Raw genomic sequence first — 50,601 nt, forward strand, 5'->3', positions numbered from 1 at the left:
TCCTCATCTGCTACAAGCATCTGGCCAAGCACAGCGAGGACTTTTGAGATGAGCTCTTAGCGAGGGGAAGAAGGCCGCTGAGCTCTGCTTTTATCGGCCTGCGGTGTCGGGTTTCGGTGTTCGCTCTCCGGATTTTTCGGGGGCCGGTTAGCGACGAATGGTGATGGGGTCGAGGGGTCCTCGGGTCCGGTTTTTCTGTGGCGCGTGGCCCCCACCAGTACGGATGCCCTCTTTTTCTCATCCTCGGGATGGTCGGGTAACTCGACATCGACCTTGGGGGGAACCCCGGTGGTTTTGTTCACTGAGAGAGGAAAGTCGAGGAGTTCGCGCCGGGGGTCGACCTGGCGAGCATGGAGTGTCTGATTTGCCGGTTTTCTGAGAAGTCGGGGAAAGGGCTGTTCAACGCCGGTGGTTCGTTCGGTCGGAGAGGTCGCGGAACCCGTGTGCGGAGGTGGTCCCCTCACCGACGTCCGCGGTCATGTCCGGTGCGGACTGCTCCCTGTGCGCGGGCGCGGTGAAGACGAGGGCGGTCCGTCGGTGTTCCAGGAGAGGGGAGCCGGGGCCGGTGAGGTGCTCTCTCGGCGCGGCCCAAGGCGGGCGTGGTGGGTGTTGAGGGAGAGCGCGTGACGCTTCGTGGCGGAGGTCGTGGGGAGATCGCGGCTTCTGTTCCCGTAGGTCGTTCTCTCCGAACCCCACGCGGGTGGGGATGACCGATCGCGCGGGCAACGGCGCGGGCGTGGTCGACCCGAACCCCACGCACGTAGGAGTGGCGTCCCCTGAACTCGCACTACTGAAGGACGATGGCGGGGAGCACCCCCAGGGGAGCGGGAGCGGTAGCAGTAGCAGGGGGCCGTTCCTCCTGCCTGAATGGATAAAGCTCCGGGTATCTGTCCCTAGGGGTATGACCAGGGCGGAAAGCGGTTCGTGGGAGTCAATGCCATGGGCAGAGGAACGGTTCTGGAAACCATGTGAAGGCGAGCGCTTCGTGGGCGCTCGAATTCCGCGTTCCGTCTTCGAATCCGAAAACGCGGTACGGGGTGCTCCGGCCGGACCCCGGCCGGCCTCGAGCGGGGGGGAACCGTCGAACCTCAGCGGCGGGCGCGGGCGATGGGCCCGAAGTGCGCGGCGACCGCGCCGAGCATGAAGTGCCGTACCTGCTTCTCGTTCATGGGTACGACCCCGGCGGGCACCTGGATCCGGAACGGGAAGTCGTCCCCGGCACGGACCTGGAAGTCGTCGATGATCCCCTGCGAGAGCAGGAAGATCAGCCCCTCGCGGATTTTCCCGTCGGTGTCGGTGGATGACCACATGAAAAGAGGGTAACCGGCCCTCGGACTCGGAGAAAACGCCTCCGCCCTTACACAAGGGAAGGTGGGGGATCGGTGGCGCTGTGACCGGTGATTTCTCCGCATAGGTATCGTCCTGGTCGGTTTTCTTCTTTGAGAGAAGGCCCGCGGTCGGTGAGATGTTCTCTCCGGGACGGTCCGAGGCCGTGGTGGTGGGGACGCGGGATGCGCGTTCTCTCCCTGCCACGGCTTCATCCGGTGGCGGATCACCTCGAACGACTCCGCCCGCCCCGGGCATGGGGAGAACCCCTGGCGGAGATCGTCCGCCAGGGGTCCTGTGGCTGTTCCGCCGTCTCGCTCGGTCCGGGTGGAAGGGGCGGACACAGAGCTAGGAGACGTGCTCGCGCTTCTTGCGCTTGACGGTGGTCCAGACGGGCTTGAGGAACCCCGCGAACAGAACGATCGCCACCAGGGCCCAGATGGTGATCGAGATGCCGGAGGCGCCGACCATCGCCCAGAGGTCGCCGCGGTAGGTGACCATCCCCTGGACGAAGTAGCGCTCGATCATCGAACCGAGGACCAGACCCACCAGGAGTGAGGCCGGGGAGAAGTCGAGCAGCCGCAGGAAGTATCCGAAGACCCCCGCGATCAGCACGATGTGCAGGTCGATGAAGTTGCTGTTGATGCTGTAGGCGCCGATCGAGGCGATGATGACGATGAACGGGACCATGTAGCGCATCGGGGTCATGATGAGCTTGATCCACACGCCGATCAGGGGCAGGTTCAGCAGCAACAGCATGACGTTGGCGATCAGGATGGACGCGATGACCGACCAGAACAGGTCGGGTCGCTGGGTCGCCAGCAGGGGGCCGGGCTGGACGCCCTGAACCGTCATGGCCGAGATCATCAGGGCCAGGGTGGCGGAGAACGGGATGCCCAGCATCAGCACCGGGACGATACTGCCGATGGTGGCCGAGGAGTTGGCCGCCTCCGGGCCGGCCACACCCTCCACCGCTCCGGTGCCCAGTTTCTTCCGATGCTTGGAGACCGACTGTTCGACCTTGTACGAACCGAAGGTGGACAGCGCGGCCGCGGGCCCCGGAATCAGCCCGAACCCGAACCCGATCAGTGAACCGCGCCCCCACGGGGTGATCGAGCGGCCGAGTTCCTCCTTGGTCGGGATGAGCTCGCGTATCCGGAAGCGTTTGGGCTTGGGCCGTTTCGCGTCCCCGGTGAGCATGAACATCAGCTCGGAGAGCCCGTAGAGGCCGACCGCGACACTGGCCAGGGCGACCCCCAGGGTCAGATCCACCTGACCGAAGGTGAAGCGGTTCGTCGAGGTGTTGACGTCCAGGCCGACCGTCGCCAGCGCCACACCGATGATCATCGGCAACAGCCCCGACCCCAGTGAGCCCCCGGAGATCCGGGCGAGAACGAGCAGGCCGCCGGCGGTCAGCGCGAAGAACTCCGCGGGACCGAACCGCATGGCCACGCCGGTGACGGCCGGCAGGACCAGTAGCACGATGCCCAGCCCGATCAGGCCGGAGATGAACGACCCGAGGGTCATGATGGTCAGGGCGGCTCCACCGCGACCGTTCTTCATCATCGGATGACCGTCGAAGGTGGCGACGACGGACTGGGCGTCCCCGGGCATGTTCAGCAGGATCGACGTCATCGACCCCGCGAACTGGGTGCCGATGTAGATACCGGCGATCATGATCATGCCGACCGCGGGCTCGTAGGCGAAGGTCAGCGGCAGCAGCAGCGCGGCGCCGGCCACCGGACCGAGACCGGGGAGGATTCCGATCAGCGTGCCGGCCAGCGCCCCGACGAACGCCGCCAGCAGTAGTTCGGGTGAGACCGCGAGTTCGAGGCCGTAGAGAAAGCCTTCAATTGTTCCCATGGTTTATGCCTCTTACGGAAGGATCATGCCGCTGGGCAACCGAATTCCCAGGGCCTCAGCGAAGAAGAGGGTCAAGACGATTCCCATGACAACACCGATGATGATGGATTTCACCCATGAAGCACGGCCGACCACGCGGATGAACGCTACGGCGAAGAGCGCCGACGCGATGTACTGTCCCAGGGTCGGGATCAGCACGGCGTAGTAGACGATCACCATGGACGTGAATATGAGAACATCTTTCAGATCGCGTCCGCGGGGGAAGTCGATCCGACCGGACTCTGAGCGTCCCAGGAGTGATTCGACGATCACCAGCAGGGAGATGGCCGCTCCGGCGATACCGATCCATCCGGGGATCATCCCCGGTCCGGGCTGCGCCAGTGTTCCCTTGTCGAGATCCATTCCCGCTATGTAGTACCCGACGAAGATGGCTAGGAAGAGGGCTCCGAAGAGGATGCGACCCAAGCGTTTGGGGTCGTTCTTAAGCCCCTGTGTCGAGATTTCCGATGCGTGGCCTGTGTTCTCGGACATCAGTTCTCGCGGTCGTTTCCGAGCTCGATGCCGTGCTCGATGCCGGCCTTGATGTCCTCGAGGTAGGTGTCCAGTTCCTCGCCGGTGGCCACGTGGGGAAGGGTGCCCTGGCCTCGGGCCCACTCCTCCCACTCCTCGCTGGTGACGATGGCGTCGGAGGCCTCGCGCAGGGCGGAGGCGACGTCCTCGTCCAGACCGGCCGGGGCCATGGTCATGTAGTCCGAGGTGAAGGGGATCTCGTACCCGGCCTCGTCGAATCGGACGGCGTCGGGGAGGAAGTCACTGTAGTCCTCCGGGCCGCTGTACGCCAGGGCTCGCAGGTCGCCGGATTCGACCAGTCCCAGCTGTCCCGACGCGTTTCCGACCACCGCGTCCAGGCGGCCGCTCATGACCTCCAGGGCCGCTTCTCCGGTGCCGCCGGCCGTGGTGACCAGCGATACCTCGATGTCGGCCTGCTCTTCGAGGAAGTAGATCACGAAGGCGGGGTTGCCCATGCGGGCGGGCGTGCTGATCTGGATGTCCCCGGGGTTCTGTTTCGCCGCCTCGATCAGGTCGTCCAGGGTCTCGTACTCGGAGTCCGGGGAGACGAACAGGCCGTAGGGGGTGCCGGACATCTTGGCCAGGGGCGTGAAGTCCGCGGGGGTCTCGTACTGGGCCTCGCCGGTGACCAGGGGCTGGGCCACGAAGCCTCCGGAGGTGCCCAGACCCAGGGTGTAGCCGTCGGCGTCGGCGTTGGCCAGCTGGGTGATGCCGACCGCCTCGTCGCCGCCGGGCACGTTGATGACGTTTCCGTTGGCGTCCAGTTCCGTTTCCAGCATCTGGACGAATTGGCGCCCGACGGGGTCGGCGCCGCCGCCCGGGTTGTAGGGGACGATGTATTCGATGGAGTCCGAGGGGTATTCGCCGTCATCGGCTCCGCAGCCGGCCAGAATAAGGGGGACGACCGCCATGGAGGCCATGAGTGCACGTCGGTTCCGCTTGCCGGTTCGGCTGTCGGCGGGGCGCGATGTGGGGGAGTACATGGGGGCTCTCTTTCGGTATTTCCGGTTATGTGGGAACGGTGATGGACGAGGATGGGGTGGTCGGTGGCTCACGGTATTACAGGTTAAATCAACGTGAGATTTGCGTTACAGTACCACGTTTCGCCCGGATTCAAAGCCGCTCGCCTGGTAAAATTAATCCGTCCGGGCTGTGTCCTGTGTGGATTTTATGATCGGCATTCCTCAGGGCCCCCGGGCGGATGCCGGTGGCTCTACCGATATTTCTTCCCGGTCGGAAGCGGATGCGTTGTCGAGGTTCGTTTCAGGTGAACCGGTGCCCGGGTCGGCTCAGCCGATCGCAGAGGCGTCGTCGCGTCTTTCTCGGACGTGAGAACGGAATTCGGCTGAACCTCCCGGGCGCGCACATCGGCCGTTGAGGCATTCTCAGGCCGCCGGCTCGACCGACGCGGATCGTGTCGGGCGGGGGCGAGCGGCTCGAAGGCCTTCGAGGGCCTTCAGTGAGGGGCGATGGCCGACACGATCACCTCTGCCTGTACGCGGATTCGATGTGGTGGCGCATGGCCTCGGCGGCCTCGTCGGCCCGGTGGGCCCTGATGTGGTCGACCATCCGCGTGTGCTCCTCCAGCGAATCGCTCCAGCGCTGGTCCGTACGCAGCGTGGTGGGGGAGATGGACATCGACTGCACGCCGTGCTTCTGGTTCGCTTCGATGAGGAACGGGTTGCCGCTGGCACGCCAGATGATCAGGTGGAACCGGTAGTTCAGTTCCCGGCGCACGGCGGCGGAGGGGTCCTCGAGTCTGGACTGCTCGGCCAGGGAGGCCTCGAGTTGGACCACCTCGTTCTCGCTTCTGCGCATCGCCGCGAACCGGCAGGCCTCCGATTCCAGGATCTTGCGCATCTCGTAGAGCTGGCCGGTCTTCTCGCCGTCCCACACGGTCACCCGGGTCCTGCGGCCCTGACGTTCGGCCAGCCCGTCCACGAGCAGCCGGGCCACGGCCTCGCGGACCGGAGTCCGGGAGGTGCCGACCAGGTCGGCCACGGCGCGTTCGTTGAGGTCGTATCCCTGCTCGAGGGACCCGTCGAGGATGCGGGTGCGCAGCTGCTGGTAGACGCTTTCGACCTGTGTGCCGCCCGTCATGACGCCGCAGACCGTCCGGCGATCCGGCCGAAGACGATGCCCGCCGCCAGACCGGAGCCTCCGGGGTAGTTGCCGCTGAACAGACCGCCCAGCGCCTCGCCGCACGCGTAGAGTCCCGGGATGACCGCACCGTCCTGGTCGAGCACCCGGGCCTGGGAGTCGCCCTTGAGCCCACCGAAGGTGAACGTGATGCCGCAGGTGACCGGGTAGGCGTAGAAGGGGCCCTCGGCGATGGGGTTGGCCCAGTTGGACTTGGGCGGGACGGTGTCGGCCGAACGGCCGTCCTTGACGTTGGGATCGAACTCCACCGAGGTGCGGATGGAGTCGTTGAAGGACCGGACGGTCTCGAGGAGCCCGTCCACGTCGATCCCCGCGTCCCGGGCGAGTTCCTCCAACGAGTCGGCGACGTGTTCGCCGACGCCGGGGACCTCGTACTCCTGAGGGCGGAGCATGGGCCGTAGCGGGGCGTCGAAGATCTGCCAGGCGACGGCGCCCGGCTGCATCAGGACCTCCTTGCCGTACTTGGCGTAGGTGAGGTTGCGGAAGTCGGCGCCCTCGTCCAGGAAACGCCGGCCGTCGCGGTTGACGATGATGCCCAGCGGGTAGCTCTGGCGGGTCAACCGGTTGGTGACCTCGTAGTTGGACTCGTTGTCCGCGAACCCCGCGTCCCACTGCGTGGCGTGGCAGGAGGTCCAGTCCCCGCCCTTGGCTGCGCCGATCCTCAGCGCCTCGTTGAGCATGGTTCCGGTGTTGAACGGGGTTCCGCGGGTGACGGCGTGGTGCCACTGCGGGCCCATGTGTTCGGCCCGCATCTCCTTGCTCGCCTCGAAGCCGCCGCTTCCCAGGATCGTGGCCTCGGCCTGGACGGTGTGCTCCTCGCCGTCGCGTTCGTAGACCACCCCGGTGACCACGCCGTCGGCCTGGACCAGGCGCAGGGCGCGGGCGCCGAACAGGATCTCGATGCCCGACTCCTCGGCCGCGCGGTAGTGGTCGCGGACCAGCCCTTCGCCGCCGTCGACGTTTCCTACGTGCAGCCCGCCCCAGAACAGGTAACCGCCGTCGGGGCGCCGGTAGGCCTGGCGCTCGTACATCAGGCGGTACCGCAGACCCTTGGACTTCAGCCACCGCATGTCGTCGGCGATGTTGGAGATCAGGATCGAGGTCATCTCCGGGTCGTTGCGCCCGTCGGTCACCCGCTTCAGGTCCGCGGCGTACTCCTCCTTGGAGTAGGGCGGCACCTCCGTGGTGCCGTGGCGCTCATCGGCCTCGATGAGGTCCGCCAGGCTCTCTAGGCCGTCGTGGGTGATGCGGGTCGCGCCCGCGGTGAAGTAGCTGTTGCCACCGGCCCGGTCCTTGGGGGCGGCTTCCAGGACCAGGACCCGCTTGCCCTGTTCCCGGGCCGCGTGAGCGGCGCACATGGCGGCGTTGCCGGCGCCCACGACGAGAACATCAGTCGTATTGGTGGACATTCACTCCCCTTTGGTATACCAAGTGAAGGAAAGGTATTCCAATGGTCAAACGCCTGTCAAGGGGCTTCGTGCCTGGTCCGCCGATGTCCCGCAACGACGAACGATTGAGGTCACGTGACGGCGCGAGCGGATAGATCCGGCTGGGGCCGGGCCTTGGACGTCCTGCGACTGCTGGCCGGCGCGGCGGTGGTGGGGTCGCTCCTCGAACTGCTGGGGGTCCCGGCGGGCATGCTCTTGGGCAGTGCCATCGGCGCCGCCCTCGCCAACCAGAAGTGGACGCCGCGGCTTCGGCCCACCGCCTTCCCCCGGCCTCTGCGGTACGTCGGGCTGCTCCTGGTCGGCCTGGTCAGCGGTGTGCTGCTGACGATGGAATCCCTGGGGAGCACGGCATCGGTCGCCCTCCCCGTCATCGCCGCCTACCTCGGGCTCGCCATGGTGAACCTCCTGGTCATCGCCCTGCTGATGGCCCGCTACGACGTGGACCCGGCCACCGCCGTGCTGGCCGTCACCCCCGGCGGGCTGGCCGAGGTCACCTCATTGGCCATCGACAAAGGAGCCCGTATGGGTGTGGTGATGACCGTGCACTCGGTCCGGCTGCTGACCATCGTGTTCGTCTTCCTGCCGATCGTGCTGGCGGTGGTGGGCTCATGAACCCGTTGCCCCTGCTCGCGGTGATGGCGGGCGCCCTGGGCGCCGCACTCGTCTTCCGATGGGTACGCGTGCCGCTGTGGCCCCTCACCGGCGGCCTCGTCGGAGCCGCCGCGGTGAACCTCGGTTTCGGCCTCGCCGCCGAGGTGCCCACCGCGATCGCGCTGACCGGACAGCTGCTGATCGGCACGGCCATCGGTGCCACCATCGGCTCCGAGGTCTTTCGGCAGTTCCTGCGCATCATCGGCCCCGGAACGCTCGCGGTGACGGTCGTGCTGGGCGCCGGACTGCTCTTCGGATGGCTGTTCGCCATCGTGGGGCTCATGGACCCGGCCGAGGCGATGCTGTCGCTGGTGCCCGGCGGGGTGGGGGAGATGGTGGCCGCCGCCATCGCCCTCGATCTCGACAGCGCCCAGGTGGTGGGTGTGCAGGTGGTGCGGATCCTGACAGTGCTGCTGAGCCTGCCGCTGGTCTTCCGGGTGAGCGAGTGGATCCACCGCCGCTGGATCGCGGGCCCGGAGGACACCCCCGGCGCCTGAGCCCGGTACCCTCCCGGACCGCCTTCCCGCACGCGGGGATGGATCCGGGATCGGGCGCTGGTAGAGGAAAGGGCTCGGAGCGGAGAACAATGGTCGAGCTCTGGACGCCTCTCGACGTTCATGATGGGGCGTTGGTGCACACGGTGGCCTGTGCCGGTCATGTGGTCCGACGGTGCTCGAACCCGTGCCACGATGGCGCCAGATCCCCACATCCCTCCCAGGAAGAGGCTCCCTCATGGCCGACGTCCAGCTTCGTCCCGACATCCAGGCCGCGCGCGACCGTATGTCACACCGGCTCGGGTCGAACCGGGAGATTCGCAAGCTCGTCGAGTACCTGCGGGAGGGCGAGACCGTCACCCATCTCCTGGGAGGCGTCTACGGGCCCGGCACGGGCCTGGTGGTGCTCACCGACCGTCGGTTGATGTTCCTCAAGGACGGATGGACCAGTCAGGTCACCGAGGACTTCCCGTTCGAGAAGATCTCGTCGGTCCAGTGGTCGGCGGGGATGCTGCTCGGGAAGATCACGATCTTCGCCAGTGGCAACAAGGCCGTGATCGACCAGGTCCAGAAGCCCGATGGCAAGGCGATGGTCGACGCGATCAACGGCATCATCTCGCGGGGACCGGCACACGCTCCGGCTCCGGCCGCGCCGGTACGGCAGGTCCCGGAACCCGCGCCCATGTCGTCCTTCGAGATGGTGAAAGAGCTGCGGAACAGGGGCGTTCTCACTCCGGAGGAGTTCGGCGTGATCGTGAACCGCCTGTAGCGTTCCATCCCGGGTTCGACCGTCCCGCGTCCATGTGGGAGCAGGAGTCCCGGGCGGGACGTGGGGGACGTCCGGCTTAGGGCAGCGGAGTACGCCCGGCAGGGCGGGGCCGAACACGACGAAGGCCCGGGAGCCATGCTCGCCGGGCCTTGATGAGTGAGGTCCGCGGAGGTGGGCGCCGCGGCCCCTGACCCCTGCGCGATCGAGTTCGGTCAGCGCTTGTGGCAGGTCTTCAAGTAGCCGAGGAACGACGCTTGCAGACCGGTGACGTGCGTTTCTCGCAACAAGGCCTTCGAAACGTGCTCCGACCACCCCTTGGCGTGCAGTCGTTCCACCGCCGTAAGAACGTTGCGGGACATTCCGCGGTAGAACGGAACGTCTCCCAGCAGCTCGGCCTCGTTCAGCGTGATGTGCAGCCGTGAGCCGGCCGAGCCCTCGCCGGGTTCCGGTAGGGCGTCGATGAGGGTGAAGATCCGGCTGTCCGCACCGGCGACGCCGGGGCTGCCCGCGCCGAAGCTCGCGAAGGGCGCCGCCTCGCGCAGCCACGCGTAGAGGGCGAAGAGTCCCCCGTAGGAGTAGCCGAAGAGGCCGTGCCCGGACTCGCCGACCCGCAGCCTCGACCGCAGGTGCGGGTGGAGTTCGTCGGTCAGGAAGTCGAGGAAGACGTCGGCCCGGGTCTCGGCCAGCTCCGCGAGGTAGGCGTCCACCTGCTCCTGGGTCATCCTCCCCGTCTCGCGAGCCGCCGTGAGGGTCGCCATCATCTCCTCACCGATGGGTTCTCCCGGCGGAACGAGGTCGCGATTGCGGAGCGACGACCAGGAGGCGGCCTCCTCACCGGCGTACCCGACGCTGACCTGGATGTACGGGGCGATCGTCAGATACGGGTCCGCCTGGGTGACGATGAGGGGCGCTGTGAGTCCGACGGACCAGTTGCCGTCCAGCACGTAGATCAGCGGCAGGGGATCCGTGGAGTCCGCGTAACCGGGGGGTGTGGTCACCCAGACGCCGTAGCGGCGCCCCGATCGCGCGGTCACCTCCAGGTACTCCGTGTCCGGCAGACAGCCGTGCAGTATCTCGCTCATCGCGTTTCTCTCTTCATGAAGCGGCCCCTTGACGATGGGGACGGCCGTGCCCGGATCGGCGGACATCTTCGGGTCGGGGAGTGGATCTCGACGCCGGATGACCAGGGGTTTCGCGCCCTGAGGCGGTCCTCCCCGACGGCGTCCTCAACAGTGGTGAATTGGATGTGCGGTAACGTACTCAACAGTGGTGAAACTGTCAACGGAGGCAACGTGAGATCGCCCGTGGGGGAAGGGAAGAAGCGTCTCCTGGAGGCGCTGTTCGATGAGTTCGGCGAGAACGGCCCCGGCCCGAACCTGTCGATGCGCCAAGTGGCGGAACGGCTCGGTGTGCACCACACGTTGCTGACGTACCACTTCGGATCGCGGCCGGGGCTGCTGCGCGCGGTGCTGTTGGAGGCGCGCCGCCGCGACAACGTCGTCATCGCCGCGACCGGCGACGAACTCGGCTTCGTCGCTCTGTGCAGAGCCATCTGGGACTTCTACTCGGATCCCGCGCACGAAGACCGCGTCCACGCCTTCTTCCACCTGGTCGGGCTCGCGGTCTATGAACGTGACGCGTTCCAGGAGCTCGTCGTCGACATCGACGACCTGGCGCGTCTTCTCGAAGCCGCGGCCCTTCGCGATGGGGCCACGGAGGCCGACGCCCGGCAGCGGAGCATCATCGCGACCGCGGGTCTGCGAGGACTCCTTCTACAAAGGATGCTGACCCCGACCGCCGAGGTCGATGCGGCGGCGGAGCGCTTCATCGCCTCGTTGGCGGCGTTCGAGGGCGAAGGCCGCGCGGTGTAGACCACCGTGGCCTATGGGCCGGACGGTCGACTCTTCGGTACGAGGGCGGGCGCTCGTGCCGGACCGCTACGGTGAGGGCATGACGCCACCCGGCAGCAGATCAGCGCAGCGCGAGACGGCGGGAGCGATCACCTATCGCGTGGCCGAGAGCGAGAGCGACAGGTCGGCCGTCATCAGGGGCGAGTTCACCTCGGACACCGTCTTCGAAGTGGTCGTCTCCGAGGACGGGTTCGGTATTCGCCCCACTCGGCTGGACGCGACGATTCACAAGGTCTTCCCCGACGACGAGCCCGAGGACGATGAGACGTCGGAGAACGGACGTCGGTTCGTCGCCCTGGACGGCGATGACGTGTGCGGCTACGTCGACACCGAGTACGAGCCCTGGAACCGGCGGCCGGTCATCGCCGATATCGAGGTGGCCGGGGCGTACCAGGGGCGAGGGATCGGCCGCGCGTTGATGGACCACGCCATCGACCGGGCCCGGGAGCGCGGTGCCGGACACGTCTGGCTGGAGGTGACGAACGTCAACGCTCCGGCCATCCGTGCCTACCAGCGCATGGGGTTCACCTTCTGCGGCCTCGACACCTCCCTGTACAGCGGGACCGAGTCCGAGGGGGAGACGGCACTGTACATGAGCCTTTTCCTCGACCCGGCCGGCGAATAGCGGTTTCGGTTTCCAGGCCGTTCTCCCCGGCCCCGCGCTCAAAGTGCGTTCGAAGAAGCCCCTCCCCGGCCGTGACGAGGTCACCCCACAGGGGGCCGGGCTCGAAGTGGGGACAGGGCCATGCCTTCAGCAATCCGCCCGGGTGAGCCGGGCTTATTCTCGGTGGGCGCCGTCGGGCCATACGACGTCGACCGGAACGCCTCGGTCGTGTGCGGCCTCGACCGCGTCGCCGGTGCCGCCCTTGCCGCCGGAGGGCTGTCCGTCCCAGACGGCGACCAGCCGGTCGATCCCGCCCAGGACGGCTTCGTTGGCGTCCTCGTAGGCTTGGCGTCCGGCGGTCCTGTGCGGCATGTAGCGGACCAGTGCGGAGCGCATCAGGAGGTCGTCGAACTGTTCGAGGTTGTAGGGCTTGACCTTGGCCTCGCGGTAGTCGACCGAGGGGAGCACGACTTCGAGCCTCCCACCGGCTTCCAGGACGACCTCGGCGAAGATCTGGTCGGCTCCACGGGCCAGGCACGAGACCCCGACCAGGTCATCGTCCTTGTACGGAGCGAGCGCCTCGGCCAGGGCCCGGCGCACGAGGGGGACGCTGTCGGCCGTCAGGTTGGAGTGACCGGTGATCCCGATCCGGGTCATACGTTCTCCTTGGAGGTCGAGGGTTCCGCCGGCAGGGTGTTCGACAGTCTCTCGCGTATCTCGGCCACCGCGGGCTCATCGAACGCGGAGTCTCGGTGAAGGTCCAGAGGCGATCGGATCTCTGCTTTCCGGGCTCACCGGCGCCATCGGAGCTCTAGGGTCGCAACGACACCGAGAGACCGCCTGATGGGGGACCCTTGCCGGAGCGCTACCGCAGCATCATCGACGTCCACGTGATCCTGCCGAGGGGAGACGAGATCCTCCTGCTGGAACGACGGAACACCGGCTACTGCGACGGGATGTTGCACCTGCCCTCCGGCCACCTCGACGAGGGCGAGCCGATCCCGCACGGTGCGGCCCGGGAAGCCCGGGAAGAGGTCGGTGTGGACATCGACCCGAGCGACCTGGCATTGGTCGCGGTGGTGCATCACCGGCAAAGCGAGGACCTCGCCCGCGTCGGCATGTTCTTCCTCGCCGAGAAGTGGTCCGGTGAGCCGGTCATCGCCGAGCCGGACAAGGCCGGAGAGCTCGTCTGGGCCGACCCGCGCGCACTGCCGTCGAACACGATCCCCTACCCGGCCGAGGGCATCCGGGCTTGGGTCTCAGGAGACCGGTTCGTGCTGCATGGATGGCCGGTCGCCTGAAGCCGTCGGTGTTTCACTCGGGGGTTCATTCTGTAGGGCCTCGGCCCCCGGCCCCGGCGGTTCTGAAATCGGATGCGGACCGTCCGCTCGTCTGTGATGCTCCTGCTGTGAACACCGGTGATGTCCTACTCCGTCGGGCGGAGCGAAGCGATGCCCTCGCTGCGGCCGACGTGTGGCTGCGTTCCTTCACGACCGCTCTTCCCTCGGTGAGTCGAGCGCACGATGACGCCGAGGTGCGTTCCTGGTTCTCGCACGTGGTCGTGCCGCGGTACGAGACCTGGGTGGCCACCTCCGGAGGCTCGGTGGTCGGGCTCCTGGCGCTCGACGGTGAGGAGTTGGACCAGCTCTACCTCGACCCGGCGTGGCGGGGGCGAGGCCTCGGGGATCGGTTCATCGCCCTGGCCAAACGGCAACGTCCGGACGGGCTGGCCTTGTGGACCTTCCAGGTCAACGAGCCGGCGTGGCGCTTCTACGAGAGGCACGGCTTCGTCGCGGTCGAATGGACGGACGGGTCGCGGAACGAGGAACGAGAGCCCGACATCCGTTACCTCTGGAGGCTCTGACCGTCTTCTGTTTCCCACACATGGTGAGGAGCGAGGGTGGTGCGTATCGGTAGGGGAGGAGCGGAGGTGGCGGAGTGCTCTGTCCCGGGTCGGCTCGGGGTGGCTGTGGTAGGGATGAGTAAGGCGCGGAGGCCGCTTCGATCCGGAGGTTGCGGGAAGATAACGGCTTGCGTTTGTGCTGGTCATTTTCCCTGAGCCCCACGTACGTGGGGATGGACCGATCGAGACAGCAGAAACAAAACGCGTGCCGCTCTGAGTTCCATGCACGTGGGGATGGACCGGTCTTGCCGCCCTTCACGTACACCCATCGATCCTGAGTCTCACGCACGTGGGGATGGACCGTGGCGGTGGATCGTGGCGCTCACAGCACGACCCTGAGCCTCACGCACGTGGGGATGGATCTGTCTCCTGCTGTTCCGGGTCAGGCACCTTGGCCTGAGCCCCACGCATGTGGGGATGGACCGCAGAAGCCCGACCAGTGAGCCACCCCAGTCCCCTGAGCCCCACGCATGCGGGGATGGACCGGAGCTCGACCGGGCGCTCGCCCTCGGTGAGGTCTGAGCCCCACGCACGTGGGGATGGACCGCCGCCATCGAGGACCTGGGCCACGAGTTCGGGCTGAGCCCCACGCATGTGGGGATGGACCGCTTACCGCGCCTGCAGCTCCCTGGCCGGTAATAACTTCATGACGCAGCTCGGGGTCTTTAGCGCTGAGCCAGATTCGGTGTACACGCCTTCGATGCTTCTGGAGCCGGCGACACCTCCCGTTGCCTCTACCAGACCCCTGGCCGTCAACCACCCCATTTGCCACTATCGGTCACACTCCCCGTTTCCCAGGCGCACCACCACCAACACTGCTACTTTGTTGCTCGCAAGACGGCACCGCACCAACGTGCCTGATGTTCCTCCACGCCTGCCCCGGAGTTCGCGTGCCCACTCAGTGGACACTCACCTTCACACCCCCACCCCCCACTTCGATCGATCCGCGTCACCTGCACGCCCTTACCTGCCATCTCCTGGAAACCCCGGGGTCCGAGCACGGCGCCGCCGTCAAGCCCTTCACCACGGCAACCAGCGGCACGGGTCTGGTCTTGAGTTGGTTGGACGAGCCGATCGAACCGGATCTGCCAACACGTCTTGGTAGCCCCGCACGGTTGGGGCGTCACCTCATTCACCTGGAGCTAGGCGATCGGCATAGCGAGCCCTATGTGAGCTTGGCTTCCAGCCCTCCAGCGATCAAAGCTCAGGTGGAGTTCCGTACGCCCACCTACATGAACCATTCCGGGCGCCAGCTCCCTCTTCCCGATCCCGAGCTTCTCCTGTCCGGTCTGGCCCGACGGTGGTCGGCGTTCAGTCCCGAGGAGCTTTCCGGTGACGCGGTCACCGAGGTCCTGGGGTCGGTCCACCTGGCTCGTCATGACATTTCCACACGGCCTGTGGGGAGCGGCTCTTCTCAGAAGGTGGGGTTCGTGGGCAGTGCCACCTTCGGTCTTCCTCGCAGCACGTCCATCGGAGCCCAGCGGGCTTTCGCCGCTCTCTGGTCCTTCGCCGTGTTCGCCGGAGTAGGGGCTCAAACCACCCACGGCCTGGGGCATGTGCGGGTCCGCCTCCAATCGCCCTCCGCGACCGCGTCGCGATCTCCGGTGGCAAGGTCGGCCACTGTCCGAGAACACTCTTCGATCCCCAACAGCACCACCTCCTCTGGGCGGGCCCGCCCCTGGAATGGAACCCGATGAGCGCACCTCGACCCGGCGACCTGGTCGCCATCTCCTTGTCCGGTGTGCAGGTGTTCATCACCGAGTCCCGGACCACCGCCGACGCGGCCAACGCCAGCGACATCGTCGGTCGTCTGGCCTCCCTGGTCGCAGCCCGGTTCACCGACGAGGAACTGGTGATCCCCTACAGAGCTCGGGTTGCGGCGGCGCCGAATCGGATCGTGGCCTTGGTGGAGCCGGGCACCGGCGCTGAACGGGCGAGTGGGGCTGTGGCGGCGGCCCGCCAGACATGGCAGAGCTGGGTGGAACGGCTCTTCTCCTCCGCTCGGGAGACCCCGGGGTTTCCCGATCTGATGTGGGCGGTGGCCCCCGCCTCGGGTGATTACACCGCTCAGTGGGAGCAGGTCCACACCGCTCTCTCCGCCCGCAAACGGCTGCGCGGCTTCGACTTCCCCGAGGCCGTCGACGTAGGCCCGTGCTCGCTGGCCCCGCGTTGGGCCGCCGAGCGCCGAGCCCCTCAAGGGGTTCCCGCGCACGAGCAGGACCAGGCGCTGTCGGCTGCGGGGTGGGTCAAACGCCGTTGGCATGCGCACCCGGCTCTGCCGTCCAGCTCGACCACCGGGTTCGCCTCCACCTCCTCCATCGCCTCGACTCCGTATCGGATCGGTGTCCTGCGAGCCTGGGACCTGCCTGACGTGCGCCAGAACGCGGTGGCTCTGCACGACGCCGTCCGAGCGGTGATGGGCCCCGGCCGGTTCCGGTTCCGGGAAGCGCCCGTCCCGGCGGTGCAGTTGCACCGACGAGACGCAGAAATCGCGCGCTGGTGGGAGGACGGTGCCGGGCCGTGGGTGTGGCCCGAGGCTTGGCAGGAGGAGCGGCTGACCCGTGAATACGGTGTTGGCGGCCACCGGGTCGACCCCGCGGCGGTACGACGCGGCCGGGCCGCCGCCACAGCGTTGCAGGAGAGCCTCGAAGTCGAGCCCAACCCCTATTACGCGGTCCTGGTCGCGGACCTGGACAGCCTGGGCAAGGTGCTATCGGCCGACCCCGTGGACCCGACGCGCCACCGGGCCCTGTCACAGCGGTTGGGTGAACTGGCGCGGAAACAGCGCCGGGAGGTCGAGGAGGGCCAAGGGGTGGCGGTCTACGCCGGCGGCGATGACCTGTTGGCGTTCACCCCGGCTTCAACGGCCCTGGAGATCGCGGCGGCCTGCCGGGACCAGGCAGGGTCGGATCCGACCACGCTCAGCTGCGCGGTTCTGTTCGTCCACCACATCGGGTCCCTGCGCCAGGCCATCCTCCAGGCCCAGAAACTGCTGGCCGCCGCGAAATCGACGCCGGGTAAGAACGCGGTCGCGGTGGGATATCTGACCGGTTCGGGTTCGCGGGCCACCACGGTGCGTCCGTGGGAGGTCCACCCGGTCGGTGACGCGCTGCAGGCGCTACGCACCTTCCGGCCGGTCGATGCCCTGCATACTGCGGGTGGCCTGTCTCCGCGGTTGCTCAACGACCTGTACCGGGAGCGGTGGGCACTGATGGACCTGGCCTCCATCGACCGGGGGCGGGTGTACACCAAGGAAGTGGCCAGGTTGGTGGTGCGCCACGGCGGCACTGAAGAGGACGCCCGGGTACTGGTCGGATTGGGTGCGTGCGAGCACGCGGAGCCGGAGTGGGCTCCGGTGCCCCTGGAAGCGGCCAAGGTCGCGGTGTTCCTGCGGAGGCAGACGTGGTGAGTGCGCAGCAGGTGTGGGTGGTGCTGGAGCCGCGCGACGCGGTGCAGGTTCGCGACGGCCGGGCGTTCGAGGCCGGAGGGGCGGCGCGCACTCGGCGGCCTTGGCCCAGCACCATCGCGGGTGCGATAGGTGCGGCGTGGGGTGGCGACGGGCAGTTGGCCGCGGTGCGCGGTCCGGTACTGGCTCGTCGGGACACGACCACCGGATCTTGGGCACCGGGGTTCACGGTTCCGGCCGATGTGGTGCCGACCGAGGGGCCGGGGAGGGTGTGGCGGCGCCTACGCCCGGAACCGAGCGGGGCGATCACAGACCTGGACGAGGAAGGGCTGCTGTGGTTGAACGCTCCCGATGCCGGGGCCTTCGATGAGCACGCCTGGTGGGATGCCCGGGCGATGGGCGCCTACTTGAGCGGGGCGGAGCTGAACCTGCGGCGAGCGGTGCGCACCTCCTCACCGGTGGCAGTCGAACACCGGGTGGGGATCGCCCGCCAGGATCGGCGGGTACGCGACGCCCACCTGTACTCCAGCGATTTCCTGCGGTTGCGGGAGAACGCCTCCGAACAGTGGGCGTTCGCGGCCCAGTGCTCCCTGCTTCCCGGCCAGAGGATCCCTGAACGGTTGAGGCCGGTGCGGTTGGGCGGTGAAAGCCGCCTGGCCGATGTACGAGTGGTGCAGGGTCTGGACTTTCCCCCGCCGCCCGAGGTGCTCCCGGGTGGACGGGTACTGGTGTACCTGGTCACCCCTGGGGTGTGGCGACGGCGTGGGTCCGACGGTGAATGGCGGAACACGTGGCGGCCCTCGATCCCCGCGAACGCGCGGCTGGTCGCGGCCGCGGTGCCCTCACCGATGCCGGTGGCCACCGCCCGCCCCGACGGGCGGGGAGGTCTGGAGCAGGCCCGGTTGCGGTGGGCCGTTCCCGCCGGGTCGGTGTACCTGCTGGAGTTCACCGGCCCCGACCCGGAGACCGCCGCCTTGGCCTGGGCGAGTGAACGCCATGGGCGGGCGTGGGGTGATGGTGAGGACAACGAGGACCGTATCGGCCGTCGGCTGGCCACAGCCGGGTTCGGCCTGATGTTGACAGGGACGTGGTCGTGACCGAGTTCGTGGTGTTCTTGTGCGCTGAATCCCCGCTGCACGCGGGGGCGTCCGACAGCGAGGGGGTGATCGATCTGCCCATTCAGCGGGAGGTGCACACCCGGTATCCGACGGTGTACGGGCAAAGCCTCAAGGGTGCCTGGCGCCAGGCCGCCGAAGAACGGGTCTCCTACTCCGCTTCGGGGGCGGGCGCGCGGTGGAAGGAGTCGGATGTGCACGCGCTGTTCGGCTCTCCCGTCTCCCAACGGCAGGCGACCACGCCGGGGCTGGTGTCGGTGGGTGACGCCCAGCTCGTGGCGCTGCCGGTCCCCACTCTCCAGCGCACCTTCGCGTGGGCGACGTCGTCGTTGGCGTTGAGCCGCCTGGCCCGCAAGTACAAGACCGTGGGCATCACGGTCCCGGCCGCGGTACCGACGAATCCGGCCGAGGCGGTGGCTACCGACACCGACTGGTCGGGTCGGCAGGCGTTGGGACCGCTGGTGCTGGACGTGCATGCCACCGCAGGGGAACAGAGCCGGTTGTTGGCCGAGTGGGCACGACGTATCTCCACCCAGGCCTTCGACGACGATGCGGCGTTCGAGTGGTTCTCCACGAAGTTCGCTCGGGACCTGGTGCTGGTGGACGGTGAGGCGATGACCACGCTGGTGCAGGAGTGCACCGAGGTCAGCGTGCGGGTGCAGCTGAACGAGAACAAGACGGTGGCCAACGGCCCCTTCCACAGCGAGTACCTGCCCGCGGAGACGGTACTGGCGTGCTCGTTGCACCTGCGCCCCGCACCGGGGAGAACCGAAGTGGATCAACACCATGTGGACCTGCTACGGGACCTATTGCACGGTTCCGGTTGCGTTCTGCACCGCATCGGTGGAGACGAGACCCTGGGTAAGGGGCTGGTGTGGACGCGCCTGGCCTCCGAGGAGGGCTGATGCGGCGCGTCGACCAGAACATGGCGCGCTCGGCGGCCGGCCTGCTCCCCCAGGTGGAGGGCGAACACGCCAAGGAACTGCGTACCCGGTTCCGGCACCTACCGGTCCAGTTGCACTCCAGCGGCCTGGCCTCGACCTATGTGTTCCTGGCCTCCCGGGCGGCGTCGGCGTCCTCCCCACACCTGCGGCGCGCCTACACCGAGGTCGCCCAGCGCATCCGTACCCATCTGGCCGAGGGACACCTCATCGACGCCGAACTGGGCACGGCTCCCGCGCCCGGGGTGCACCGGGCCATGCTGGAGGCCCTGGCGGGAATGGACTCCGTCTCCTACGCACGTGCCACCCGGGAGATCGCGGTGCTGTTCTCCTGGCTGCGTCGCCTGGCCGATGCGGTCTACCCGCCGGACCGAGGGACATCATGACCCCCACGCCTCGGAAGTTCTCACCGAAGGACATGCCGAGTTCCCGCACCACGCCGGAACCTCCGGCCCGGGGCCCTGCCCAGGGCCAAGGGGGACGTGCCCGGGCCGATGGTGGCGATGGTGGTGGTCGGGTGAGCGTTCCCAGCGTGGGTCCTCTGGGAACGCTCCTTCAGGCCACCTGGGTCGAGAGCTCCGGACAGCCCCCATCGGTACTGGTCGGGCCGGGTGACCTCCGGGACGCCAACGCCCTGACCCTCCTGCGCTCCACCGCCTTCGCCCAGTTCACCGACACCGGCGTGGACCTGCCCGAACAGGGCACCCACGCTCTGCTTTCCTGGGCGCAGGAGAACGACCTGGGGCAGGTACCCGAGCATGTGGCGGCGGCCTCGGCCCGCCGTGCCCACGCCCTGAAGCAGATGGAGGCCCAAGGGCTGTACGTGCGTCGCCTGCGGCTGTCCCCGCAATGGCGGCTCGCCATCGGTCTGGGCGACAAGGCCAACGCCCACGAGATCGGCATGACCCTGCACGGCACCTACGGGTGGCCGATCATCCCAGGCTCCACGATCAAGGGCGCCACGGCCCACTACGCCTGGAACCTCCCCGGAAGTACTCCAGATCGGGAAGAGAAGTTCCTGGACGTGTTCGGACTTCCTCTCCCGCCCGGCCGCAAGCCCCGCCATGAAGCAGAAGAAGGGCGGCCTAAGGCGAGGCGGGGGCGGGTGCGGTTCTTGGACGCCTTCGCCGACCAAAGACCCGTCCGGGTGCGCATGGACGTGCTCACCCCCCACGCCAAGCCCTACCACGACACCACCAACATCCTCCGGGACACCGTCTCGGTCGTGCCCCCCGCCGAACACCTGCAGCCCACGGTGGTGCGATTTCTGACCATCACCGGTGGCGCCTTCTCCGTGGATCTGGTCGGCGAGAGGGCCACGGACGTCGATCAGGCGGCCACCTGGGTGGAGACGGCCGCTCGGGACGAGGGTCTGGGCGCCAAGACCTCGGCCGGATACGGCTACATGAACGCCGGAAACGATCACGATGGAGACCAACTGTGACCGTGCATCTGATCTCGGTGGGGATCAGCCTCGCCGACTTCTTCTCCACCGCCACCGATGAGGAGCGTTGGGGCGGCTACATCACCGAGGCCCAGAAGATCGAGGAATTCTGGGACAAGGACCGGCTCGGCTTGGCTCCCGCCGCCTCGACCCGTACCGAGGCCGATCTCTTGCACGCCGCCTTCGCCTTGGACGCAGGGGTGGACCTTCCGCGGTTCAACGCCCTGAGCTTCCTCCAAACCTTGGCCGACGAAGTGCGTCCGGAGACCTGGACCACCCGCCGCGGCCTGTCGGCGGAACTGGATACGATCCTCGCCCACGGGCTGCGACGGATCGTCGACACCGACCTGACCGTGCTGCTGTGCAGCGACACGCCCAAAGGGCGGGCCTGCGGGATCTGGACCGCCATCAGCCTGGCCGGAGGAGATGTCGGTCGGGTGCTGTACCTGGACGGCATCGACGTCGACACCCACCTGGAGCGCCCCGAGAACGGTCGCATCGTGGTGGTGAACGTCCCTGGGCTCGACGCCACCAAGGACTCGGAGTTCCACACCTCCATGAAGGCCGTGGGCCACCTGGGACGGCTGCTCATCGGCCACGACGACCGGCCGGCGCTGATCGGAGCCAAGGAACCCGTGTGGTTCCATCTCACGGGCGGGTACAGGGCCACCATCCCCTACCTGATCGCCGCCGCCGAATGGCTGCGCAGCCTCGGCCACGACGCTCAGGCTCACGTGCTCCCGGAGAAGGCGGAAGGTACCGTCCCCATCCCGTTGCGGCGCCTACGTCCGGACTGGGTGCACAGCGAGCTCGCCGGGTTCGACAGCCGCGGGTTGAGCGACAGTCGCCCCGAGGACGGACTACTGGAGGGGTACGCCTACGAGCTGCGAGGCGACGGGTCGGCGTTGACGAGCTTCGGGATGGGCATGCGGGTGTTCTTCAACATCGCCGCCGGCTCCGAGTCGCCACTGTGACCACGGAACAGCCCCTAGAGATCGACCTTCTCCTGGCGCAGCGCTTGGCCGCAGGGGTGGATCCCATTGTGCACGCGTACCGGTCCGGTGACCATCAGGACACCGACGCCAAGGCCTTGGCCGCCCCCGAGGTGGTCCAAGCGCTCATGCCCGCCAGGGACGTACAGTCCATCACCGACCTGCCCACCCCCGAACAGGTGGACGGACACTTGGCGGCATTGAGCGAAGTGCTATGCCGTACCCGCGCCAGGTTCACCGCCGCCCTGCACCACCCTCTGTACGTCGTGCCTCCGATGGCCGATCGCCTCGGCGCCTCGGTGAGCGTGCGCCTGCAATGGGTCCTGATGTGCTGGATCTCCGAAGCCACCTGGCAGGCCTTGCACTCCACAGATGCCGGAATACAGGTCCCGCTCACCGACACCGAAGCCGACCTACTGCGCCCCCTTGCCGCCCGCCAGCGCTTTCTCGTCTTGGCAGAAGCCTTTCGCGGTGACCGTCCCACCGGTCAGCGCGGACCCCAAGACGACGCCGACCGGGTCTTCGGAACTCAGAGCACCCACCTGTTCCTGGCCCGTGCCGCTCAGGCCCGGTGGGAATGGACCGGAATCCTGCACCGCCACCAATCCCACCCTCTGCTGGCCGCCGCCACCTCTTCCCAGCTCGAAGCCGAACTCGACCAGCTGCTGTTCGACCACCCCGGCTCCGGACCGCCGTTGAGCGTGTCCTCGAACCGGCTGCGCCAACGCCAACGGGGAAACGACCCTGTCGGGTACAGTGCTGACGACGACCAGACCATCACCGCGCTGGTCGAACACCACTTGCTGCCCCGCTACCGGTGGGGCGCCGCCCGGCGTTCGTCCTGGGCACTGACCCGCTATCCCCGCTGGGCGAAGACCATCACCACGATCATCTTCGTCCTCTGCGCGGTAGTCGTGGGGTTGATCGGAGCCTCGGCCCTGTGGCCCACCCTGTTCGGGCACTCCACCCTGGGCACCGCCGCAGCTCTGGTCTGCCTGACCTATCTGACCGGAGCCGTCGGAGTCACCGTGCACGGGCGGTCCTGGGCATGGCCGTGGCTGCTGCGCGTCCCGGCCGCTGCGGCGATCGGCCTGTTCATGGTCACCACCATGCACCCCTCCTGGTGGCATGCCGCGTTTCGCCAAGCGGGCATGAGCCTGCCCCCCGACGCACCGCCTCCGCCGGTGCAACCGCAGTGGGTCGCGCTCGGGTTCGCCGTGGCCGCGCTGGCCTACTTGATCGTCAATGCCCGAAACACCGGCCTGAGCACCTCTGCGGCACTCGGCCGAGCCATCGGTGTGTGGGCGCTGGCGGCGTTGCACGCACTGTTCGTGGCCCTGTGCGGGATCGCCTGGGCCGTCCCGGTGTTCAGCGAGGACGGAACCGTGTTCCGAGCGGCCTGGACCGACTACCCGCAGGCGGCTTTGGTGTGCCTGGCCCAAGCCGGCTCCTGGTGCCTGGCCGCAGGGGTGTTCTCCCAGATGCTCTGGGACGGCCGCCCGTTGACGGCACCGCTGACCCACACCCACTGGCGCGACGAGAGGTGACCCATGTGGAGCACACTGCACCTGCAGACCATGACCCCGGTGTTCAACTCCGACGGTGACCTGAGACAAGCCGAGATCCGCGTTCCCTCCCTGCGCGGCGGTATGAGGGTCTGGCTGCGCGCGATGGCCGGGGTCCTGGTCGGCGACCAGCTGCACCGCCTCCGAAGGATCGAGGATCGCGTCCTCGGTGCCACCGACCACGCCTCCCCCATACGACTACGGATTTATCGTCAGCCCGACGGCGAGTACCGACCGTCCCCCGATTTCCTGGCCGACCCTGTCCACAACAAATGGATCGGCTATCTCCTCGGTCCCGGCCTCACCACCCGATCCGGCAGGGCCACCCACCTGGCACGCGCCTACGTGCCTGCAGGAAAGGATTTCAAGCTCCAGGTGCGGTTGGTCGGTGACGACCACGACGCCCAGCAGTGCGCGCTGGCAGCACTGTGGTTGAGCCTGACCTACGGCGGTATCGGCGCCCGCACCCGGCGCGGCTTCGGAGCCGTGCGTATCACCGGAACCGAAGGGCCCCTGCCCGAGAAGGGGTGGCTCACCACGGACCTGAACACCCCCGACCTCGACCATTACTCCCGCGTCCGGTACTTGTGGCCCAGTGGCCCCGCCGAGGCCGCCATGCGCGCCCTGAGCCGTATCGCTGCCAAAGTGGGCGCCACCGGTATACACCACTGGGACTCGGCACCCACGTATCCGGTGCTCTCCAAGAAGTACACCCTGGCCGCGGTGAACGGAGGCGAAGCGTCGCGAAGCTGGCAGGATGCATTGGCGTTGGCCGGGCGGGAGCTGCGGTACTTCCGTGCCGAAGTCGACGATGAGAAGCGAGGCCCCAAGACCTTGGGGTGGGAGGAGGTCATCAAGGGCGACGAGGTCGAGTTGCCGATGGCCGCGCTCGGCCTTCCGCTGATCTACGACAAAGGAAATGAAGTCCACGTCAGTGAAGGTGAGGAGAAACTGCGCAGAGCCTCACCCCTGTGGCTGCGTCCGGTCGGAGCAGACCACTCTTGGAGGCTGTTCTCCTTCGCATTCCTGAACAAGTTCCTCCCGGGTAAGGACCAGAAGGTACATGTGTGGAAGGACCGCCAACGCGGTAAGGAACTGACCGTCAACACCGAACACGCACACGTTCTGGTAAAAAAATGGATCGACACCCTCGCCCGTGGCGACACGTTCACGCGCTAGGATCCACGGTTCCGATAGGACGTCGGGGGAGCCGGAGTCGAGTAGGTGGATTTCAGCGTCGCACCGGCGCGGCGAGCAGAACCGGAGGATCACTGAAGAATTACGCTCACCCACCAGCATTCCAGGGTACTGACCTGCGGCTTTACCCTCGGTCCTCAAAGCCCGTTCAGGGCATGGCAACTTCCAGCCGGCCGAGGCGGCGACCCACCAGGCGGTGTCCTCAAAGCCCGTTCAGGGCATGGCAACGTGACGTGTCCGATGTAGGCCAGACGGCTGGTGAGGTCCTCAAAGCCCGTACAGGGCATGGAAACCGGTCTCTTTCACAGGGGGAAGTGGGGTCAGGGTGAGTCCTCAAAGCCCGTACAGGGCATGGAAACGGGACGGGGATCAGGGGTTCGGTCGCGACGTCCCAGTCCTCAAAGCCCGTACAGGGCATGGAAACGCAGGGCCATCGGCCCCTCCCATCAAGTCTGTATTCGTCCTCAAAGCCCGTACAGGGCATGGAAACCCGAGCGTGCCCAGGCGTCCGTGTAGGTAGTCCTCGTCCTCAAAGCCCGTACAGGGCATGGAAACTGCCCGGCGGGCGAGGTGCAGGTGTAGACGTCGTGTCCTCAAAGCCCGTACAGGGCATGGAAACCCGTTGGTGATGAGGGTGCCGCAAAGGTCGAAGCGGTCCCCAAAGCCCGTATAGGGCATGGCAACTAGGCAGGGCCGTAGAACTCGTCCCCGCATAGGGAATCCTCAAAGCTCGTACAGGGCATGGAAACCGGGGTGGGGCCACGGCATGGTGATGTCATCCCCCGTCCTCAAAGCCCGTTCAGGGCATGGAAACGTGGCGTCACGAGCCCAGTAGGGCCGGTTTTCGATACACCGGTGAGACAGCACGATGTCCGGGATCTCGTGGAAGTTGGTCGCGTCATAGTTCACGTCTGGCAGATCAAGGCCGCCCCGAGTGGCCTCCGATCAATGACACGTGGCCTCGGAATCCCATCGCTTTACCGTGTCCATACCGGCTCGAGTTGTACGGTCTGTGAAAGATGAAAGCCTGGCTGGGTCACCACACGACTGCCGGGCACCGGTTCACTTTGAAGGTCGGTTTCAACGGAGACCCGGCGGTCGACTCGCTCGTCCTGGCCTCGCTGTGGCTGGCCTGCTCCTATGGCGGATTCGGCGCTCGCACCCGCAAGGGCTTCGGCAACGTACGCCTGACGTACAAGGGCGGTCCCTTGCCGGAAGGTCCTTGGCGGGAACACGTCCCCGACACTCCGGAGTTCGATCACTACCAGGAACTGGATCACCTACCGGTGGACGGGTCGTTGAAGATCTGCGCGGACCTGCTCGCCGGCCTGGTCCCGATCCCGGAGAGCACCGATGGTCCGAGGGTCGCTCCGCAGCCGATCCTGGGCGTGGGGAACACGAGCGCCACCCTCGCCGACTTCGCCGAGGACAGCTGGGAGGCGGTGGCCGCCGAGACCGGGGAACGGTACCGGAGGTTCCGTGCCAGTGTGGCGCACAGGTCACCGAACCCCGGTTACAAGCCGCCCATCAAGACACCCGAATACGAAACGGTCATTCACGGTACCGACGACCGCTTCCCACTCAGAGCGCTGGGTCTTCCGGTGAACTACAAGGGCGGAGCCAAGGTGACCGCTTACAAAGAGGGGAGGGACGAGCTGCGCCGTGCCTCACCGCTGTGGTTCCGGTTCGTCGAGAACGAGGGGGAGTGGACCTGGGGGTTGTTCTCCTTCGCCTTCCACAACCCGTTCCTGCCCGCCGATCAGGACCTGAGCATCCGGCTGACCGGCAAGCGAGTCGAGAACAAGAACCCGGGCCGGTGGCACCACCCGACAGACCACCGTGTCCCCAAAGCCCGTTCAGGGCATGGAAACCTGCGCTGGATGAGCAGGATCCGACGCTCGGCGCCGTCCCCAAAGCCCGTTCAGGGCATGGAAACACGAGAAGCGCGACGAGATGGCCCGCGACACCCGTGGTCCCCAAAGCCCGTTCAGGGCATGGAAACGCCGTCATGGCTGCTCCTCTGTTGCTTCTCTGTGGTGTCCTCAAAGCCCGTTCAGGGCATGGAAACGACCGCGAGTTCGGCGGCGGCCCTCGCGTCAGCCCCGTCCTCAAAGCCCGTACAGGGCATGGAAACATGGGGGTGCGGTAGTGGAGCGGGAGAGCCTCAAGGTCCCCAAAGCCCGTACAGGGCATGGAAACTCACCACCGGCCCCGTTGTAGGCCAGGGTCCACGCCAGTCCTCAAAGCCCGTACAGGGCATGGCAACCCGGCGTCCTGGACGTGGACCTTCGGGATGACCATGTCCTCAAAGCCCGTACAGGGCATGGCAACACCAGCGCCCAGACCGCTTCACGCACCAACGGTACCGGTCGTCCTCAGAGCCCGTACAGGGCATGGCGACATGGAGTCGAAGCTCCAGGGCATGCCTCCGATGACGTCCCCAAAGCCCGTACAGGGCATGGCAACGCCGCGGTCTCGGCTGCTCCCAACCACGCGTTCACGTCCTCAAAGCCCGTACAGGGCATGGCAACACATCAGGGGCCTCTCGTTGCCAGGTCCCCTTCAGGTCCCCAAAGCTCGTACAGGGCATGGAAACTAGATGTGCTGGTGGGGCGCCACGAGGCTGTCCAGGTCCCCAAAGCCCGTACAGGGCATGGAAACATCATCTGGTGAGGGGTGCGCGGAGGCACCGCCACGTCCCCAAAGCCCGTTCAGGGCATGGAAACGTCTCCGTGTGGCGGACGATGATCGCGGCCACGTGTCCTCAAAGCCCGTACAGGGCATGGAAACGTGGCGTCACGTACTTAGAGGAGCCGGTTCTCGATACACCGGTGTGCCAGCACGATGTCGATGATCTCGCCGAAGCCGATCGCGCCGTAGGTCAGGGCCGATAGAGCCAGACCGCCCCACACGGCCCCTGAGCAACGACACGCGGTCCCGGAACGTGCCGCTTTACCGTGGCTATACCTGCCCAAGTTGTACGGTCCGTGAAAGATGGTGCACGGACTATCCCGCCTTCGGGTGGCGTGAGAGCTCCGGGCACCGCGTTTTCGAGCAGCTCCATACCCCCGAGCCGACGAGAAGGAAATGATCACCTGGGATCTCCCGGTGGACTCCACCATCGCCCGCACCCACCGACACACGCCCGATGCTTCCGTTCAGATCGTGATTCAGGCACCGGCCGTCGCCCAGGCCGCGCGGCGACGCGCGGTGTGCCTCGGAGCCGTCGGTGTCCGGTAGAGCCGGGACGTCGGTGACGTCGTGGCCGTTGTAGAACCGCGCCCCACCGGCGCGAAGGTCGGCTTTGAGGAGCTACCGAAGATGGTCCAGGGGCGGGCCCGGGATGTCCCCATGGTGAACGACGCGATGGCGCGCGGGGCGGTCTACCCTCGGCGGTCTCTGGTCCTGGTCACCGGGGTGCCCGGGGCGGGGAAGAGCACTCTGCTGAAGCGGCTGTTCGGCCTGCGCGGGGACGAGGACCGGACCGTGCTCACCGCAGACGGTGTGCGGGTGATCGATTCGCTGCAGTCGCGGTATCGGCTGAGATCGCTGCTCGCCCGGGTCCCCTACCTGCTGTGGCGGTGGGCGGTGCACGTACTGCACCTGGTCCGGGTGGTCGCGGCGTTGCGCGGCGGCCCGGTGGTGGTGCACGAGTGCGGAACTCGGCGTTCGGTCCGCGTGCTGCTGGCCCTGCTGTGTCGTCTTCGCCGGTACGAGCTGCACGTGTTGATGATCGACGCCACCCCGCAGGAGGCCTGGAGGGGGCAGAACTCCCGGGGGCGGCGGGTGACCGAGCGCAGCCACCGGACGCATTCGCGGCGTTGGCGGAGTCTGCGAGCGGCCGCCCTGCACGGGCCGGCGGCGTTCGCGCGGGGAGCGCGGAGCCTGCTCGCGCTCGATCGGCGCCGGGCACGGGAGCTGGCCTGGATCCGATTCGGTTCCGACGCTGATGCCCGTGGTCCTCTGCGCACCGTCATGGAGTCGCCCTCTCCATAGAGAGCCCCACCGTCCCCGCCCGGTGCGGGAGGGTCCGCTCGCCTCAGGAACGTTCGGCCGTGGTCGCGGGCTCATCGACGGAAGCGGCGGCTCCGTCCTCGGCCTCCGGAACGGGGTCGGCGATGGCGGAGGACGGCAGTCCGAAGATCTTGTCGAAGGCCCAGTTGTAGCCGAACGTGTAGAACGGGATGTAGACGATGAACACCAGGTCCAGCAGGAACGCCTGGAGCAGGCTCATGTCCAGCCACCACGCGATGAGCGGGATCAGGTAGCACACCAGCGTCAGCTGGAACGCGACCGCGTGCAGGACCCTGCGCTTCACCGTGCGCTCGCGGCTGACCTGTCGGCGTTCCCACGCCTCGAACAGGTAGTTGAAGGCCATGTTCCACAGCGCCGCCACGGTGGCGATCATGATCGCGAGCGGGGCCGTCGTCCCGGGGCCGCTTCCCGTCAGGGCCGTCATCACGGCGGTGCCCACGACGAAGCCGATGACCTCGTAGCCGCCCACGTACACCAGCTTGCGCTTCAGACCTTGCACTTCGCACTCTCTTCGGGTTCCTGCGGATGTGACAGGGGCCGACGTTAGCGTCAGCTAGCCTGATGGAAAAAGTCAGCTTCTTTCAGATCTGGTGACAGGACTTGGGTCTCTCCAGCGACAACATCGATCTCTTCCTCGCCGTGGTCGATCACGGCTCCTTCTCCGCCGCCGCACGCGCGCTGAATCGGGTCCCCTCGGCGGTGAGCATGGGTATCGCCAACATCGAGGCCGAACTCGGCTACCCGTTGTTCGACCGCTCCCGGCGCGAACCCGTCCCCACGGCGCGGGCGCAGGCCCTCGTGCCGCACGCCCGGCTGGTCGCGAGCAGGTTGCGCCTGCTCCAGGCCCACGCGGTCGAGCTCTCCGATGACCTTGAGAGCACGCTCACGATCGGGGTGTCGGCGGGGGTCGACCACCGGCCCCTGTTGGACGCGGTGGCGGAGATCGCGGCGCGCCATCCGCTGCTCTCCGTCGAGATCGCCGACGCCCCGCAGGACGATGTTCGGGAGCAACTGCACTCGGGGGCCGTGGACCTGGCGCTGATGTTCGCCCGCACCCGCAACGATCGGGAGGAGGTGTTCCTCAACGTGGCGGAGGAGACGTTCGTGGCGGTGGCGTCCGCCTCCGTGGAGACCTTCGGGATCCCAGCCGACCTGCGCCGCCTGGAGGATCTCGCCGGAGCCCGCCAGATCGTGGTGTCCAGCCTGGAACGACAGTTGACGGAGCGGCGGCTCGTCGTCTCGGACGCCTATTGGCGGGTGAACTCGGCGGAGACCGCGCTCGGCCTGGTGGAGCGCGGGATCGGTTGGGCCAACCTGCCCCTGCCGCTCGTGCGGGGTAGGGTCGCGGCCGGGGCGGTGCGCGTGATGGAGTTCGAGAACCTCGAGAACGGCCTGGTCATGCCGGTGCAGCTCGTGTGGCTGCGCGGTAGCCCGCTCCGGAAGGCGGCCGGGGAGCTGGTCGACCGGATGGGCCGGGACCGGCGCCGGGGCTGATCCTGGATGGGTTTCTAGTGAGGCTGTTCCGCCGTCCCCCGCGCACGCGGGGATGACCCCATCGAGACGACCCACGCCATCTACAAGCACCCCTGCTCCCCACACACGTGGGGATGGGTCGGCCTCCCTGCCGGGAAAACCGATGGCCCTGGCCTGAGCGCCACGCAACGACCAGTACGAATGGTGTGGTGCCTGGGCCGTCCCTACGATGAGCCCCATGGCGGACGCGTGGGAAGTCATCGGGCGGGCTTTGGATGTGGTCCGGCAGGAGACCATCGGCCTGGGGCTCTCGGGAGATCGGGTCCTGCGCATGGTCGACGCACAGGGAGTTCCTGTCGCTGTCGTCAAGGTGGTCGACCACCGGATGGGTCACCTCGTCTCCGAACTCGAAGCCGAGACCGTCCGACTCGCGTGGTTGAGGCGCCTAGGCGTTCCCGTCACCGAAGTCCTGGGCTCTGGTGTGGACGAGGGCGAGTCCTGGCTCGCGATGCGCGCGTTGCCCGGACGCCCCGCCTCGGATGAGTGGCCAGCCGGAGAACGAGATCGAGTCGTGGATCTGCTCGCCCACGCCGCCCGTGAGCTGCACTCCACCTCCTGGGAGGACACCCCCTTCGACCGGTCCCTGTCGTCGGTGCTCGTGGAGGTGCGCGAGCGGGTGGCCTCCGGTCTGGTCGACCGTTCGTGGGCCATCGCCGGAAAGGGAGGACCCCCGGCCGCGGTCGTACTGGAGGAACTGGAGTCCTTGGTCGGTGAACTCGGCGACGGAACACTTGTGGTCTCTCACGGGGACTTCTGTCTTCCCAACGTGCTGATAGACGAGACCGGCACGGCGGGGCTCGTGGACGTGGGCCGCGCGGGCCCGGCCGATCCGCACTCCGACCTCGCGGACATGACACGCAGTCTGCGCAGCCACATGAACCCCCAATACGGCGAGGCGTCGGCGCGCAGGTTCCTCGACGCCTACGGCCGGGACGGGATCGACCCCGAACGGCTGCGGTTGCACGACCTGTTGGAGAGCTTCTTCTGGCCGGTACCCGAAGCGCACGCGCCCGGCGGCTAGAACGGAGGTCAGAGCCCTCCACACATTCCCTTCGCCGAGTCGGGTCCGCCTGGGTAGTCGGGTGAGCCGATCCACCAGGTGGCCCCAGGAAGTAGTGACCGGGCCGTGCTGAGACGGGAAGACGGGTCCGGGACGCGTACTGAACAGCCGCTGCTGAGCTTCGCGTACGTGGGGCTGACCCCGCCACAGAAGGTCCTCCGAGTCTTGCCTGCTTCCTGTGTGCACGAGGGCGATCCCATCCTGCTCGGGATGGTCACGGAAACCCATCTCTGCTTTTCTCGGGGTTGTTTAGGCTGTTGGGGAGTGATGTTCGGTTGGACGGTTGAGGGGTGTCGGTTTTGTCTGTTTCTCGACAACTTGCAGAAATGGTGGCTGGGCCGGGATAGCGTTGCAGGTCAGGAAGACTGCTCCCCGCGCACGCGGGGATGACCCCGACATGGGCGGCGAGGATGCGGGCCTGGAGTTCTGCTCCCCGCGCACGCGGGGATGACCCCCGGGACTATGAACACTGGGATATCGACCCTAACTGCTCCCCGCGCACGCGGGGATGACCCCGTCCCCACTGCGACGCTCCCTCCGACCAGTACCTGCTCCCCGCGCACGCGGGGATGACCCCGCCTCGTTGGAGATGAGGCCGTTCGCGTAGTCCTGCTCCCCGCGCACGCGGGGATGACCCCGATCCTTCAAATTCCCCCGGTCCGGGTTCGCGCTGCTCCCCGCGCACGCGGGGATGACCCCCCAGGTCACCGTCCCCGGGCTGGCCCTCCCCGCTGCTCCCCGCGCACGCGGGGATGACCCGACGAGGACGCCGGCCGAGGTCTTGCAACACAACTGCTCCCCGCGCACGCGGGGATCCCCCTCGCCTCGTCGGGACGCCGGGTCAGCGGTGTTCGAGGGTCGGCCATCCGGCGATGGCGACCATGGTGACTCCGGTGGCGTGGTCGAAGAGGTGATGCACGTGTGCCGTCGCCGTGTCCACCACCCCCTCTCGGACTCTCTGCGGGTCGAGGCCGATCGAGGAATTCACCCGCCCCGACCGTGCGCCGGCCTGGCGTTCGCCGGTGGTTCTCCGACCTCGTGGACGGTGTGGCCGCTACAGGCCGTCTTGGTGACCGTGGCCTGTTCGATGCGCGACACGGTGAACCAGCGCATCGCGTCGCGCAGTCGGCACCACCCGATCAGGTACCACTGCCCGTTGGTAGAGGCGAACAGTACGGGTTCGACGTCGCGGGTGGTCGTGGTGCCCTCCCGCGATGTGTAGCGAATGCGGATCACCCGCTGTTCGGTCATCGCCTCCTCCAACGCCGACCTGGTGGCGCGCGAGGATGAGGGAGGAGCGTCGACCCAGACACGGTGGGCCAGCTCGTCGGCACGTGCTCGGGTTCCGGGATCGAGGACGTCCATGATCTTCCGGACACCGGCCGCCGCCAGATCCGCGTAGGGAGCGCCGGGTGCGGCCGACACGGCCGCCATGAGCGCCACGGCCTGGGCCGGGGACAGGCTGATCGGTGGCAGGGACGCGCTCGTGGTCAATCCGTATCCACCGCCCGGGCCCGTGCGGGACCAGATCGGCGCGCCGCTGTTCTTCAGCGCGTCGAGGTCTCGCTTGACGGTGCGCACGGAGACCTCGAACTCTCTCGCCAGCCGTTCGGCGGAGACACCTTGTGTGCCGCTGCGGCGCAGTGTCTCGGAGAGCGCGTGGAGCCGTTCGGCTCGCTTCACTGTTCGGATCCCGGCGATTTCATGACATGAATAGTGACACACCCTTGTCCGGTCGGCCTGCGAGAGTTGTGTCATGACGACCACGACGAACAGCCCGACCATCGTTCTCATCGCCGGCCACTGGCTGGGCGCTTGGGCCTGGGACGAGGTCCTCGAAAACCTGGAGACCGACCACGTGCGCGCGGTCGCGGTCACGCTGCCCGGCCTCGACGGAGATGACCCCGCGCGTTCGACCAGGACCCTCGACGACCAGGTCGAGGCGATCGAAGGCCTTCTCGCTCGCCTGGATGTCTCCGAGGCACGGCCCGCGATGCTCGTCGCTCACAGTGGGGCGAACGGTCCCGTCAGCCTCGTCCTCGACCGGCGTCCCGAACTCGTGCGGCGGGTGGTGTGGGTCGACTCCGGCCCGATGGCGGACGGGGGTGCTTTCGCTCCGGACTTCCCGGAGGGGGTGGAGGAGCTTCCACTGCCGCCCTTCGACGTCCTCGCGGAGCAGGCGAGCCTCGACGGTCTGAGCGCGGAGGTTCTCGAGCGTTTCCGCTCCAGGGCGGTCCCCGAGCCCGGCCCCGTGATTCGCCAGACCGTGGAGCTCACGAACGACACCCGTCACGCTGTCCCGACGACCCTGGTGTGCTGCTCGATCTCGAGTGAGCAGGTCCTGGAGATGGCTCGAGGAGGGCACCCCATGTTCGCCGAAGTCGCGAACCTCGAAACCCTCGACGTCATCGATCTCCCGACGGGCCATTGGCCGATGTGGAGCCGTCCCGGCGACCTCGCCGAGGTCATTCGGTCCGCGGCGTCACGGGCCGGCTGAACCGCGCATACGAGCTGGAAGGGACGGGCGGTGTGGAGCGTGAGTCGATCACCGCCGACTGAGTTCCACGCACAGGGGGACCCCGCGCAGAATGCTCGGTCCCCTCTGCTTCCTGTTCACCTGGGGGCGACCCCGCCCTGTTCGGGGTGGTTTTGGAAACCTCTCTCTGCTTTTCTTGGGGTGCCGAGGCTGGTGGGGGAGTGGCGGTTCGGATTGGCGACTGAGGGGTGTCTGTTTTGTCTGCTTCTCGGGAAGTTGGAGAAATGGCTGCTTGCCGCTGGTAAGTTGCCAGGTCAAAGAGTCTACTCCCCGCGCACGCGGGGATGGGCCTTGGCGAGCTACACCCGTCGCCGTATCGGTGCCCTACTCCCCGCGCACGCGGGGATGGGCCCCAGTGGGCGGGCCCGTCGGGGTTGGTGGTCGCCTGCTCCCCGCGCCTGCGGGGATCCCTCTCACCTCGACCGGTACCGGGTCAGCAACGGTCGAGGGACGGCCATCAGGCGGAGAAGAGCGAGTGGTTCCGGACGTCGCGGGCCCTTAACGGGCAGGAGCCATCAGCCGGCTGCCCCACCCCGAGACCAGCCGGCGGCCCTGGGGCTGTCCGCAGGGCCTATGGCGGGTCGGCCTCAAAGGGTTCGGAGGGTCGACCGCATACCGGCGGGCGGCCCGGGTTTCTAGCGTCGAACCATGAACTTCCCCTCCGTTGAAGCCGGTCCCGTGCGTGGTCGGCCCCCGTTCCGTGAGCTCTCGGTCTTCGTGCTGATCGTCTGCGGGCTGGCCTGGCTCGTCTTCACCCCGGTGCTCTTGAACGGCGCTTCACCGAGTGACCCGGCGTTCGTTCTCGCCTCCCAGCTCTTCATGTTCACTCCGGCGGTCGCGGCGCTGCTGGTGACGTTCTTGCTGTGGCGTCCGGGGAACGTGCGGCGGGCCCTGGGCCTGACCCCGTTGCGCCCGGTCCGCCGGGTCGGCGGGTACACGCTGCTCGCCTTCGCCGTGTTCGTTCTTCTCCCGGCGGTGACCCTGCTGACCGCGGTCGTGTTCGGTGTCGTCCGGCTCGACCTGGAGGACTTTTCCGGGCTCCGTGAGGAGCTGACGACTTTGGCTCCGGAGGCTGCGGCGACCATGCCGCGGGACGGGTTCCCTCTGGAGGCCTATCTCGTGGTCCTGGGCATGGTCGCGGTCTCGTTCGTGCCGACGCTGCTGATGTGCTTCGGCGAGGAGCTCGGGTGGCGGGGTTATCTTCTCCCACGGCTGTTGCCGTTGGGGGTGTGGCCGGCGCTGTTGGTGAGCGGGGTGGTCCACGGTCTGTGGCATGGTCCTCAGCTTCTGATCCACAGCCTCTCCGGAAGCTTCGGTCTCGGGGATGTCCTGACCTTCCTCACTTCCGTCGTTCTCCTGGGGGTCGTCCTCGGCTGGCTGCGGTTGGCCTCCCGTTCGGTGTGGCCCGCCGTGGTCGGTCACGCGGCCAATAACGCCTTCGTGTTGGTCATCCCCATCACCCTGATGCACGCGGACGGTCCGAGTGGCCCAGGACTCTACCCCGGTGGCAACGGGGGCCTGATCGGTCTAGCGGTCATGGCCCTGGCCGCCCTCGTCATCACGCTGCTTCTGCGCAAGGGCATTGCCGGAGCGACTTAAGGCGGGTGTGGTAGGGATGTGTGGTGAGCGGAGGCCGCTTCGTGATGGAGGTTGCGGGAAGATAACGGCCTCTGTTGCCGCAGGTCATTTTCCCTGAGCCCCACACACGTGGGGATGGACCGAGGACTCCGGTGACCAGGGCAGAGCCCTGCCCCTGAGCCCCACGCACGTGGGGATGGACCGGCGGGGGTTCGGGGAGGGCCGGGACACGAAGAAACTCGGCGCCTCATGGGCTCCGAGCCACATATGGATACACGCTCTCTACGGCGTTTCGGGTGTGACACGCGGGACGCTCAATGGGCAGGCACTTGCCGTGTCGGACGACGTTCGTGGTGGCTCTGAGCCGGTGTTCCGAGAGCTCGGGAACCCTCCTGTGTCGCTATCGAACGTGGTAGCGGAGATGGACGACGCCGCTGCCGAACTGGTGTTCCTCGATGAGTTCGAGATCGGCGCGTGTATCCGTCGGCAGTGCGGGATTACGTCCGCCGAGGATGATCGGCCAGACGAACAGTGCCAGTTCGTCGACCAGTCCGGCGGCGAGAGCCTGTGCGGCGAGGTTCGGGCCACCGATCAAGAGATCCTTGCCGGCGGTGGCCTTCAGGTTGTGCACCGTGGCGGGGTCGAAGTGGCGTTCGAGTCGAGTGTTCGCTGTGGTCGGCGAGGTCAGGGTCGAGGAGTAGACGATCTTGTCCGCCGCCTGCCATGCGCCGGCGTAGTCGGCCGTGAGGTCGGACTGTGCAGCCAGGGAGGGGTCGGTCTCCCACACGGCCAGGGTCTCGTACATGCGCCGCCCGTAGAGGTACGTGCCCGCGGACCGCATGAGCTCGGTGATGAAGGTGAAGACGTCATCGTCCGGTGGAGCCCAGTCGAAGGCACCGTGCTCATCCTCGGTGTAGCCGTCGAGCGACATGTTCGACGCGTAGATCAGCTTCGGCATAACCACCCCTGCGTCGACCGTCTCGACGTTCTCGCTGCCGACCCTAACGGCGGGGGCGGCCCCGTTCAACGATCGTCTCCGACGTGCTGATCGGGGACAGATGGACATCACGGACAACGTCGGCGACCCGGTGTCGGGGCCATGAGTACGGCCGCTACGAAGAAGCTCTCTCAGTAAGCAGGCGGCATGACCTACACCTACCCGCACGGGACGAGGGTGATCGGGACTTGTGTTCGGTGGCCGAGGGAGCGCTCGTCGAATTGCACGATGGCCGGGCGGTTGGTGAAACGTGATGAGCGGGTGAGGCCCGAGCTCCGATCGTGCGGGTGTGGTCTGTTCGGATGTAGACGATCCGCTCGAGGTGAGAACTGAGTCCTTCGGAGACTGGGGGAGGTGCGAAGCCGGTGGGGTGTTCGTTCTCGGTCTGGTACGGGGCGGGTGTGGTAGGGATGTGTGGTGAGCGGAGGCCGCTTCGCGGCGGAGGTTGCGGGAAGATAACGGCCTCTGTTTTCGCAGGTCATTTTCCCTGAGCCCCACGCACGTGGGGATGGACCGTCGCGCCACGTGCGCGGCTCAGGTCTGGTGCGCTGAGCCCCACGCGCGTGGGGATGGACCGCTGACCACGATGTTCGCCACCTCAGTTCCCTCCTGAGCCCCACGCACGTGGGGATGGGTTGTAGCTCGCCCCTTGGTCTGGGCTGCGGGCCTTGGGGCACACGGTGTGGTGCCGGGTCTGAGCGTAAGGGTCGGACCGGACGCCCCTGGTCGTCGCCCCACCGCCCCACCCCACCCGGCCCTACGGCTCGTCGGTGACTACACCTGCGCGGTGGCGCAGCAGGCGGACGCCTCGCCGGTGGCGCCGGCATTCACCTCCTGGGGTGCCGCTCCCCTCTGGTCGCTGTCGCCCTTGACCACGTAGACCTCCCAGGGCTCCTTGCCGGGACCGTGGACCCACACCTTGTCCTGCACGGCGTAGCAGCACGAGGTGTCGTTCTCCTCGAAGGTGGCCAGGCCGGAGTCCTTGAAGCGTTGGGTGGCGGCGTTCACCTGTTCGGTCTCCTCGACCTCCACGCCGAGGTGGTCCAGGCGGGTCTCCTGGCCGGGCTCGCCTTCGATGAGGACGAGCTTGAGCGGGGGCTCGGAGATGGCGAAGTTGGCGTAGCCGGGGCGGCGTTTGGCGGGTTCGACGCCGAAGAGGGTCGAGTAGAAGACCACGGACGCTTCGAGGTCGGCGACGTTGAGGGCGAGCTGGACACGGGACATGAGGTCCTCCGGAAGCTGTATCGAAGTTCATCTATGCAGCGTTGCGTCTCCAGTTTTGCCATCTGTTTCGAACTTTGTCAATATAGACGCATGTCGAATCAAGAGGTGGGTGTCACCGATCTCCAAGGCGCCGTCACCGACTGCTGCCCCAGACTCCTGAAGGAGCCGCTGGAGGACGGCGAGGCGGTCGAGCTCGCCCGGGTCTTCAAGGCCTTGGGTGATCCGGTGCGGCTGCGGCTGTTGTCCATGATCGCCACGTGTGACGGCGACGAGGTGTGCGTGTGCGACCTGACGCCCGCCTTCGACCTGTCCCAGCCCACCATCTCCCACCACCTGAAACTGTTGCGAGAGGCCGGGCTCATCTCCTCCGTGCGGCGCGGCACGTGGGTGTACTACCGGCTGATCCCGGAGACGACGGACCGCCTGGCCGCGATCCTGACCCGCTCGTTGAAGCCCGAGGAGGCCGGTTCATGAGCGCCCCCGCACCCACCGATCCCAATGCCGGGGTGGTCGGACGCCTGTCGGCTCTGGATCGGTTCCTGACCGTGTGGATCCTGGCGGCGATGGTCGCGGGTCTGGCCCTGGGCCGTCTGGTCCCCGGACTGGGCGAGGCGCTGTCCGGGGTCGGCGTGGCCGGGGTGTCCCTGCCGATCGCGGTGGGGCTGCTGGTGATGATGTTCCCGCCCCTGGCCAAGGTCCGCTACGACCGCCTCGGCACCGTCACCGGCGACCGCCGGATGCTGATCACCTCGTTGGCGGTCAACTGGCTGGCCGGCCCGGCGCTGATGTTCGCGCTGGCGTGGGCGTTCCTTCCCGACCTGCCCGAGTACCGGACCGGGCTGATCATCGTCGGCCTCGCGCGGTGCATCGCGATGGTGATCATCTGGAACGACCTCGCCTGCGGTGACCGTGAGGCCGCCGCCGTGCTGGTGGCCCTCAACTCCCTGTTCCAGGTGGTGGCCTTCGGCGCCCTGGGCTGGTTCTACCTGTCGGCGCTGCCCGGGTGGCTGGGCCTGGAACAGGCGGCTCTTGAGGTTTCCTTCGTCGACATCTCGGTATCGGTGGTGATCTTCCTCGGGGTGCCCCTGCTCGCCGGATACCTGACCCGCCGCCTGGGCGAGCGGGCCCGGGGCCGCGAATGGTACGAGACCCGCCTGTTGCCCAAGTTGGGGCCGTGGGGTCTGTACGGACTGCTGTTCACCATCGTCATGCTGTTCGCGCTCCAGGGCGAGGCGATCACGTCGCGGCCGTGGGACGTGGCTCGGATCGCGCTGCCCCTGCTGCTCTACTTCGTGATCATGTGGGCCGGGACGCTGGCTCTGGGGCGGGCCTTGGGGATGGGCTACCCCCGATCGGTGACGCTGGCCTTCACCGCGGCGGGCAACAACTTCGAGCTGGCGATCGCCGTCGCGATCGCCTCCTTCGGTGCCGCCTCCGGCCAGGCGCTCGCCGGTGTGGTGGGGCCGTTGATCGAGGTGCCGGTGTTGATCGCGCTGGTGTACGTGGCGCTGGCGGCACGGCGATGGTTCCCCGGTGAAAGGGGCGTAGAGGTGGGCTCTTCCACGACGAAGGAGACGACCGGTGACTGACCGTTCGGAGGCCGTGGTCCCGCGGGTGCTGTTCGTGTGCGTGCACAACGCCGGACGCTCCCAGATGGCCGCCGCCTTCCTGGAACACCTGGGTGGCGAACGGGTCGAGGTGCGCTCGGCCGGCTCCGCCCCGGCCGACGAGGTCAACCCGGTGGTGGTGGAGGCGATGGGCGAGGTCGGGATCGACATCACGGCCGGTACCCCGAAGCTCCTCACCCCGGACGCGGTCCGCGCCTCGGACGTAGTCGTCACGATGGGCTGTGGCGACGCGTGCCCGTTCTTTCCCGGAAAGCGTTACCTCGACTGGGAGCTGCCCGATCCGGCGGGGCAGGGTGTCGAGGCGGTCCGGCCCATCCGTGACCGGATCAGGCGGCACGTCGAGGACCTCTTGCAGGAGCTTGTTCCGTAGGCGGTCGGTGTCACTGCGGGCCACTGCTGAGTCCCATGTGTGGGGGCTGAAGTCGGTGGGGTGTTCGTGGGTGCCGGTGGGCTCTGTGGGGGTGTGGTAGGGCTGGATCAGGGGCGGAGGCTGCTTCGTGGTGAAGGTTGCGGGAAGATGACGGCTTCTGTTTCCGCAGGTCATTTTCCTGAGCCCCACGCACGTGGGGATGGACCGAGCACAAGGAGGAGGCCACCGCCTGCCGAGAGCCTGGGCCCCACGCACGTGGGGATGAACCGGGCTCGACGGGGTTGCCGTTCTCGTTCTCGGGCTGAGCCCCACGTAGGTGGGGATGGGCGGTCGCCGATCGGCTTCGTTCGATCGGGGACCGGGGCTGCGAGCTTGGGGGAGTGGCCCGGCTGACGCCGGGCCGTCTCGCTAGGCCTTGGTGGCTTGGCGGCGTTCGTATTCTTCGCGGGCCTTGGGGGTGAGCAGCGGGGAGGGGACCCATTCGGCGGGCTGGTCGGCGCGTTCGCGTTGGAGGGCGATCTCTTCTTCGGTGAGGTGTTCTTCGGGGATGTCGAACTCTCCGTCCCTCACACCGAGGGTGAAGGCCTCCCATTCGGCGGGGGTGAAGAACAGGGTGCCCTTGTCGGGGGATTTGCCGTCGCGGACAGCGCGGAAGCCGTCGTCGAACTCGGCGACCTCCACGATCGCCTCTGATTCGGGGTCGGAGAGTGAGGAGCGCATCCATACCGCGTCGGTGGTGTCGTGCCACTTCTCGTTCCCCATGGCCTCGGGGGGAAGATCCTTCTTCGACTGCTGCTCGCGGTCGCTCATGTCTCTCCTTGCGTCGTGACGTATGGGAGTCACTGTAGGGGGACTGTAGAGGGGAGGCCTCCGCCGCCTCGGACGGTGGGGACCGATTCTCTGCGGAGGCTCGGCTCTTGGGGAGTGCGCTGAGCAGGGCGTTCCATTCGGAGTCGGGATATTGAGCTCGGCGAGGCCGCGGTGCCGGGGGCGGAGGTCGCTTCCAACCGAAGGTTATGGATGGATGACGGCTTCTGTTTCCGCAGGTCATTTTCCCTGGACCCCACGCACGTGGGGGAGACCTCCCGTTCCCGAGTCCGAAAGGACGTCTATGAAGCTGGACCCCACGCACGTGGGGGAGACCTCCGGAACTTCGTCTCTGCTCCTCGCGGGGATGTCTAGGCTGGTGGGGGAGTGGTGTTCGGGTGGACGGTCGAGGGGTGTCGGTTTTGTCTGTTTCTCGACAACTTGCAGAAATGATGGGTGGGTCGGGATAGCTTTGCAGGTCAGGAAGACTCCTCCCCGCGCACGCGGGGATGGCCCCTCGAGGTTGATCCGCGTGATGTTCGACGTCGACTCCTCCCCGCGCACGCGGGGATGGCCCCCACACACATGACGACGGCCCCACCCCCGCTTGCTCCTCCCCGCGCACGCGGGGATGGACCGGTGTTGTGAGCCGGTGACCACGCCCAATTGTCCTGAGCCCCACGCACGTGGGAATGGACCTGCCTACCAACAGCTCGATACCCAGGCAGGACGCTGAGCCCCACGCACGTGGGGATGGACCTCCCAGTGGCGACGCCACCAACCGTGATCTGGCCTGAGCCCCACGCACGTGGGGATGGTCCCGTCGACTTCGATCGGCGCCTCATCCGGCAGGCCTGCCGACGCCTCCTCCCCGCGTAGCGGGCATGGGGGAGGCTCCGGGAGCTTTTGCTTCCGGGGCCTCGTTGGTTCCGGGGGTTACCGGATGAGGGTGGTGAGGAAGGCCGACCATTCGTGGGCGGGCAGGTTCAGCTCGGCCAGGGCTCGGTTCTGGGTGTCACGGATGTGAGTGGCGGTACCTTCCGCCACTTCGACACATTGGCCACCGCTGCCTCCGCTGTAGCTGGACTTGTGCCAGTGCTGTCGCTGCATGATTGCTCCTTTGGGGGGGTGTTCGACGTTGTCGGGGGGAGTGTCGGGAGGAGCCGGTCCGCCCCAGGGGTTCAGTGTGAGCGGAGGGTGTTGAGCAGGGCGGTCCATTCGGTGTTCGGAAGGCTGAGTTCGGCGAGGTGGCGGTGTTGGGTGTCGCGGATGGCGGCGCCCTGGGCGGTGGCGCGGGCCTCGACGCAGTTTCCGCCGGTGTTGCTGTAGGTGGACTTCTTCCAGTGCTCGTTCATCATGTCGCGCTGTCTCGATCTCTTGGATGGGGGCGGAGAGTACTCGTCTGCGAAAGTCCTCCGAGGAAGGTTCCGCCGTTCCGCGGTGGGCCTGGCCGGGGGGTCAGTTCGTGCGGAGGGTGCTGAGCAGAGCGGTCCACTCCGAGGCGGGAACGCTGAGCTCGGCGAGGCCGCGGTGCCGGGTATCGCGAACGCCGGTGGTCGGGCCTTCAGCGACTTCGACGCAGTTTCCACTGGCTCCGCTGTAGGACGACTTGTGCCAGGTGCGCTGTTGATGGGTCATGGTTCGCCTGTTCCTTCGGAGCGAGGGGTGACTCGTGTGGAGGGTCAGGGTTGGCGCGAGCAGAGTGTGTGGAGGAGGGCGTTCCAGTCGGAGCCGGAGACGCTGAGCTGGGCCTGGGCGCGGTTCTGGGTGTCGCGGATTCGGGTGGTGGGACCTTCGGCGACTTCGACGCAGTGGGAGCCTGACGTGCTGTAGCTGGACTTATGCCACGGGGTTTCGCTGGTCATGCGCGGTCCGTTCTCTTCGGAGGACGGAGGCTGACTGCTGCGGAGCGAGGCTTCTTCAGGGGGAGTTAAGAGAGGTCGTGCACTCGGGGGATGGGGGTGTTCTCAGATCATGACTTCGGCTGAGATGATGCGGAGGTACGAAACTTCTCCTTCCCCGTTGAGCTGGGGAGTAGTCCTTGTGTTTTCTAGACCAGATATATCTCCCCTTGCGCCGATACGTATGGGAGTTACTCTGGGGTCGTACAGAACACAACCGGTCCCCGCCACCTTGATTGGCGGGGACCGGTTTGTGGTCTGCTACTTAACAGAAGCGACCGCGCCGAGAAGCGCGGACCATTCGCCCGCACCGAAGGACAGATGGCCGAGTTCCCGGTTCTGAGTGTCACGCACGTCCGCGCCGCCAGGGCACTCTCGCGCTTCCACGCAGTTGCTGCCATTTGCGCTGTACGTGCTCTTGTGCCAGTCGGTTGGGGTCTTCATACGAGGGACCTCAAAGCTTCTATTGAGAGGGGTTCCGGAAGTGCAGCGGCGAGCGCTGCGGTGATCTGTCCGGCAAGCCTGTCACCGGATTGCAGGTCGTAGACCAGGTTACCGTCTGCGTGATCGCTTACGATGGCAGACTCCCCGGACCGGAGTCGGTAGTCCATCAACGGTGCAGCCGGGACCAAGACCAATGTTCCCTCGGGGATCACCTGCACCTTAACCCTCCCGGTCTCGTACCAGGACAGTAGCGCGGCCGCCTGCGCGGAGCGGACCTTGGGGGACATGTAGGAGACAGCCCCCAGCGGAAAAACTGCTGTCACTTGGAGCTCGGCTAGCTCTTTGAGTCGCCCACACCTGAGCGCAACAAGCCGGGCGATCTCCTCCGCGTCGGTGTCTGGCTGCCCTGCAGTGAACACGGCATGAGCATATTCCGGGCACTGGAGCATGCCCGGTACAAGAGCCGGGGTTGCGATGGTGACTCGGCGGGCTGCGCGCTCGATCCCTTCGATGTCGCGAGCCCACTCAGGTAGCCCATTGCCGGTGGTGACGGCTAGCCACACCGACATGAGGTCGCCGTTCGCACCGAGAGCCTTGTCCAGACTTTCCACATTGCCCCGTTTTGGCGTTGATTTCCCCTTTTCCCACCTATTCACGGACGAGTGTCCAGTGTTGGAACGTTTAGCTAACTGCTGTTGCGTCAGACCTGCAAGTTCCCGGAGCCTGACGAGATTTTCAGCAAACAGATTGGGGGTCATGGATTAATTATTGCCCATGGCTTCTCATGATCACACTTTAGATTCCACGGATTGCTCAGACGCTGTGGAATCTCTGGATGACGCTCCAAGCTGGACTCACGTCAGCACAGAGGGCTACGTACGTCGGGTGGAAGTGCCCGACAGCAAGAAACCCCGGGGGCCGAAGTGGAAGGCGGCCGCCCGGGGTTGTGACCCACCCCGAACGCTCCGAGGTGAGATGCCATGAAGTGTACTGCTCTGAGGCCGCGCCATGACAGGCCTTTGTCCTCTGCTTACCAAGTGCTCCACTACCCCGACCCCGACAGGCTGGGTCTTCGCGTTCGGCACACGGTCGCCGCTCGCGCTGCTGCGCAGAACTGGGTGCGTCGGCATGCTGCCCAGGGGATCGCCAACCCGATGGCGGCCGTCGAGATCGCGAACCGTGCGTCGTTGATCGCGTGGGAGTTGATGGACAACGCCCATCGCTACTCCCATTCGGGTGCTCCGGATCAGACGCTCACGCTGATGCTGGAACGTTCGCGCTACCTGTTGTCGATCACGGTCACCGATGCCGGCCCCGCCCCGGGATGCAAGCGGCTCTCTTTTCCGGAGCAGAAGAGCCACGGCGGTGGTCTGGGTCGGGTGGCTTCACTCTCCTTCTATTGGGACTGGGACGGATGCGCGGGCCTACCGGTGACGGTCAAGGCCCGGATCGAACTTCCCTGACCAGCGTGAAGGAGCACATCGTGAGCATGATCCCGACACAGGTCCGACGCACCCTCCCACCCACCACCACATTCACCCCGTCCAAGGCCACCGCTCCCACGCCCGCTTCATCGGTACAGCGGGGCAGGCACACCCTGCTGGCTCGGACGGGAATCTTCGTTCCGCCCGACATCACCACCGCTGGCCCGGTCATCCCGAAGGTTCGGAGGAGCTGGTTCGGTCTTCGGCGCCGGTTCGCTCACTGGGCCGGGCTCCTCCCGAACTCCAGCGAACCTGAACAGCCCGTCCCGCCGAAGCCTCCGGTCCCTCTTCCCCGTCGCACCCCGCGATCTCCGTCCACCCCGCCGGCTCCTGAGAGTCCGTCCGCCTCGCGGGTGACAGAGCAGAGCGCCGCCGCGGAGTTGAGCGCGCTGCGACTGTTGGGCCGATTGAGCGTCCAACAGCGATTGGCGCGGGTCGACCACAGGTTGAGCCTGGCCCGGCTGATCGTCGACGGGATCTTGGACGAACGCTCCCGGGTGGAACGGCAACTCCGCGAAGCCGAACAGGCCGAACAGGACGCCGGCACCCAAGAGCTCGGTGTGGCCATACGCCGCTACCTCGACCAGGGCGGACGGACGTGGACGACCTCATGAGCACGCCCGGTACCGGAAAGACCATGACGTGGGGCGCGGCCCGTAGCGGCACCCTGCTGGATCGTGAGGAATGGGCGTTGACCAACGCGGCCCGCACGTTCGATTACCTGGACTACGGCAAGGATTTCTGGAGCCAGGACCGCCATGTCGCCGTCAAGATGGCGGAGGCCTCGCCGGGGTTGGCGGGGCAGATGTTGGTGCACCGCAAGGCCCGGGAAGGTGTGGTGGGCGCGGTCTGCCGCTCCTTCTCCCAGGTGATCGATCTGGGTTGTGGGTTGCCGGCGATGCGTCGAGCCCCGCATGAACGGGGCCGGGTGTTGTGGGGAAGCCGGGCGAGGACGGTCTATGTCGATCACGACCTCGCCGCCCTGGCGGCGGTGCGGGCGTGGTGGGAGCACCCTGCTCAGGTTCGGGGGTACAACGTGCGGGTCTTGGATCTGGATCTGAGGTTTCCGGAGACGCTGGTCAACGCGTTGGGTGAGCATCTGGATCTGTCGGTTCCGGTGGGGGTGCTCTCCACCCTGACCCTCGACCACTTGGAGGATTCCGAGGTCACAGGCCTGGTCGAGGCGCTCGCCGCGAGGCTGGCACCGGGGAGCGGCTGGGGGATCACCCACCTGTCCGGGATGAACGGTGCCGCTGAGGTCTACACCGGCCAGGCCCGGGAGCAGGGTGCGGATACCCGGTTAGTGGCACGTGAGCCGGAGGGGCTGCGGAAGGTGTTCGAGGCCGCCGGTTGGGGGCGTTGGCGGGGCTTGTCGCCGTGCGATCCGGGCGGGGGAGAGCCGCCGATCGCCGCCCTGACCACCCTGGACGCCTCCACCCAGCCCGACCGCCCTGACCGAGTCGCTCGGTCCGAGTGCTCCGACCGGTCCGCGCTTCCCGTGCGGCCTGCTCCCTCCACCGGGGTCGCCTGATCGGGCCGTGAAAAGACTCGGTGCCCTCACCTGAGAAGTGAGGGCACCGAAGAGCCCGCGAGGGCTCGCCTCCCGGGGGCGGTTGCCGCCGCCTCCCGGGGTTTCAACCGCAAGAACAAGCAGGTAGAGGATATTTCATGAAGATCGTGGAGACCCAGGGCCGTAGGTCCTTGACCGCCGGGGTGTGGCACAAGGCCGAAGCCTCTCAGGGCGCCTCCAACTGCGCCGCCGCCAAGCTGCTTGATGGCGGGAACGTGTTGATGGGCGACACCCAGAACCCCGACCAGGTCCGACTGACGTTGCCGGGCAGTGCCTGGGACGCGCTGGTCCGCACCCTCGCCTAGCCGATCCCCACAAGACGACGGGGCACTTGCGGCCTGGCAGCAGCAACGCGTGGCCCGTCCGGTGCCCCAGGAGGCGCGCCCTAAGGAGCGCCCTCCTGGGGCCCACCCCTGAACCAAGGCACTTCCGGAAGAACAGAGATGACGTACCCCGATCCGGATTCGCTCTCGACCTCGGAGAGGTGCCGAGTCCGTAGAGCGGACAGAGAAGCTCGTGCCTTCCTCGTCCACTGGGCCGGGTCGACCGTTCCCGGAGCGCGCATGACCGGCCCCGAACAGCCCGAACACTTCATGAACGATGACCGGCCCGTGTCGGTGGAGAGCAAGGAGGCCCAGGTGGATCAGGACGCGGATTCTCTGTGCTCCGAGTCCAAGAAGGCGCTCGGTGTCCACTTGAAGCGGCTGCGCAAGGTGGCCGGGTTGAGCGGATATCGGCTCTCGGGTGTGGACCAGTCGACGGTCTCGCGGATCGAGACCGGACGCATCCGCCCCTCCCACGAGCTCCTGACCAGGCTTCTCGATGCTTACGAGGCCGACCAGGAAGGGCGTGAGCAGGCCTACCTGCTCTGGGACCAGGCCCAACTGCCGCTCCAGACCCGGCGTCGGCAGGTCGAGGGCACCCGTCCCGCGTGGGACCAGGCCGCCCGCCCGGCCTGCGGCCCCACCCTGCTGGCCGGGGCGAGCGCCGCCGAGGACGCCGCCCGCTACCTGACCCGCGCCCAGTGGGCCGGTAACAGCCAAGCCCGCAGGAACGCCTTGCTGGACGACGCCGAAGGACGACTGGTCCAGGTCTTGGCCGCGCTGCACGCTGCCCGAACACGGACATCGGCGCGATGAACATCCTCCTGTTACGACTTCCATGCCTCTGATACGGGTCCGGCGCACACGACCGACCCCCCTGAACTTCCTTGACCTCCGATAACGACCCCCTTTGAGAGAAGAACATGACGCAGCCGGATGTCGACCCCATGGACCTGCTCACCCCACAGGAGGTCGCCCAGGCCTTTCGGGTGGATCCCAAGACCGTCCGTTTGTGGGCCCAGGAAGGCAGACTCCGCTGGGTCCGCACGCTCGGCGGCCATCGCCGCTACTTCAAGTCCGACGTTCAACGCCTGCTCACCGAACCCGGACGGTGACCACGTGGGCCGAGTGGAAGCAACACGATGTCTGCTCTCTCTGAGACGGGGGAGTAGACCGTCCCGGCCGTGATCGGGACACGAAGACCTTCCGCCTCCCGCGCGTCGGTGACGTGCGCGGGGGCGTGAAAGCCGGCGTGGCGGTGCGGTCGACCTCGGACGACGCGGATCAGCTTTCCGCGGGCTCTGTCAGGGTCCCGTACCGCCAGGTCCGCCAAGCCCCGCCGCCTTCGGGTGGCGAAGGCCTCGCCCGGCCTTGGAGTCGGGTGGGGTTATGGGGGAGTGGGCCGGGGGTGTCACCACCACCTCCGGCCCCTCCGCACCATCTGCCATCGCACGTGGACGCTGCGAAGACCGGTGAGCCGGAGCAGCCATAGAACGTGAGGGCCGGCTGGATGTCGGAGCCCAGGGACTGGAGACCCGACGGCTCCGATCGGGACCCTCCGCGGGGGTCGCACCCGAAGCGCACTTCGGGTGCGACCCCCGACCAACGAGTACCCCGTCATGGCCCGGGACGGTCTTCGATTCCTCCACCGAGAGGCCCTGGTCGATGAACCGGGTGGTGCGGAGGCGTCGAGCCGGCGGTTCGCGGTGACACCGATCGACCCGCCTGGGTGCGCGCCGGCCAGTTTCCCAAGGTCGAGCTCGCGCGCACCATGACACGGCGAGGCCGGCAGAGCCTCGACCACGTGCGGAGTGAGGCGACCGCTTCGCCGATTCCGTGTGCCAGAGCCGCCAGAGCCTCTGCGCGAAGCGGGGCTATCCGGCCGAACGCAACCGCCCGATCATGCCGTCCAGGTCGGCGCGCACCAGCTCCGGCCGGACGAAGTGACCGCCACCGACCTCGTGCGACTCGTGGGGGATATCGGCGCCGTCCAACAGGGAGCGGAACTCACGCTGCCCGGCCAGGACCTGCTCCTCGTTCATCCGGTCGAACAGGTCGAACGGATCGGGGCTGTCCCCGGCGACCATGAACACGCGCTTACCGCGATAGCGTTCGACGTTCTCCACCGGGTTGTCCGCGCTCACCCGCCCCTCGTCCCAGGGCACCCCGTAGACCGTGCCGCCACCGAGCTCGAAGGCCCCGGAGGTGAAGTTCGCCCAGTGGGTGACCAGCCCGAAGTCACGGCGCGTGCTCGCCGGACCCGAGTAGGAGCTGACCGAGGCGAAGTGACCGTAGTACTTGGCCGCGTACTTGAGCGCGCCGAAGCCGCCCATCGAGAAGCCCGCCACGGCCCGACCATCGAACTCGGCGTACGTTCGGAAGTTCGCGTCGACCCAGGGCAGGACCTGGCTCATGTGGAACGTCTCCCAGTTGCGGGGGCCGACGTTGGAGGTGACGGGGTTGCTGTACCACCCGCAGGGCCCGCCGTCGGGCATCACGATGATGATCTGCTTGTCCTCGGACAGCTCACGGATGCCGGCCTTGTCCCAGCTGATGAAGTCCTGGCCCGGCCCGCCGCCGTGCAGCAGGTACAGGACGGGGTAGGTGCGCCCATCATCGCGGTAGCCGCGGGGTACCAGGACGTTGATGGCGGGATCCCACGCGACCTCGTCCGTCTCGAAGCGGTAGTACCACATACGAGGGTCGTCCTCGTTGTGCGCGACGAGGCGCAGGCCGGCATGGTCGGGGGAGGGGAGAGGCCGTGCGGCGGTTTCGGCGCGGGCGGGGGACGTCGCCGCCAGAAGGCCGCCGGAGGCCACGGCCATGCCGAGGGAGAGACCGCCGACGTTCTTGAGGAGGGTCCGGCGGCTCGGGGGGTTCGGGGGGTTCGGGCTCAAGTCGACTCCAGAGGGGTACGGGGGAGACCCGCGCGGGCCGGTGCCGGCCGGTCGAGAGGGTACGAACGGTCGGGTCGCGGCCTGCGTGGGGCGGCCGCCTCGTCGTGGCCGCCACCCCAGTGGAACAGGGCGTCATGGCGAGCGCACGGGGGGTTGCGATAACAGGTTCGTTAACCTTCTCCGCCTGTGGGTGATATGCGTGTTCGTTTCCTACATCGTGGCTCCAAGCCCGAGCGAAGGAAGCGCCCCGTCGAGCCCTCAGGCCCTGCCTGGAGGTGATCACGACGGTGACCGGCGAGGCCTGGCGACCCGTATGGAGTCATCTCACCGCAACCGCTTCCCCGCCTCCCAATCATCAGAAGTGGCCAGAACAGGCCCGGAGACAGACCTGGCGCCAGTGGCATAGAGCATCCACCAAAGCTCCTCGAACGGCACCACCGGCTCTCCGCGGGTATCTACGAACACACTCACGCCACCCCCGTCCGAGACGACGATGTCCCACCAGGACCATCGTCTGTCCTCGGGGTCGAAGAGCGATATCCATTCATGCACCCCCCAGATATCGCCCTGGCGATGCCGGTAGTAATTCTCGCAACCTTGCAGCACGAGATCATCGGCTGACCCCTCAACGGGTTCAGTGTCGCAAAAGGAGGCGAGAAACCATCCGGGAAGCGATGAGTGGTCAAAGTGCTCACGCTCAAAACCTTGAAGGGAGCCGATGGCGATCACCGAAGTCAGAACCCGCCTGAGTCGGCAAGCGTACTCTCCCGCATCCGACAGAGGGTTCACATCCATGCGGACCATCACGGAAGGAGCCTCTCCTACCGGGCCGAAGCGAACCCGATCCAGCTCATCCATGAAGGTCCTTTGGCTGCTGCAAGATTCTCCTGCTGTTAGGGATAATACTCGCCAGGAAACCGTTGGTCATTCTTGGCGGAAAACCAAGTCGGTGCCGTCGGATCGGCATCGCCGTCCTCGAGTGTCCGCACCGCTTACACGCCAAATCTCATCGAATTATATTTCATGGCCGGGCGATCAGAAAAAATCACCGGACAGCCAGGAAGAAATCTCCCTTCCATCGCTTTCGGCATCCCTCAAGTGAGAACCAATGTCACCGCTCTCCTCCAGGGAAGAGCGAACCCTATCGACCAACCTGGACACTTGATGCCTGTTCCAGGCGACCCTGGGGTCGCTTTCAGCGTCTACCGCATCCGCAATTTCATCCAACTCCCCTTCCACCCACCAGAAAACCCAATCGTTAGAGCCGGCGGCGATCGCCTCCAGGGAGCCCGTGCCTCGAGGCATCTCGACAACTTCATCGATCAGGATCAGCATGTCGGCCAGGGCCTGCTCCATATAATGGGCATAATCGCTGTCAAACCGCGACATGAAGGAATCGAAAATGCTTTTAAAGCATTCTTGATCGACCTCTCGCGGTTCGCCGCGGTCGGCGATTTCGACACACAACCTGCCGATGCATCCACTGGAGTAGTCGTCCTCCGGTGTCAATGCTCCTAGAAGGCGCTCAATGGGGTCGGCGAACCTCAAGGCGATCACTGCGGAGATTCGCTTTTCCGTATTCATATCGCCAGCCAGGGAAGGATCATTCGATTTTTTCACCGATTATCACCTGAACCAAATGGCAACCGCATCACTTACGATCGTCCCCCCTCGATTTGATATCTCTTCTCGACATGAAGGGCAAAAGGGGCGACTTGCAGCTACGCGAAGCGGAGAGCCCCCTGTTGCGCTCAAACCATCGAGCGCTGCAACTTCTGCATGAACATTCCTACGTCCAGTGAGGTTTTCTCAGTGAAATGGTCGTCGTGAAGTGAGTTGATCCGCGCGATCCCTGG

Annotated in this window: 52 protein-coding genes and 3 CRISPR repeat arrays; of the genes, 30 read left to right on the top strand and 22 right to left on the bottom strand. The window is 66.9% G+C overall.

The genetic code is table 11. From position 1 onward, the window contains the following. Nucleotides 1–1,088 precede the first annotated feature (1,088 nt). From D451_RS0124780 to tcuA, 6 genes are all read right to left on the bottom strand, one after another. A complete protein-coding gene (locus D451_RS0124780; protein ID WP_014913341.1) occupies nucleotides 1,089–1,310 on the bottom strand; it encodes a hypothetical protein in 222 nt (73 codons plus the stop codon). Nucleotides 1,311–1,674: 364 nt separating this feature from the next. After that, nucleotides 1,675–3,189 carry a tripartite tricarboxylate transporter permease gene (locus D451_RS0124785; RefSeq protein ID WP_017536390.1) on the bottom strand — a complete coding sequence of 505 codons (1,515 nt, stop codon included), beginning with the start codon at nucleotides 3,187–3,189 and terminating at the stop codon, nucleotides 1,675–1,677. 12 nt (nucleotides 3,190–3,201) lie between these two features. Then, the gene (locus D451_RS0124790) at nucleotides 3,202–3,720 is read right to left on the bottom strand and encodes a tripartite tricarboxylate transporter TctB family protein (RefSeq protein WP_017536391.1); all 519 of its coding nucleotides are present in this window, start codon (nucleotides 3,718–3,720) and stop codon (nucleotides 3,202–3,204) included. Beyond that, the gene (locus D451_RS0124795) at nucleotides 3,720–4,742 is read right to left on the bottom strand and encodes a Bug family tripartite tricarboxylate transporter substrate binding protein (protein WP_017536392.1); all 1,023 of its coding nucleotides are present in this window, start codon (nucleotides 4,740–4,742) and stop codon (nucleotides 3,720–3,722) included. Before D451_RS0124795 ends, D451_RS0124790 begins: the two co-directional genes overlap by 1 nt. 499 nt (nucleotides 4,743–5,241) lie before the next feature. Next, nucleotides 5,242–5,859, bottom strand: a complete 618-nt coding sequence (locus D451_RS0124800) for a GntR family transcriptional regulator (protein ID WP_017536393.1) — start codon at nucleotides 5,857–5,859, stop codon at nucleotides 5,242–5,244. Continuing rightward, nucleotides 5,856–7,328 carry an FAD-dependent tricarballylate dehydrogenase TcuA gene (tcuA, locus tag D451_RS0124805; RefSeq protein WP_026125348.1) on the bottom strand — a complete coding sequence of 491 codons (1,473 nt, stop codon included), beginning with the start codon at nucleotides 7,326–7,328 and terminating at the stop codon, nucleotides 5,856–5,858. Before tcuA ends, D451_RS0124800 begins: the two co-directional genes overlap by 4 nt. 114 nt (nucleotides 7,329–7,442) lie before the next feature. On the opposite strand from tcuA, the gene D451_RS0124810 reads away from it, so the two are divergent. The 3 genes from D451_RS0124810 to D451_RS0124820 all read left to right on the top strand — a co-directional run bounded on the left by D451_RS0124810 (nucleotide 7,443) and on the right by D451_RS0124820 (nucleotide 9,281). Beyond that, nucleotides 7,443–7,979 (top strand): AbrB family transcriptional regulator, encoded by a 537-nt coding sequence (locus D451_RS0124810; RefSeq protein WP_051067494.1) that lies wholly within the window; start codon nucleotides 7,443–7,445, stop codon nucleotides 7,977–7,979. Then, entirely contained in the window at nucleotides 7,976–8,515 is a 540-nt protein-coding gene (locus D451_RS0124815; protein WP_017536396.1) for an AbrB family transcriptional regulator, read from the top strand. Before D451_RS0124810 ends, D451_RS0124815 begins: the two co-directional genes overlap by 4 nt. Nucleotides 8,516–8,750: 235 nt before the next feature. Beyond that, nucleotides 8,751–9,281, top strand: a complete 531-nt coding sequence (locus tag D451_RS0124820; RefSeq protein WP_017536397.1) for a PH domain-containing protein — start codon at nucleotides 8,751–8,753, stop codon at nucleotides 9,279–9,281. Nucleotides 9,282–9,493: 212 nt separating this feature from the next. On the opposite strand, the gene D451_RS0124825 is transcribed toward D451_RS0124820, so the two are convergent. Then, nucleotides 9,494–10,363: an alpha/beta hydrolase gene (locus D451_RS0124825; protein ID WP_017536398.1), complete on the bottom strand. Its 870-nt coding sequence runs from the start codon at nucleotides 10,361–10,363 to the stop codon at nucleotides 9,494–9,496. 210 nt (nucleotides 10,364–10,573) lie between these two features. Here D451_RS0124825 and D451_RS0124830 point away from each other — a divergent pair, with 210 nt between their 5' ends. Together D451_RS0124830 and D451_RS0124835 are read left to right on the top strand one after the other, a co-directional pair. Next, entirely contained in the window at nucleotides 10,574–11,152 is a 579-nt protein-coding gene (locus D451_RS0124830; protein ID WP_017536399.1) for a TetR/AcrR family transcriptional regulator, read from the top strand. A gap of 79 nt (nucleotides 11,153–11,231) precedes the next feature. Continuing rightward, entirely contained in the window at nucleotides 11,232–11,816 is a 585-nt protein-coding gene (locus tag D451_RS0124835) for a GNAT family N-acetyltransferase (RefSeq protein ID WP_051067496.1), read from the top strand. A gap of 153 nt (nucleotides 11,817–11,969) precedes the next feature. Here the strand turns inward: D451_RS0124835 and D451_RS0124840 are convergent, their stop codons facing one another. Continuing rightward, the gene (locus D451_RS0124840; protein ID WP_017536401.1) at nucleotides 11,970–12,452 is read right to left on the bottom strand and encodes a hypothetical protein; all 483 of its coding nucleotides are present in this window, start codon (nucleotides 12,450–12,452) and stop codon (nucleotides 11,970–11,972) included. A gap of 197 nt (nucleotides 12,453–12,649) precedes the next feature. Here D451_RS0124840 and D451_RS26865 point away from each other — a divergent pair, with 197 nt between their 5' ends. The 12 genes from D451_RS26865 (at nucleotide 12,650) to D451_RS0124905 (ending at nucleotide 28,354) form a co-directional block, all read left to right on the top strand. Next, a complete protein-coding gene (locus tag D451_RS26865) occupies nucleotides 12,650–13,096 on the top strand; it encodes an NUDIX hydrolase (RefSeq protein WP_017536402.1) in 447 nt (148 codons plus the stop codon). Nucleotides 13,097–13,203: 107 nt separating this feature from the next. Beyond that, nucleotides 13,204–13,659: a GNAT family N-acetyltransferase gene (locus D451_RS0124850; protein ID WP_026125350.1), complete on the top strand. Its 456-nt coding sequence runs from the start codon at nucleotides 13,204–13,206 to the stop codon at nucleotides 13,657–13,659. Between the two features lie 899 nt (nucleotides 13,660–14,558). Beyond that, nucleotides 14,559–15,395 (top strand): CRISPR system precrRNA processing endoribonuclease RAMP protein Cas6, encoded by an 837-nt coding sequence (cas6, locus tag D451_RS28850; RefSeq protein ID WP_081616125.1) that lies wholly within the window; start codon nucleotides 14,559–14,561, stop codon nucleotides 15,393–15,395. Continuing rightward, the gene (gene cas10, locus D451_RS27085; protein ID WP_017536404.1) at nucleotides 15,392–17,107 is read left to right on the top strand and encodes a type III-B CRISPR-associated protein Cas10/Cmr2; all 1,716 of its coding nucleotides are present in this window, start codon (nucleotides 15,392–15,394) and stop codon (nucleotides 17,105–17,107) included. Before cas6 ends, cas10 begins: the two co-directional genes overlap by 4 nt. Continuing rightward, nucleotides 17,104–18,201 carry a type III-B CRISPR module-associated Cmr3 family protein gene (locus D451_RS26875; RefSeq protein ID WP_161628232.1) on the top strand — a complete coding sequence of 366 codons (1,098 nt, stop codon included), beginning with the start codon at nucleotides 17,104–17,106 and terminating at the stop codon, nucleotides 18,199–18,201. Before cas10 ends, D451_RS26875 begins: the two co-directional genes overlap by 4 nt. Then, nucleotides 18,198–19,124 (top strand): type III-B CRISPR module RAMP protein Cmr4, encoded by a 927-nt coding sequence (gene cmr4, locus D451_RS0124865; RefSeq protein ID WP_036568707.1) that lies wholly within the window; start codon nucleotides 18,198–18,200, stop codon nucleotides 19,122–19,124. Before D451_RS26875 ends, cmr4 begins: the two co-directional genes overlap by 4 nt. Then, nucleotides 19,124–19,546 carry a type III-B CRISPR module-associated protein Cmr5 gene (cmr5, locus tag D451_RS26880; protein ID WP_017536407.1) on the top strand — a complete coding sequence of 141 codons (423 nt, stop codon included), beginning with the start codon at nucleotides 19,124–19,126 and terminating at the stop codon, nucleotides 19,544–19,546. The genes cmr4 and cmr5 overlap by 1 nt, the downstream gene beginning before the upstream one ends. A 131-nt stretch (nucleotides 19,547–19,677) precedes the next feature. Beyond that, nucleotides 19,678–20,604, top strand: coding sequence for a type III-B CRISPR module RAMP protein Cmr6 (gene cmr6, locus D451_RS0124875; protein WP_161628233.1), 927 nt, complete (start codon nucleotides 19,678–19,680; stop codon nucleotides 20,602–20,604). Next, nucleotides 20,601–21,578: a hypothetical protein gene (locus tag D451_RS0124880; RefSeq protein WP_017536409.1), complete on the top strand. Its 978-nt coding sequence runs from the start codon at nucleotides 20,601–20,603 to the stop codon at nucleotides 21,576–21,578. The genes cmr6 and D451_RS0124880 overlap by 4 nt, the downstream gene beginning before the upstream one ends. Next, complete coding sequence (locus D451_RS26885; RefSeq protein ID WP_051067495.1) at nucleotides 21,575–23,143, top strand: hypothetical protein; 1,569 nt, start codon at nucleotides 21,575–21,577, stop codon at nucleotides 23,141–23,143. The genes D451_RS0124880 and D451_RS26885 overlap by 4 nt, the downstream gene beginning before the upstream one ends. Before the next feature lie 3 nt (nucleotides 23,144–23,146). After that, nucleotides 23,147–24,340: a type III-B CRISPR module RAMP protein Cmr1 gene (gene cmr1, locus D451_RS0124890; protein ID WP_017536411.1), complete on the top strand. Its 1,194-nt coding sequence runs from the start codon at nucleotides 23,147–23,149 to the stop codon at nucleotides 24,338–24,340. A gap of 151 nt (nucleotides 24,341–24,491) precedes the next feature. Beyond that, nucleotides 24,492–25,173: direct repeats of the CRISPR family, unit length 30 nt; unit sequence GTCCTCAAAGCCCGTACAGGGCATGGAAAC. A gap of 1,026 nt (nucleotides 25,174–26,199) precedes the next feature. After that, a CRISPR array of direct repeats spans nucleotides 26,200–27,148; the repeat unit is 30 nt; unit sequence GTCCTCAAAGCCCGTACAGGGCATGGAAAC. A gap of 531 nt (nucleotides 27,149–27,679) precedes the next feature. Further along, complete coding sequence (locus tag D451_RS0124905; RefSeq protein ID WP_017536414.1) at nucleotides 27,680–28,354, top strand: AAA family ATPase; 675 nt, start codon at nucleotides 27,680–27,682, stop codon at nucleotides 28,352–28,354. A 43-nt stretch (nucleotides 28,355–28,397) separates the two neighbouring features. Here the strand turns inward: D451_RS0124905 and D451_RS0124910 are convergent, their stop codons facing one another. Then, on the bottom strand, nucleotides 28,398–28,892 hold the full coding sequence (locus tag D451_RS0124910; protein ID WP_017536415.1) for a PACE efflux transporter: 495 nt from the start codon (nucleotides 28,890–28,892) through the stop codon (nucleotides 28,398–28,400). A gap of 101 nt (nucleotides 28,893–28,993) precedes the next feature. Between D451_RS0124910 and D451_RS0124915 the strand changes: the two genes are divergently transcribed. Together D451_RS0124915 and D451_RS0124920 are read left to right on the top strand one after the other, a co-directional pair. Beyond that, nucleotides 28,994–29,887, top strand: a complete 894-nt coding sequence (locus D451_RS0124915; RefSeq protein WP_017536416.1) for a LysR family transcriptional regulator — start codon at nucleotides 28,994–28,996, stop codon at nucleotides 29,885–29,887. A gap of 217 nt (nucleotides 29,888–30,104) precedes the next feature. Next, nucleotides 30,105–30,947, top strand: coding sequence for an aminoglycoside 3'-phosphotransferase (locus D451_RS0124920; RefSeq protein ID WP_026125351.1), 843 nt, complete (start codon nucleotides 30,105–30,107; stop codon nucleotides 30,945–30,947). 404 nt (nucleotides 30,948–31,351) lie between these two features. Further along, a CRISPR array of direct repeats spans nucleotides 31,352–31,807; the repeat unit is 29 nt; unit sequence CTGCTCCCCGCGCACGCGGGGATGACCCC. A 163-nt stretch (nucleotides 31,808–31,970) separates the two neighbouring features. Here D451_RS0124920 and D451_RS0124930 read toward each other — a convergent pair. Next, nucleotides 31,971–32,669 carry a helix-turn-helix transcriptional regulator gene (locus tag D451_RS0124930; RefSeq protein ID WP_017536419.1) on the bottom strand — a complete coding sequence of 233 codons (699 nt, stop codon included), beginning with the start codon at nucleotides 32,667–32,669 and terminating at the stop codon, nucleotides 31,971–31,973. A gap of 73 nt (nucleotides 32,670–32,742) precedes the next feature. Here D451_RS0124930 and D451_RS0124935 point away from each other — a divergent pair, with 73 nt between their 5' ends. Both D451_RS0124935 and D451_RS26890 read left to right on the top strand, forming a co-directional pair. Beyond that, entirely contained in the window at nucleotides 32,743–33,483 is a 741-nt protein-coding gene (locus D451_RS0124935; RefSeq protein WP_017536420.1) for an alpha/beta fold hydrolase, read from the top strand. Between the two features lie 687 nt (nucleotides 33,484–34,170). After that, on the top strand, nucleotides 34,171–35,121 hold the full coding sequence (locus tag D451_RS26890) for a CPBP family intramembrane glutamic endopeptidase (protein WP_081616128.1): 951 nt from the start codon (nucleotides 34,171–34,173) through the stop codon (nucleotides 35,119–35,121). Between the two features lie 379 nt (nucleotides 35,122–35,500). Here D451_RS26890 and D451_RS0124945 read toward each other — a convergent pair whose 3' ends face one another. Continuing rightward, a complete protein-coding gene (locus tag D451_RS0124945; protein WP_017536422.1) occupies nucleotides 35,501–36,058 on the bottom strand; it encodes a dihydrofolate reductase family protein in 558 nt (185 codons plus the stop codon). An 813-nt stretch (nucleotides 36,059–36,871) separates the two neighbouring features. Beyond that, complete coding sequence (locus D451_RS0124950; protein WP_017536423.1) at nucleotides 36,872–37,321, bottom strand: ArsI/CadI family heavy metal resistance metalloenzyme; 450 nt, start codon at nucleotides 37,319–37,321, stop codon at nucleotides 36,872–36,874. Nucleotides 37,322–37,411: 90 nt separating this feature from the next. Between D451_RS0124950 and D451_RS0124955 the strand changes: the two genes are divergently transcribed. Genes D451_RS0124955 through D451_RS0124965 form a run of 3 tightly spaced genes read left to right on the top strand, consistent with a single transcriptional unit; the run spans nucleotide 37,412 to nucleotide 39,319 of the window. Continuing rightward, a complete protein-coding gene (locus D451_RS0124955; protein ID WP_026125352.1) occupies nucleotides 37,412–37,795 on the top strand; it encodes an ArsR/SmtB family transcription factor in 384 nt (127 codons plus the stop codon). Continuing rightward, nucleotides 37,792–38,910 (top strand): ACR3 family arsenite efflux transporter, encoded by a 1,119-nt coding sequence (gene arsB, locus D451_RS0124960; protein WP_017536425.1) that lies wholly within the window; start codon nucleotides 37,792–37,794, stop codon nucleotides 38,908–38,910. The genes D451_RS0124955 and arsB overlap by 4 nt, the downstream gene beginning before the upstream one ends. After that, nucleotides 38,903–39,319 carry an arsenate reductase ArsC gene (locus tag D451_RS0124965; protein WP_017536426.1) on the top strand — a complete coding sequence of 139 codons (417 nt, stop codon included), beginning with the start codon at nucleotides 38,903–38,905 and terminating at the stop codon, nucleotides 39,317–39,319. Before arsB ends, D451_RS0124965 begins: the two co-directional genes overlap by 8 nt. A gap of 408 nt (nucleotides 39,320–39,727) precedes the next feature. Here D451_RS0124965 and D451_RS0124970 read toward each other — a convergent pair whose 3' ends face one another. The 7 genes from D451_RS0124970 to D451_RS0124990 all read right to left on the bottom strand — a co-directional run bounded on the left by D451_RS0124970 (nucleotide 39,728) and on the right by D451_RS0124990 (nucleotide 43,229). Beyond that, complete coding sequence (locus D451_RS0124970) at nucleotides 39,728–40,129, bottom strand: DUF397 domain-containing protein (protein ID WP_017536427.1); 402 nt, start codon at nucleotides 40,127–40,129, stop codon at nucleotides 39,728–39,730. 933 nt (nucleotides 40,130–41,062) lie between these two features. Next, a complete protein-coding gene (locus D451_RS27555; protein WP_017536428.1) occupies nucleotides 41,063–41,236 on the bottom strand; it encodes a DUF397 domain-containing protein in 174 nt (57 codons plus the stop codon). A 71-nt stretch (nucleotides 41,237–41,307) separates the two neighbouring features. Beyond that, nucleotides 41,308–41,484: a DUF397 domain-containing protein gene (locus D451_RS27560; RefSeq protein WP_017536429.1), complete on the bottom strand. Its 177-nt coding sequence runs from the start codon at nucleotides 41,482–41,484 to the stop codon at nucleotides 41,308–41,310. 100 nt (nucleotides 41,485–41,584) lie between these two features. After that, a complete protein-coding gene (locus tag D451_RS27565) occupies nucleotides 41,585–41,764 on the bottom strand; it encodes a DUF397 domain-containing protein (protein WP_017536430.1) in 180 nt (59 codons plus the stop codon). A gap of 44 nt (nucleotides 41,765–41,808) precedes the next feature. Then, nucleotides 41,809–41,991: a DUF397 domain-containing protein gene (locus tag D451_RS27570; protein WP_017536431.1), complete on the bottom strand. Its 183-nt coding sequence runs from the start codon at nucleotides 41,989–41,991 to the stop codon at nucleotides 41,809–41,811. Nucleotides 41,992–42,288: 297 nt separating this feature from the next. After that, nucleotides 42,289–42,471 (bottom strand): DUF397 domain-containing protein, encoded by a 183-nt coding sequence (locus D451_RS27575; protein WP_017536432.1) that lies wholly within the window; start codon nucleotides 42,469–42,471, stop codon nucleotides 42,289–42,291. Next, on the bottom strand, nucleotides 42,468–43,229 hold the full coding sequence (locus tag D451_RS0124990) for a Scr1 family TA system antitoxin-like transcriptional regulator (protein WP_081616129.1): 762 nt from the start codon (nucleotides 43,227–43,229) through the stop codon (nucleotides 42,468–42,470). The genes D451_RS27575 and D451_RS0124990 overlap by 4 nt, the downstream gene beginning before the upstream one ends. 261 nt (nucleotides 43,230–43,490) lie before the next feature. Here D451_RS0124990 and D451_RS0124995 point away from each other — a divergent pair, with 261 nt between their 5' ends. From D451_RS0124995 to D451_RS0125020, 6 genes are all read left to right on the top strand, one after another. Continuing rightward, the gene (locus tag D451_RS0124995) at nucleotides 43,491–43,934 is read left to right on the top strand and encodes an ATP-binding protein (RefSeq protein WP_241463382.1); all 444 of its coding nucleotides are present in this window, start codon (nucleotides 43,491–43,493) and stop codon (nucleotides 43,932–43,934) included. Nucleotides 43,935–44,308: 374 nt separating this feature from the next. Next, nucleotides 44,309–44,569 (top strand): hypothetical protein, encoded by a 261-nt coding sequence (locus tag D451_RS0125000; protein ID WP_026125353.1) that lies wholly within the window; start codon nucleotides 44,309–44,311, stop codon nucleotides 44,567–44,569. Then, nucleotides 44,566–45,486 (top strand): SAM-dependent methyltransferase, encoded by a 921-nt coding sequence (locus tag D451_RS0125005; RefSeq protein ID WP_036568713.1) that lies wholly within the window; start codon nucleotides 44,566–44,568, stop codon nucleotides 45,484–45,486. Before D451_RS0125000 ends, D451_RS0125005 begins: the two co-directional genes overlap by 4 nt. A gap of 137 nt (nucleotides 45,487–45,623) precedes the next feature. Next, nucleotides 45,624–45,830 (top strand): DUF397 domain-containing protein, encoded by a 207-nt coding sequence (locus tag D451_RS0125010; RefSeq protein WP_017536437.1) that lies wholly within the window; start codon nucleotides 45,624–45,626, stop codon nucleotides 45,828–45,830. Nucleotides 45,831–46,088: 258 nt separating this feature from the next. Next, complete coding sequence (locus D451_RS0125015) at nucleotides 46,089–46,664, top strand: helix-turn-helix domain-containing protein (protein WP_017536438.1); 576 nt, start codon at nucleotides 46,089–46,091, stop codon at nucleotides 46,662–46,664. A 131-nt stretch (nucleotides 46,665–46,795) separates the two neighbouring features. Then, complete coding sequence (locus tag D451_RS0125020) at nucleotides 46,796–46,963, top strand: BldC family transcriptional regulator (protein WP_014910824.1); 168 nt, start codon at nucleotides 46,796–46,798, stop codon at nucleotides 46,961–46,963. A gap of 759 nt (nucleotides 46,964–47,722) precedes the next feature. Here the strand turns inward: D451_RS0125020 and D451_RS0125025 are convergent. The 3 genes from D451_RS0125025 to D451_RS0125035 form a co-directional block, all read right to left on the bottom strand. Continuing rightward, the gene (locus D451_RS0125025; RefSeq protein ID WP_026125355.1) at nucleotides 47,723–48,745 is read right to left on the bottom strand and encodes an alpha/beta hydrolase; all 1,023 of its coding nucleotides are present in this window, start codon (nucleotides 48,743–48,745) and stop codon (nucleotides 47,723–47,725) included. A 324-nt stretch (nucleotides 48,746–49,069) separates the two neighbouring features. Continuing rightward, nucleotides 49,070–49,603 (bottom strand): hypothetical protein, encoded by a 534-nt coding sequence (locus D451_RS27090; RefSeq protein WP_017536440.1) that lies wholly within the window; start codon nucleotides 49,601–49,603, stop codon nucleotides 49,070–49,072. 177 nt (nucleotides 49,604–49,780) lie between these two features. Beyond that, entirely contained in the window at nucleotides 49,781–50,365 is a 585-nt protein-coding gene (locus D451_RS0125035) for a hypothetical protein (RefSeq protein WP_152473003.1), read from the bottom strand. Nucleotides 50,366–50,601 lie beyond the last annotated feature (236 nt).

Origin of the sequence: Nocardiopsis alba DSM 43377 (assembly GCF_000341225.1) — a bacterium.
Taxonomy (GTDB): Bacteria; Actinomycetota; Actinomycetes; order Streptosporangiales; family Streptosporangiaceae; genus Nocardiopsis; species Nocardiopsis alba.

What these genes read in the sequence shown, in the direction of transcription:
- D451_RS0124780 (WP_014913341.1), bottom strand. Translation starts at nt 1,310, where the DNA reads ATGTGGTCATCCACCGACACCGACGGGAAAATCCGCGAGGGGCTGATC.
- cas6 (WP_081616125.1), top strand. Translation starts at nt 14,559, where the DNA reads ATGTTCCTCCACGCCTGCCCCGGAGTTCGCGTGCCCACTCAGTGGACA.
- D451_RS0124795 (WP_017536392.1), bottom strand. Translation starts at nt 4,742, where the DNA reads ATGTACTCCCCCACATCGCGCCCCGCCGACAGCCGAACCGGCAAGCGG.
- D451_RS0124970 (WP_017536427.1), bottom strand. Translation starts at nt 40,129, where the DNA reads ATGAGCGACCGCGAGCAGCAGTCGAAGAAGGATCTTCCCCCCGAGGCC.
- D451_RS0124825 (WP_017536398.1), bottom strand. Translation starts at nt 10,363, where the DNA reads ATGAGCGAGATACTGCACGGCTGTCTGCCGGACACGGAGTACCTGGAG.
- D451_RS0125015 (WP_017536438.1), top strand. Translation starts at nt 46,089, where the DNA reads ATGACCGGCCCCGAACAGCCCGAACACTTCATGAACGATGACCGGCCC.
- D451_RS0125005 (WP_036568713.1), top strand. Translation starts at nt 44,566, where the DNA reads ATGAGCACGCCCGGTACCGGAAAGACCATGACGTGGGGCGCGGCCCGT.
- D451_RS0124790 (WP_017536391.1), bottom strand. Translation starts at nt 3,720, where the DNA reads ATGTCCGAGAACACAGGCCACGCATCGGAAATCTCGACACAGGGGCTT.
- D451_RS0124905 (WP_017536414.1), top strand. Translation starts at nt 27,680, where the DNA reads ATGGTCCAGGGGCGGGCCCGGGATGTCCCCATGGTGAACGACGCGATG.
- D451_RS0124935 (WP_017536420.1), top strand. Translation starts at nt 32,743, where the DNA reads ATGACGACCACGACGAACAGCCCGACCATCGTTCTCATCGCCGGCCAC.
- D451_RS26890 (WP_081616128.1), top strand. Translation starts at nt 34,171, where the DNA reads ATGAACTTCCCCTCCGTTGAAGCCGGTCCCGTGCGTGGTCGGCCCCCG.
- D451_RS0124785 (WP_017536390.1), bottom strand. Translation starts at nt 3,189, where the DNA reads ATGGGAACAATTGAAGGCTTTCTCTACGGCCTCGAACTCGCGGTCTCA.
- D451_RS27575 (WP_017536432.1), bottom strand. Translation starts at nt 42,471, where the DNA reads ATGAAGACCCCAACCGACTGGCACAAGAGCACGTACAGCGCAAATGGC.
- D451_RS0124950 (WP_017536423.1), bottom strand. Translation starts at nt 37,321, where the DNA reads ATGTCCCGTGTCCAGCTCGCCCTCAACGTCGCCGACCTCGAAGCGTCC.
- D451_RS0124820 (WP_017536397.1), top strand. Translation starts at nt 8,751, where the DNA reads ATGGCCGACGTCCAGCTTCGTCCCGACATCCAGGCCGCGCGCGACCGT.
- D451_RS0124920 (WP_026125351.1), top strand. Translation starts at nt 30,105, where the DNA reads ATGGCGGACGCGTGGGAAGTCATCGGGCGGGCTTTGGATGTGGTCCGG.
- tcuA (WP_026125348.1), bottom strand. Translation starts at nt 7,328, where the DNA reads ATGTCCACCAATACGACTGATGTTCTCGTCGTGGGCGCCGGCAACGCC.
- cmr1 (WP_017536411.1), top strand. Translation starts at nt 23,147, where the DNA reads ATGTGGAGCACACTGCACCTGCAGACCATGACCCCGGTGTTCAACTCC.
- D451_RS27090 (WP_017536440.1), bottom strand. Translation starts at nt 49,603, where the DNA reads ATGGATGAGCTGGATCGGGTTCGCTTCGGCCCGGTAGGAGAGGCTCCT.
- cas10 (WP_017536404.1), top strand. Translation starts at nt 15,392, where the DNA reads ATGAGCGCACCTCGACCCGGCGACCTGGTCGCCATCTCCTTGTCCGGT.
- D451_RS27565 (WP_017536430.1), bottom strand. Translation starts at nt 41,764, where the DNA reads ATGACCCATCAACAGCGCACCTGGCACAAGTCGTCCTACAGCGGAGCC.
- D451_RS0124835 (WP_051067496.1), top strand. Translation starts at nt 11,232, where the DNA reads ATGACGCCACCCGGCAGCAGATCAGCGCAGCGCGAGACGGCGGGAGCG.
- D451_RS0124990 (WP_081616129.1), bottom strand. Translation starts at nt 43,229, where the DNA reads ATGACCCCCAATCTGTTTGCTGAAAATCTCGTCAGGCTCCGGGAACTT.
- D451_RS27570 (WP_017536431.1), bottom strand. Translation starts at nt 41,991, where the DNA reads ATGACCAGCGAAACCCCGTGGCATAAGTCCAGCTACAGCACGTCAGGC.
- D451_RS27560 (WP_017536429.1), bottom strand. Translation starts at nt 41,484, where the DNA reads ATGATGAACGAGCACTGGAAGAAGTCCACCTACAGCAACACCGGCGGA.
- arsB (WP_017536425.1), top strand. Translation starts at nt 37,792, where the DNA reads ATGAGCGCCCCCGCACCCACCGATCCCAATGCCGGGGTGGTCGGACGC.
- D451_RS27555 (WP_017536428.1), bottom strand. Translation starts at nt 41,236, where the DNA reads ATGCAGCGACAGCACTGGCACAAGTCCAGCTACAGCGGAGGCAGCGGT.
- D451_RS0124955 (WP_026125352.1), top strand. Translation starts at nt 37,412, where the DNA reads ATGTCGAATCAAGAGGTGGGTGTCACCGATCTCCAAGGCGCCGTCACC.
- cmr5 (WP_017536407.1), top strand. Translation starts at nt 19,124, where the DNA reads ATGCGGCGCGTCGACCAGAACATGGCGCGCTCGGCGGCCGGCCTGCTC.
- D451_RS0124840 (WP_017536401.1), bottom strand. Translation starts at nt 12,452, where the DNA reads ATGACCCGGATCGGGATCACCGGTCACTCCAACCTGACGGCCGACAGC.
- D451_RS0125020 (WP_014910824.1), top strand. Translation starts at nt 46,796, where the DNA reads ATGGACCTGCTCACCCCACAGGAGGTCGCCCAGGCCTTTCGGGTGGAT.
- D451_RS0124800 (WP_017536393.1), bottom strand. Translation starts at nt 5,859, where the DNA reads ATGACGGGCGGCACACAGGTCGAAAGCGTCTACCAGCAGCTGCGCACC.
- D451_RS0124945 (WP_017536422.1), bottom strand. Translation starts at nt 36,058, where the DNA reads ATGCCGAAGCTGATCTACGCGTCGAACATGTCGCTCGACGGCTACACC.
- D451_RS0124815 (WP_017536396.1), top strand. Translation starts at nt 7,976, where the DNA reads ATGAACCCGTTGCCCCTGCTCGCGGTGATGGCGGGCGCCCTGGGCGCC.
- D451_RS0125010 (WP_017536437.1), top strand. Translation starts at nt 45,624, where the DNA reads ATGAAGATCGTGGAGACCCAGGGCCGTAGGTCCTTGACCGCCGGGGTG.